Below are 56604 nucleotides of genomic sequence, written 5' to 3' on the forward strand. Positions count from 1 at the left end.
CGATGAATCGAAAGGGTTTGAGCAGGGCGAACAATTCGCCGATGGCGCCTCGGGTAGGCTGGGTCATGGAAGACGGTTCCTTGGGTCGGAAGGCAGATACCCAGTAGAACGTCTGGTCGAGGGGTTAATTTAGAGGGGGGTGACTGGTGGCGGGGAACTACACGTAAATCCCTGTAGGAGCTGCCGCAGGCTGCGATCTTTTGATCTTGTTTTTAAAAAAATCAAAGTCAAAAGATCGCAGCCTGCGGCAGCTCCTACAGTGGATGGTAGGGGGGTTCAGAGATTGCGCACTACGCGAAAGCCTATCCAGTCCCCGCGTTCCTGAGGGTATTGGCTGTTGCGGTTTCCGGAGCGGGAGAACACCGGGGCTTCCCCCCAGTCGTTGCCGCGGATGCGCACGGCTTCGCAGTTGGGTTCCAGCCAGGCGCTGCCATCGGTGGGGGCGTCGACGTAGTTCGGGTGTTCGCAATCTTCGACCCACTCATAGACGTTGCCGTGCATGTCGTACATACCGAAGGCGTTCGGTGGGTAGCTGCCCACCGGCGAGCTGTAGCTGTAGCCGTCCGCCGGGCCGTAGGTATTGGCGTGTTTGGCGATGCTGTATCCCTTGCCTTCATCGAACGGAAAGGGGAACGGGCCTTGGGTGCCGCCGCGTGCGGCGTATTCACGCTGGGCCTCGCTGACCATGCTGTATCGCTGTCCGGTTTTCTTCGACAGCCAGGCGACGTAGTTCTTCACGTCGTCGAAGTTCATGCACACCGCCGGCTGACGCGGGCCCTGCGGGTAGCGCGGCTTGCTGGCGATGCACTCGCGACCTGGCCGGGTATCGCCGTTGGCGATGGTCACGCCGCTTTCCTTGATATAGCTGTCCCATTCACCGGCGGTGATCTGGAAGCGGCTCATGGCGAAGGGTTTGGCGAAGGTCACCTCATGCATCGGACCCTCATCGGGCTCGCGGCCGACTTCGTCATCGGGCGTGCCCATGATAAAGGTGCCGGCGGGCAGCACGACCATTTCCGGGCAGTTCTTGCAGTCCTTGAATACCTTGCCCGCTGGCGGTGGGGTGGCGGCCTGTGCGGCGCAGGGGAGCAGGCCGGCGATGAGGGCGGTTAGGGCGAGGGCTAACATGTGACGGGTCATTTTCTATCTCGATAAAGAAGAGCGAACCCTGTAGGAGCGAGCATGCTCGCGATGGACGTCAACGATAACGCGGGGTGTCTGAATATCCGCAGTGTTCTGGCGACCATCGCGAGCATGCTCGCTCCTACAGTGAATGGTGGTTTCAGGCGGTTTTGTTCAGTAGGGCCGTGAACCGGTCGATTTCGTGTTCACTGTTGAGCAGGCCGGGAGCGATGCGGATCACCGGGCCAGCGTCACGGTCCACCGAGTCGCAGACCACGCGGTTCTGCATCAGCCCGCTGGCGACCTTTTCGCAGTCCTGGTCCTTGATCCGGAAGAAGGTGAAACCGGCGGACAGTTGCGGGCTCCTTGGCGTGACCAGTTCGATCCGCGGCTGTTCCAGCAGGCGATCCTTGGCATAGCTGTTGAGTTCATGAATGCGCGCCTGGACCTCGGCCTTGCCCAAATCCAGGTGCAGCTTGAACGCTTCGTCCACGGCCCAGCGATGTTCGAAACTGTGATAGCCGCCGGGGGTCATGATGGTCGCGAAATCGGTGGATTCGCTGAAGGTCGGAATGATCGGCGTGACGTCCCGGACCTCGGCGGAGCGGGCACAAATGATCCCGGTGCCACGGGGGCCGAACATCCATTTGTGCGTACCGGCGATAAAGAAGTCGCAGTGCATGTCGGGAAAGTCGAGGTCCTCGACGCCAAAGCCGTGCACGCCGTCGACCACATACAGGATGCGGTCCTTTTCGTCGCGCTTGCGGTTGTGCTCTTCGACCAGCTTGCCGATTTCGCCGATCGGCAGTTTCACACCGCTGCCCGATTGCACCCAGGTCATGCCCAGCACGCGGGTTTGTGGGCGGATGCCTTGGGCGATCGAACCCAGCACTTCGTCCACGGAAATGTCGCGGCTGCTCTCGAACAGCTTGAGCTTGCGCACGTTCGTGCCTTGGCGTTGCTGACGAAATTCCAGCGTGTAATTCGTGGAATAGTGTTCATGTTCGCTGACCAGGATTTCCTGATCCGGCCTTACATGAATCCCGCCATAGATCATCGCCAGGCCTTCAGTGGTGCTGCCGGTCAGCGCGATCTGCTCGGGTTTGGCATTGAGGTAGCGTCCGGCCCAGACCCGCACATTGTGCTCGCGTTTCTCGGTTTCCTGCAGGTCCCAGTCCATGGCCCGGCCAGGGTTGCGGTCGATGTTGGCGCGGTGCATGTCGATCGCGTTGCGCACCGGCGTTGGGTGCGAGGTGATGAGGAAATTGGCGAAATGCAGGTAGTTCGGGTCCTGATTGAACAGCTGGCGCAACTGCGCCCATTTGCCCTTGGGCAAAGGCGGTGGCTGCTGTTGTAGATCGCCGGCCAGGGCTGGCGGGTACACGGAAGCAGCCAGGGGCAGGCCGGCGGCGAGAATGCCGGCCTGCTTGAGGAAGGAGCGACGGTTGGTCATGGCTTCGGGTTCGCTTGGCAAAAGTGGCATCAGTTTTTGGCGACGGGCCGGGAGGCTTTTTCGACCTGGTCCCAGACCCGCAGGAAATTGCCGCCCCAGAGTTTGGCGATATCGGCTTCGCTGTAGCCGCGGCTGATCAGCTCGGCTGTCACGTTGCGCGCCTCGCTGACGTCTTTCCAGCCGTCCAGGCCGCCGCCATCGTTGAAGTCGGAACTGATGCCGACGTGATCGATGCCGATTTTCTTCACCGCGTAGTCAATCGCGTCGCCGTAGTCCTTGAGGGTGGCCTTGGGTTCTTCGTCGACAATCGCGTAGAGCTGGCTGGCGTATTCGCCGAACCGTTGTTCCGACCACACGGTGATGATCGGGTCGCCCGGCATCAACGCCATCTCCAGGCCTTGCAGGGGTTGCAGGTCGAAACGCGCACGCAGGGCGTTGAGCTTGTCCTGGGTGGCCTGGCTCAGTGGGCGGATGTAGGTCGGGAAGCCGACGATCTGCACCACGCCGCCGCTGTCCTTGATCAACTGCATTTCGTGGTCGCTGAGGTTGCGCGGGATGTCTACCAGGGCGCGCGGGGCGGAGTGCGAGGCCACCATCGGCGTGCGGCTCAACCGGGCCACTTGCTCCAGGGCCTTGGTCGACATCTGCGACACATCGATGATCACGCCGAGGTCGTTGAGGCGCTGCACGGCCTGCTTGCCGATGTCCGAGAGACCGCCGAGGGCGTCCCGGGAATCGTTGAAGAATGGCAGCGGCCTGGATGAATCGGCCCAGGCGTTGTTACCCACATAACTGAAGCCGAACATGCGCATGCCCCGTGCCGCCCATTTATCCAGGGCATTGAGGTCGTTGCCCAGTGGGTAGGCGTTGAGCATGCTCATGAAGATCGCGAACTTGCCTTCGCCATGCAGGCGCCGGAAATCGTCAGGGGTGTAGGCGATGGCGGCCTGGTTGGGGAAGTCGCGCACCAGGGCGCTGATGATCTTGTAGCGGGTTTCCTGTTCGAAGCGTGCCTCTTCGACGAAGCCGGCGGTGGGGCGATGCGGCGCGTTGGGACCGTTCCAGATTTCCGGCCAGCCGAAAATTGTCAGGGCCGCACCGGACAGGCGTCCGCGTCCGCTCTTGACGAGGTCGAACTGGCCGCTGCCGTCCTTGTCGGCTTCATTGCCGGCGGTACCGAAGTCCATGGGTACGGTGATGTGGCTGTCGAACGAGAGAAGGCGCTCATGCAGTTCTTCGGCCTGCTTCATCACTTTGACCGGGTAACCGTGATTGTCCTTGAGCCCGTAATCCCAGGCCGCAAAGCCTGCGCCCGCGCAGATCGCCAGGGCTAGCGGCAGGCCGATGAAAAGAGCCTTTTTCGAACGTGGTTTTGTCATTGCCGTCTCAGTCAGGGAGCCTTTGCTATCTGGGAGGAACGAGTGATCGACCAAGGAATTTAGGTGCTCCTGAAAAGATCGCAGCCTGCGGCAGCTCCTACAGGGGCAGGCATTTCATGTAGGAGCTGCCGCAGGCTGCGATCTTTTGGCTGCACCATAAATTTTGGAAGGGAACAAACGTTCTAGCTTGGATAAAGCCTGCTTCATGGCTGACACAGGTAGGGCAATGACGATTTCTCGACGATGGTTCATGGCAGGCCTCGCGCTGACCGGCGCGGCTGTGCCCGCGGCTTTTTATGGGCATCGCCAATGGACGAAGCCGGACCCGACGATCACCCCCGGCGAAGCGTCGTTCGAGGTGGCGGATGTCGCCGGCCAACGCCTGGCGGATACGCTGCGTGGTGTCTGGCAGATACGTTTCGAAGGACGTGATGCCGGGCTTGAAGGCTTGCCACGGGACGGGCTGGAGCTGCTTCTCGACATCGGCCACAAGGGCCGTGGCCTGGTTGGTTTTCTCGACACCGCCGAGCGCTTGCGTTCCAGCGAAGCACCGCGATATCAGGTGCTGGGCGATGTGGCCGGGGTCAAGCCGGCGCAGTTGAGTTGGCGCTTGCTCAGCGCCCGTGGCAGCTGTGACTACGAGTTCAGCATGGCGCTGGACGAAGTCTGGGCCGGTTTCGGCAATGCCGGCAGCGGCAGCCTCAGTGGTCGCGTGCTGGATCTGGATCGCCCCTTGATGATGACGACCCAGGACAATCGCTTTGTCGCGGTCAAGAAGGTGTTCCCCGAAGCCCGCGAACGCACCGCTCTGAATCCACCGCTGCTGGCCTGGCTGACGTCCCAGGAGCATCGCTTGTTCCACCAGCTCTGGCATGCGTCCAGGGATAAATGGCACACCTTGCCCGAAGACAAGCGCGACGCCTTGCGCGGCATCGGGTGGCAGCCCGGGCCGCGGGATAAGGAGCGTGACGCCCGTGGCACACGCAAGGATCGCAACGGCTCCGGCGTGGACTTCTTCTTCATGCATCGGCACATGCTCGGCACCGCACGTTCGATGCAGGACTTGCCGTCATGGACGCGGTTCCCCTTGCCGCAACCGGAGCTGGCCCGGGACCGCATCGGCTTCGCCAATTATTTCGACAACCACGACGGCACGGCGCTGCCACCTACCTGGCTGGCCGAAGACGATGACGAGTATTCGCAATGGGTCAGCGACATCAAGACCGCCGAGACCTACCACAGCAATTTCCAGGTCTGGGAGTCGCAATACCGTGACCCGCGTTACCTGTCGAAGTTGACCCTGGGGCAGTTTGGCTCAGAGGTCGAGTTGGGCCTGCACGACTGGTTGCACATGCGCTGGGCCTCGGTGCCGCGCGATCCGTCCAACGGCCAGCCAGTGCCGTTCGCCCGGGATCCAGCGGACTTTTCCGCGCGTTGGTATGCGCCGGAAAACGACTTCCTCGGCGATCCGTTCTCGTCCCATGTAAACCCGGTGTTCTGGCACTTCCACGGCTGGATCGACGATCGCCTGGAAGACTGGTTCCGCGCCCATGAGCGTTTCCACCCGGGGCAGGTGAGTCGGCTTGAGGTCAATGGCGTGCAGTGGTTCGCGCCAGGGCGTTGGGTCGAGATCGACGACCCGTGGCTGGGGCCGGGGACCCATGGTTGCAGCACCACGCCGGGGTTGCAGGCGGGCAAGTCGGTGGAGATGGACCCGGAGACCATGAAGCTGGCGTTGCGGATTACCTTTGGCGAGGACGAGAAGAAGCTGGCGGATCTGTTCAGGAAGGTGCCGCAGCGGCCTTGGTATGCGCGGAATTTGAAGGTGAAGCCGGTCGTTACATGATCGTTCCCACGCTCTGCGTGGGAATGCCTCAACGGACGCTCCGCGTTCGGCTCTGGATGGGACGCAGAGCGTCCCGGGCTGCATTCCCACGCAGAGCGTGGGAACGATCAACTACAAAACCTGCCACCCACCCCCAAGCGCCTTGTACAAAGCAATGCTCGCCTGCATCCGCGACAGCCTCAGTTGCACATTCAAATCCTGCGCCGCATACAGTGTGCGTTGCGTCTCCAGCACTGTCAGTAAATCCTCGGCACCCGCTTCATAGCGGCTTTGTGCGATGTTGAACGCGGTCTGCGCCTGGTTCAGTTCCTCGCTTTGCCACTGCCGTTGTGCGTCCAGCCCACGAATACTGTTGAGGGCTTTTTCCACGTCGGCGAAACCGTTGATGATCGCACCACGATAGGCTTCCAGCAGTTCCTCCTGGCGCGCTGTGGCCTGGTCGCGCTCGGCGCCCAGGCGCCCGTTGTTGAACACCGGGGCGAGTAAACCGGCGGTGAGGTTGTAGAAGGGGCTGCGCAGGATGTCACCGGCACGGTCGGCACCGGAGCCGATTTCCGCGCTCAGGGTCAGGGTCGGCAACATTGCGGCGCGGGCGACGGTGACGTCGGCCTGGGCAGCGGCCAGTTGCGCTTCGGCCCGGGCGATGTCCGGGCGCCGGCTGAGCAATTCGCTGGGTACGCCCGCGTCAATGGCGGGCCAGGACAATTGATCGAAATGCTCCTGGCCCAGCGCCAGTTTCTGCAGCGGGCGGCCGAGGAGGGTAGCGAGGCTGATCTGCGCGTCGATGGACTGCTGCCGTACCAGCGGTAATTGCCGCTGTTGCGCGGCCACCAGGCTTTTCTGCTGAGCCAGTTCCAGTGCGGTCGCGGAGCCGGAATCGAAGCGAGTCTGCACCAGTTTCAACACGTTCTGCGCGTTGGCCAGGTTGAGCCCGGCAATACGGCTTTGCTCCTGCAGCGACAGGGTTAGCGCATAGGTGTTGGCGACGCCGCTGAGCAACGTCAGCTCCACCGTCGCCTGATCGAACTCGCTGGCCTGCATCGCGAATTGCGCACTGTCACGGGAAGCGCGCTGGCCACCCCAGAAATCGATTTCGTAAGTGGCGGTCAGGTTGGCGTTGAAATAGTCCACGGCGCTGTTGTCGCTGTCGGCATCCAGTTGGCTGTAGCCATTGCCGCGCAGCAATTTCTGGCGGTTGGCGTTTGCCCCTGCCTGGACTTCTGGTAACTGCGAACCACCGGCGACCACCGTTTCGGCCTGTGCCTGGCGCACCCGCGCAATGGCGGCGGCCAGGTCGTAGCTGCCGACTCGGGCCTGTTCGATCAGGCGTCCCAGTTGCGGGCTGCCAAAGCGGTTCCACCATTGCTGGTTGTCGCGGGTAGCAGTCGAGGAGTGTGGTGATTGCCAGGCGGTGGGCGGCGTAATGCCGCTGTCCGGACGCTGGGCGGGACTGCCGCAGGCGCCGAGCAGCAGGCAGAGGGTCAGCAAACTCAGTTGCGGCTTCATGGAAAGATCATTCACTGGTAAGGGCCGTGACCGGGTCGAGTCGGGCAGCTTTGCGGGCCGGCATGAAGCCGAAGACGACACCGGTGACCAGGGCGCAGCCGAAGGCGCCCAACACCGCTATCAAGGAGAACGCGACGGCGACTTCGCTGAGGATCAGCACGCCGCCGACGATCAGCGCCAGGGCGATCCCGGCCAGGCCACCGACCACCGAAAGCATCACCGCTTCGGTGAGGAACTGGCGCAGGATGTCGCGCTGGCGGGCACCGGTGGCCATGCGGATGCCGATCTCGCGGGTCCGTTCGCGCACGGTCATGAGCATGATGTTCATCACGCCGATGCCGCCCACCAGCAGCGAAATCGCGGCAATCGAACCGAGCATCAGCGACAGGGTGTTTTGCGTGCGCGCTTCGGCCTGGATCATCGCCGCGTTGTTGGTCAGCTCGAAATCCTTCTTGCCGTTGTGCAGGCGCAGCATCAATTGCTCGATGGCGTGTTCCGTTTCCTTGACCTTGCGCGCATCGGCGGCGGCAATCGCGATGTATTCCGGGTTGTAAGTGCCGAATAACCGCACGCTGGCGGCGGAGTAGGGGATGGCGATGCGGTCGTCGCTGTCGGAGTCGCCGGAGCTGGCGCCTTTTTCCGCCAGCACGCCGACCACCTGGAAGGGTACGTTTTCGATCAGGATGTACTGGCCGATGGGATTGGCGACGTCCTTGAGCAGTTTGGTCCGCACCTTGTGGCCGATCACCGCGACCGCCGCGGCGTTTCGTTCATCGGCCTCGGTGAAGTAGCTACCTTGCACCACTGGCCAGTTGAAGATCGCCGGGAAGTTGGTGTCGTTGCCGCCAACGTAGCTCAGGTGGTCGAGGTTGCCGAAGCGTACCCCGGCTTCCTGGCCGTTGACCGGCATGATGCGCATCACCTGGGGCAGGCTCGCCACCGCCTTGACTTCGTCCAGGGTGACGATACCCAGCGGCGTGCGCGGGTTTGGGGACGCGCCACTGAGGTAAATGATGTTGGAACCGAACGCGCCCATCTGGGCCATGACTTGGCGCTTGCTGCCTTCGCCGACGGCCAGCATCACCACCACCGACGCCACGCCGATAATGATCCCCAGCAGGGTCAGCGCGGTGCGGAACCTGTTGATCCACATCACCCGCCAGGCGGCTTGCACCGCGTCGACCAGCTCGCCTTTCCAGGCACCGCTGGCTTGCGTGCCTTCAGTCAGGCGCTTGCGCAGGTCCACTGCTTGCAATGCACCGGGATTGGCAGGGGTTTGCGCGGCGCGATTGTCCAGGGCGCTGTCACTGATGATCAGGCCGTCGCGGATCTCGATGATGCGCTTGGCCCGCGCCGCCACTTCGCGATCATGGGTAATGAGGATCACCACGTGGCCCTGGCTCGCCAGCTCGTCGAGCAGCGCCATGACTTCCTTGCCGCTGTGACTGTCGAGGGCGCCGGTGGGTTCGTCGGCGAGGATGATATGGCCGCCGTTCATCAAGGCGCGGGCAATGGACACCCGTTGCTGCTGGCCACCGGAGAGCTGGTGTGGACGATTGCCGGTGCGTGTGGCCAGGCCGAGGCGCTTGAGCAGGGCGGCGGCGCGGGCATGTCGTTCGGCGGCTGGAGTGCCAGCGTAGATCGCCGGCATCTCGACGTTCTCCTGGGCCGAACCGGACGGAATCAGGTGATAACCCTGGAACACGAAACCAAAAGCTTCGCGGCGCAGCCAGGCCAGTTCGTCGCTGTCCAGGTCGGCGACGTTTTCTCCGGCGAAGCGGTATTCGCCCGAGGTCGGACGGTCGAGGCAGCCGAGGATGTTCATCAGTGTCGACTTGCCGGAGCCGGAGGCGCCGACGATCGCCACGAATTCCCCGGCATGGATCGACAGGTCGATGCCGCGCAACACATGGACTTCAGGCGCGTCGCCACCGCCGTAGGCTTTGCGGATGTCTGAAAGTTCGATCAGGGGCGTATGCATTTACCCGCCGCTCCCGTCGGCCGGGCCGATCAACAAGTGATCGCCTTCCTGCAGGCCGTCGAGGATCTGCACCCGCAGGCGGTCGCTGATACCGGTGCGCACGTTGCGTTGTTCGATACGGCCATTGCTGGCCACCACTTGCGCGGTCTGGCTGTCGGATTGCGCGCCGGCCTGCAGCGCGGCGATCGGTGCGGTCAGGACGTTTTGCGCCTGGCCTGCGACGAAAAATACCTGGGTGGTCATTTCCGCCATCAGCGCGTTGTCGGCGTTATCGACATCCAGCAGCACGGTGTACAGCACCACCCGTGCGCTGCCGCTTTTGCTCGAGCTGGCGGGGCTGCCGCCGCCCTGGCTGGTTTGGTCTAGGGGTTTGGGCGGTACGGGCAGGATCTGCCGCACGGTGCTTTTCCAGCGCCGGGTGCCGCCGCTCAGGGTGGTGAACCAGGCGTTCATGCCGGGTTTGACGTGGCCGATGTCGGCTTCGGAGACCTCGGCCCAGACGGTCATCGGCGACAGTTTGGCGATGCGCAGAATCAGCGGTGTCTGTTGCTGGGCGTTGAGGGTCTGGCCTTCGCGGGCATCCAGTGCGACCACAGTGCCGGACATGGGCGCATAGATCCGGGTGTATCCGAGCTCGGCCTGATCGCTGCGCAGGCTGGCCTGGGCCTGGCGAATCTGCGCCTGGATCATGTCGATGCGCGCCTGGGTGGCGCGCAGTTCGGCCTGCGCAGTCTGCACGTCTTCTTCGCGGGTGGCGTTGCCGGCCTTGAGGTGTTGCTGGCGCTGGAATTTCTGTTGGGCCAGGTCGTGTTGCGCGCGTTGCTCCTGAAGCTGCGCCTTGAGGTTTTCGATGGAAAAACGCCCGGCATCGAGTTTGGCCTGTTGCGTGGAGGGATCGATTTCCACCAGCAGCTGGCCTTCCTTGACCACGTCACCGACTTCCACGTGGATCTTTTGAATCTGCCCGGACGCTTGGGCGCCGACGTCCACGTAACGCCTGGGTTGCAGGGTACCCAAGGCCGTGACACTGCTTTCGAGGTCGGCGCGGGTCACCTGCACGGTGGCGAACCGGTCGCGCCCGGGCGGAATGAACTGCCAGGCCGCAACGGCGATAACGGGGATCAGGGTGAGTGCTACCAGCAGGGCGCGTCGGGTACAACGGGAACGTTTCATGCAGGGTTCCAAAGCAGTTGAACACTGCCGTGGAGCCGGCAGGGACGTGGAGCTGTCCTAGTAGACGAGGACAGCTGCAGGGAATTTAGCCTCGGACACGCGGCGTAACACTGTGGCTTGCCTCACTGATCGTTCCCACGCGGAGCATGAGCACGATCGGTAAGGCAAGCCCATGGCTATTTATCGGGCCAGACAAAGCAATACTTTAAATCTACATGAGAATTACTATAAATTACGCATCTCAAATTGCCACTACCGTGCCACTGTGGCCGACAGGTTGCTTCAAGGACAGAAACCGCACCCGTGCGGACGGGAGTCATGTTGGAAAACTACTATCGAGAGCTGGTGTGTTTCCTCAACGCCAAGCTGGGCAACCGCCAGGTGGCTGAAGATGTGGTGCATGACGCTTACCTGCGAGTCCTGGAACGCTCCAGCGACACGCCGATCGAGCAGCCCCGGGCATTCCTGTATCGCACGGCATTGAACCTGGTGATCGACGATCACAGACGCAATGCATTGCGCCAGGTCGAGTCGCTGGAGGTGCTCGACAACGAAGAGCGCTATTTCAGTCCCTCGCCCCTGAGCAGCCTCGATCACGGCCAGCGCCTGGACATGCTCCAGCGCGCCCTGGCGGAGTTGCCCCGTCTGTGCCGCGAGAGTTTCCTGCTGCGCAAGATCGAAGGCCTGTCACACCCGCAGATCGCCGAACACCTGGGCATCTCCAAGGCTCTGGTAGAAAAGCACATCGTCAACGCCATGAAGCATTGCCGCGTGCGGATGCGCCAATGGGATGCGCATTGATCCTCGCGTTGATCCGTTCTTGTTAAATTTTATTTCACTGTCCTCGTTCCTAATCAACAGACGACCTGCTGTCCTGCTCAAGGCCGGCCAGGTCACTTAGGCTTATCTCCCCCGCCGCTCGGGGTACATCCAGAGGACACTGGAAATGACACAGGCAATTGCATCGCCCATCGTTCACGACCTGATCGGCGTCGGTTTCGGACCTTCGAACCTGGCACTGGCCATCGCCCTGCAAGAACGCGGGCCGACCCAGGGCGAGCTGGATGTACTGTTTCTTGACAAGCAAGCCAACTACAGCTGGCATGGCAACACCCTGTCGACCCAAAGCGAGCTGCAGATCTCCTTCCTCAAGGACCTGGTGACCCTGCGCAACCCGACCAGTCCTTACTCGTTCGTCAATTACCTCAAGGCTCACGGTCGCCTGGTGGACTTCATCAACCTGGGCACGTTCTATCCCTGCCGCATGGAGTACAACGACTACCTGCGCTGGGTGGCTGCGCAATTCGAGAAACAGAGCCGTTATGGCGAAGAAGTGCTGGCCATCGAACCGGTGCTGCACAACCAGCAAGTCGAAGCGCTGCGGGTGATTTCTCGCGATAGCGCTGGACATCAACAGGTTCGAACCACCCGTTCGGTGGTGGTCAGCGCGGGCGGCACGCCGCGAATCCCCGAGGCATTCAAGGCGCTCAAGGGCGACAATCGCGTGTTCCACCATTCGCAGTACCTGGCGCAGATGGCCAAGCAGCCGTGCGTGAACAACCAGCCGATGAGCATTGCGATCATCGGTGGCGGGCAGAGCGCGGCGGAAGCCTTCATCGACCTCAACGACAGCTTCCCGTCGGTGCAGGTCGACATGATCCTGCGCGGTTCTGCCTTGAAACCGGCGGACGACAGCCCGTTCGTCAATGAAGTGTTCTCGCCGGAGTTCACCGACCTGGTGTTCCAGCAGGACAGCAGCGAACGTGAGCGCCTGGTCAACGAATACCACAACACTAACTATTCGGTGGTGGACATCGACCTGATCGAACGCATCTACGGGATTTTCTACCGGCAGAAAGTCTCGGGCATTGCTCGCCATGCGTTCCGTACCCTGACCACCATTGAAAGCGCCAGCGCCACCGAGCGCGGCATCGAGCTGGCCGTGCGCAACAACGCCACCGGCGAAGTCACGGTCCGTCTCTATGACGCCGTGGTGCTGGCCACCGGTTACGAGCGGCAGATGCACCGCAAGCTGCTGGCCCCGCTGGAACAGTACCTGGGTGATTTCGAGGTGGATCGTAACTACAAATTGATCACGGATGAGCGCTGCAAGGCCGGCATCTATATGCAGGGCTTCTGCCAGGCCAGCCATGGCTTGAGCGACACGCTGCTGTCGATCCTGCCGATTCGTGCGCACGAGATCGCCGGTTCGCTGTATGACCATGGCAAGAAGCGCGGGCATCGCTCGATGGCGGATCTGCTCCTGGCGACTGCCAGCTGAAATCTTCGGCGGCGGTGAGGTCGCCTTCTTTGCAAACCCGCGACTCGCATCAGACTTTTCGGGTGGTATTTCGGACTTTTCTTACAGAATGCGTCGTAAGTCTTCCGTAGCCTTGCCCCCCTCATCAATCTGACCCGGGGGGGCTACGTTGCCCAGCAAGTCCTTACGCATCCTGATCGCCGACGAACAACACTTCAACCGGATGAAAATAGAGCGGTTGTTCAACCAGCTCGATTACTTTCGCGTGGCTCCGGTGCAAAGCTTCGAGGAGCTTCTGAACCTGGTCGAATATGGCTGCGCGCCATTCGATCTGCTGGTCATCAATGCTGGCCTTGCGCACGGCAAGCTGGACCTGCTGGATTTCTGTCTCGACAACGAGCAGCTTGCGCATGCGCTGATCTTCGATGGCCAGTGCGCACAACTCCCTGTCATTGCGGCCTGTGAGCGGCACAAGGTGCAGGTGAGCCACGCCTTGTTGCCGGACCTGGCGACGGTCCAGCGTTTGATGGCAATCGTCGATCGACCCCGACCGCTCGTCGGGACTGTCATTTCTGTCAGGTAGTTCAATCGAGTTATACGTGCAAGAGTTCAGGCGCAGCTACTGTGTCCCGTGCGGGCTCTTGCCCATGGACCACCAGTGTCCGAAAGTTGTGTTTATGCATAGGGAGTTGCCATGAAGTGCGCGCTAATTGTGGACGATCATCCGGTGATTCGCGGTGCAGTCAAAATCGTACTCAAGCTGGAGGGATACCAGCACATCTTTGAAGCGGCAAGCGGTAACGAAGTCTTGTCGATGATCCGCGAACATAAGCCTGAACTGCTGGTGCTGGACCTCAAACTCCCGAAGCTCGACGGTCTTGAGGTACTGGCACGGATCCAGATGGAAGAGGTGCACTGCCGGGTAGTGGTGTTCACCGCCCAGGAGCCAGCGTTTTTCCAGGATCGTTGCATGCGCGCGGGTGCCGTGGCCTACGTCCCCAAGACCAACGATCTGCAGCATCTGCACAAAGCCGTGCGCGCCGTGATGGCCGGCTACACCTTTTTCACCCGATTGCCCTCGAGCTCGGTGTCCGTGAGCCAGGTGCTACGCAGTGAAAAGCACATGATTGACAGCCTCTCGGACCGCGAGTTATCGATTTTCCAGTATCTGGCCCGCGGTACGAGCAACAAGGAAATCGCCGAAATCCTGCACGTGAGCCACAAGACCGTGAGCACCTACAAAACCCGCTTGACTGAAAAGCTCAACGTGAAGTCGTCGGTGCATCTGCGTGAACTTGCCCAGCGTCATGCTTTGGTCTGAATGAACGCTATTCGATACCTGCTGTTGGCTCTTTGCCTGGGGGCATCGAGTGTCTTTGCGCAGCCGCAGACATTGGCGTTGCTGGGCCGTTCCAGCGCGGAAGGCCAGGTGCTGCCGTTATCGGTGGCCGACTCGCGCTGGTTGCAGCAGAAAGCCCGTTTGGTGCTTGCCGTTTCAGCCCCGGATTATCCACCTTTTGACATCACCACCGATCACACGCTTGAGGGGGTGACGGCCGACTATGCCGATCTGCTGCGCCAGCTGCTGCAGGTGGAGATCGAAGTCCAGCGCTATCCAGCCCGCGAAGACGCCCTTCGAGCAGTCAAGCAAGGGGCAGCAGACCTCCTGGGAACGTCCAACAGCTACGAGTCCCAGGACCGCCAATTACAAATGTCCCACGCCTATGCGGTGGATCAGCCGGTATTGGTGACCCGAGTTGACTCGCTCCAGGCACTGGACCCGACGCTGGCTGACAAGCGCCTGGCAACGCTCTACCACTACTTGCCTGAACAAAGCGTGCAGCAGTTCTATCCTGAAGCGCAGGTCCAGCTTTTCCCCTCGACACTGGCAGCGGTCGGCGCAGTCGCCTTTGGCCAGGCGGATGTCTATCTGGGCGATGCGATCAGCGCCCATTACCTGATCAGCAAAAACTACCTGAACAACGTCCAGCTGGCTGACTTCTCGCCCATGGAACCGGGGCGCTTCGCCTTTGCCATGGCCCGCGACAACCCGGCGCTGTTGCGCGTAGTCAACAAGGCCCTGACGGTGATAACGGCCAATGAACAAATGAACATCCTGCGCCGCTGGGGCGCGAGCGGGGTGTCCATGCCGGGCACGCAGTCGCTGCAATTGAGCGTGGCCGAGCAACGCTGGCTCGACCGTCACCCGCGCGTGAGTGTGGCGATCAACGAGAACATCCCGCCGATAACGTTCATGGACAGTGAAGGCAAGTTTCGCGGCATCGGGGTCGATGTGTTGGCGAAAATCAGCCTGCGCACCGGCTTGCAATTCGACATCCGGGGCATGCGCTCAGTGGCCGAGATGCTGCAGGCGATCAAGAGCGGCCAGGTCGACGTGCTGGCCGGCATCGGCCTGAGTTCCCGGCGTGAGGAAGACTTGCTGTTTACTCGGCCGTTCCTGACCAGCCCTTCCGTGCTGGTAACGCGCCTGGCGCCGGATAGCCCCAGGACCCTGGATGATCTGGCCGGAAAGACCCTGGCGCTGACTCAGGGCAATATCGCTGGCGAGTTCATTCGCCAATACTTCCCGTCGATTCGTTGTGTTGATGCGCCGCTGTCGGCCGATGCCATGGAAATGGTTGCCCAGGGCAAGGCACAAGGTGGCATCAACTCATTGATCAGTGCCCGTTACCTGATATCCCGGCAGTACCGTGATCGCCTCCAGGTCACCAGCACCGTGGGCATCGATCCCGCGCGCAGTACCCTGGCGACCGGTCGCGACGACACCGAGTTGCATTCGATCCTGGACAAGGCCTTGCTCAGTATCCCTCCCGAAGAAATCGACGACCTGATAATGCCCTGGCGCAATGACCTGATGGTGGAGCAGAGCTATTGGCTGCGTCATCGACAGACCATATTCCAGGCGTTCGCTGCCGCGGGCGCCTTGCTTCTCCTTGCCCTGTTGTGGATTGCCTGGCAGCGCCGGCAGATCCGCCAGCGCCAGCAATGGCTTGCCCGATTGCAGGAGGCCAAGGACACCGCCGACGATGCAAATCGCGCCAAGACCACGTTCCTGGCGACCATGAGCCATGAAATCCGCACGCCGATGAATGCCCTGATCGGTATGCTTGAACTGGCACTGAAATCCGCCGACAAGGGCGTCACCGACCGCGCGGCCATCGAGGTGGCGTCAAGTGCCGGGCAACAGTTGCTGGCCTTGATCGGCGACATCCTGGACATTGCCCGAATCGAGTCCGGACATTTGTCCCTGATGCCGGAGCGCACCAATCTGCACGCGCTGGTGGTGTCGGTGTGTCGGGTCTTCGAAGGCCTGGCCCGGCAGAAGAACCTGCTGTGGCGCATCGAACTGGATGAGCACAGCGACCGCGATGTGTTGATCGACCCCACGCGTTTCAAGCAGGTGCTGTCCAACTTGCTGAGCAATGCCATCAAGTTCACCCACAAAGGCGAAGTCAGCCTGAAGTTGCAGGTTATGCCCGTGTTGCCGGACCGTATCGCGGTCAATGTGTGTATCGAGGACAGCGGCAGTGGTATCAGCGACTTTGACCAGCAACGCTTGTTCAGTCCGTTCGTGCAGGTCGGGAATCGCCAGGTATCAGGCCGGCAGGGGTCCGGCCTGGGGCTGGTGATCAGCCGCACGCTGTGCGAAATGATGGGCGGGCAATTGCAACTCGCCAGTGTCCTGGGGCGCGGTACCCGTTTGGACATCAGCCTTGAACTGCTGGCATTGGAGACGTTGCCCGCCGCTGAAAAGGCGCCGGGCGAACCGCCGGCAAGGACCCGGCCGCTGACAATTCTGGTGGTGGACGATTACCCGGCCAATCGGTTGCTGCTTTCGCGGCAACTGAGTTACCTCGGGCACCAGGTTCTGCTCGCGGAGGATGGCCAGCAAGGCTTCGAGCAATGGCGTGAACACGTCTGCGATCTGGTCGTCACCGACTGCAACATGCCGGTGGTCAGCGGTTATGAACTGGCGGGTGCGATCCGCGATGAGGAGCGCTTCCAGGTGGGGCCGCCGACGTTGATTCTAGGCTTCACTGCCAGCGCGCAACCCGAGGAGAAAATGCGTTGCATTGAAGCGGGCATGGACGATTGTCTGTTCAAACCTATTCAATTGGTCGACCTGAGCGCATGGTTGAGCTGCAGATTTCCCGTCGAATCGGCAGGCGTGCCCGAAGCGCCCCCCATCACCGAAATCGATTTAACCGGGTTGCAACGCTACACCGGCGCCGACAGTGAATTGATCGTGCAACTGCTGCAAGATTTGGCCGTGACCAACCGCGAAGATCGCGAGCGTCTTATGCAAGAACATGCCAGCGGTAATCGCCATGGCTTGAAAGACCTGGCGCACCGCATCAGGGGTGGTGCGCAAATGGTCCGGGCACAGGCTCTGGTGGCGTGTTGCGAACAACTGGAGCGTGCTTGTGCCGAGCGCGATGCCGCACTGATCGACGCAGCCGTCGATCAGTTGCACCAGGCGATGACGCGCCTGGACAAAACGCTTGAACAGGGCAGGGGCTTGAACCCGGCTGCTTAATCCCAGGTCGGCGCCAGGCCCTTGGGGCTGGTCAGTCGATAGCCGCGATCCAGGCTGGCGATCAATGCCATGTCGGCATCGCTCAACGTGATCGCGCTGGCCTTGAGGTTGCCGGCGAGGTTGGCGCGTTTGGTCGACGAAGGAATCACGCCATGACCCAGTTGCAGGGCCCAGGCCAGGGTGACTTGTGCCGGTGTTGCTTGCAGACGGTCGGCGATCTGCATAATCACCGGATCCTTGAGCACTTCACCGTAGGCCAGGGTCATGTACGAAGTGATCTGGATACCCTGGCTTTGCGCGAACTCGACGACCTGGCGGTTTTGCAGGTAGGGGTGCAATTCGATCTGGTTAGTGGCGATGTTCTGCGCGCCGACGGCGGTTATCGCCTGTTTCATCAGGTCGACGGTGAAGTTGGAGACACCGATCTGCCGGGTCAGGCCCAGGTCCCTGGCTTCGAGCAAGGCACCCATGAACTCCTCGACCGACACCTGGTCTTGCGGCGACGGCCAGTGGATCAGGGTCAAGTCCAGATAGTCAGTCTGCAGTTTGTGCAGGCTCTCCCGGAGGCTGTCGATCAGGCGATCCTTGGCGAAATTGGCGACCCAGATCTTGCTGGTGATGAACAGGTCTTCGCGGGCAATGCCGCTGGCAGCGATGGCCTGGCCGACTTCGGCTTCGTTTTCGTAGATCTGCGCGGTATCGATGACCCGGTAACCCAGTTCCAGGGCGGTGCTCACCGAATCGATGACCACCTGGCCTTGCAAGCGAAACGTACCCAGGCCGAAAGCGGGGATAGACATGAATGACTCCAGTGGGTGCAGTGGGAATGGGCGCGAGTATCCGCGCCTGTATCCGTGAGAAAAACCGCTGGATGGGCAAAGCAATGTTTACTGGAAATCAAAAATCGATGGCACGTGGTCTGGAATGCATTCCCCTGTAGGAGCGAGCATGTCGAATCGTCGCACCGTCGCGATGGACGTTAACGATAACGCGGGCTATCTGAGTGCCCGCGTTGTTTGGGCGTCCATAGCGAGCATGCTTCCTACAGGGGAACCAGCGCCCAGGCAATATCGCTGCGGCTGAACTCTTCGCCAAGAAAGTCGATCAAGGTCCGCACCGACGGCAGCAGGCCACGGCGTGACGGGAAGATCGCATGGATAACACCACTTTTGGGGGCCCAGCCCGGCACCAGTTCGACCAACTGGCCGGCGGCGATCTCATCGCGCACCACCACGCTGGGCAGGTGGACAATGCCGATGCCAGCTACCGCCGCGTGGCGCAAGGCCGACAGGTCGTCGGTAACCATCGGGTTCGGAACGGTTGCGTTCGATCAGTTCGGCGGCGCTTTCCGCCTCCACCCGCATCGCCAGGCAACGCTGATAATAGGCCTGGCCGATTTCAGTCAGCGAACAATGCCGACTGCCTGCGATGCAGCAACCGTACGCCAAGACGTTCTTCGAGTTCGGCAATGCGCTGGCTGAGCTTGGACTTGGGCATGTCAAGGGCCCGCCCGACCGCGGCGAAACCCTGATGTTCCACCACTTGGGTGAAGTAGTAGAGGGTGTTGAGGTCTTCCACCATCGTTCTCCAGATAGAACGCTAAAGCTGATTTTTGCAATCTAGCGCAGCAAAGGTCACGGTTTTAAGCTCTGTCCATGACTTCACGCACCTCATCAGGAGACACCATGAAAAACATCATCGGTATCTACACCAGCCCGCGGGCCCATTGGGTCGGCGACGGTTTTCCGGTTCGCACGCTCTTTTCCTACGACAACCTGGGCAAGCACATCAGCCCGTTCCTGCTGCTGGATCACGCCGGCCCAGCTGAATTCACCCCGACCACCGCGCGACGCGGCGTTGGTCAGCATCCACACCGTGGTTTCGAAACCGTGACTATCGTCTACAAGGGCGAACTGGAACATCGCGACTCCACCGGCAGTGGCGGCAAGATCGGCCCCGGTGACGTGCAATGGATGACCGCCGCCTCGGGGATTCTCCATGAAGAGTTTCACTCCGAAGCTTTCGCCAAGAGCGGCGGCACCCTGGAAATGGTGCAGTTGTGGGTCAACCTGCCGGCCAAGGACAAAATGGCCGATGCCGGTTATCAAACCATACTCAATGGCGACATTCCGAGCATTGCCCTGGCGAACGACGCCGGCAGCTTGCGCTTGATCGCCGGTGAATTTGAAGGCCACAAAGGGCCGTCGCGCACCTTTACCCCAATCGACGTCTGGGACCTGTGCCTGAATGCCGGCAAGTTGCTCACGCTGGATCTGCATGAAGGACGCAACACCGCACTGGTGGTTTTGCGCGGCACGATTGAGGTCAACGGCGTGGAGTCGGTGCGTCAAGGGCAGTTGGCCTTGTTCGACCGCAAGGGCGATCAACTGACCCTCCAGGCCAGCGAAGACGCTGTAGTGCTGCTGCTCAGTGGCGAACCGATCGACGAGCCGATCGTCGGCCACGGTCCGTTCGTTATGAACACCGAGCAGGAAATCCACCAGGCGTTCGCCGACTTTCAGTCCGGTCGTTTCGGCCAGATGCACGGTTGATGCCTCGGGCAACCACTCCAGATTGGCCACTGATCTGACAGTTGCCCGCCTGGCCCAGGCCGGGGTGGTGCCCGAGCTCAAGGCGCAGTTCCCGGATGCCCCGTACATCGCACGTCCGGGTCAGATCAATGCCTGGGACAACGAAGACAAGTAAAGGCACGCACTACCCCTTGTAGGAGCGAGCAGGCTCCGGGCGGCGTTCCGACGATGGACGTCAACAATAACGCTGGGGGACATGTACCCCGCGGCGTTCTTGAGTTTATCGCGAGCATGCTCGCTCCTACAGTGTTCTCAAATCATCAATTGCCCCTACACTCTGGCCAAAGTGTGCGATCTTTCGCATATTGTCCTGTGCCGGAGCTGCTTGATGCTGTCGTTACTGACCGAACACCCGCTGGTTTGCGCCTTGGTCCTGATCCTCACCGATCTGGTGTTGTGGCGCTTGATCGGTACCCGTGGCCACAACGTGAAACTGCTGGTGCGGGTGGTGATTTTCTCACTGTTCAGCCTGGTACTGTTCAACGAAGGCATGAACCCGCTGGAACCCGCGCCCTGGGATGACAACGTGCCGTTGCACCTGGCGGCCACCGGTTTGCAGATCGGCTGGTGGCTGTTCGCTGCGCGCACCCTGACCGTGCTGATCGGTGCGGGCATGATGCAGCGGGTAGGACACACCGGGCGATTGCTGCAGGACTTGCTGGGTGCGGTGATTTTCCTGGTCGCGGTCATCGCAGCCCTGGCCTACGTGCTCAATCTGCCGGTCAAAGGTGTACTGGCTACCTCCGGTGCCTTGGCGATCATCGTCGGCCTGGCCTTGCAAAGCACCCTCAGCGACGTGTTCTCCGGGATCGTGCTGAACACCACCAAGCCCTATCAACTGGATGACTGGATCGCCATCGACGGCACCGAAGGCCGGGTCATCGATATCGATTGGCGGGCCACGCGCTTGCAGACTTCCCAAGGCAGCATGATCGTGATTCCCAACTCGTTGGCGGCCAAGGCCAAGATCACCAACTTCAGCCGTCCCAGCGATATGTTCGGTCTGTCGATCAGCCTGCAGGTCAGCCCCCATGTGCGTCCGCAAATCGTGATCGATGCCCTTGAGCGAGCGGTGCAGGGTTGCCGAACCTTATTGACTTCACCCGGCGGCAAAGTAGCGCTCAAAAGCTCCAGTGCTGCCGGCAACGATTACGAAATCAGCGGGTTTGTCGCCTCGATGAGCGAGAAGCGCTCGGTACGTAATCAACTGTTCGATCTGGCGTACCGGCATTTGCGGGCATCGGGGATCCACCTGCTGTCGAGCGTCGAAGCCAACCCGTCGAACGACCTCACACGCCCACGGGCGCTGCTCGACAGCTCGCCGCTGTTTTCCAGCCTGCGCCACGATGAGAAGGAAACCTTCAGCCAGAACATGTCCCTGCAATCGTTCCGCACGGGCGAGACGATACTGGAGGCGGGGGAGGTCAGCGATCACTTGTTCATAATCGAGTCCGGGGTGGTTTCCGTTACGCTGAACCGTCACGGCACGCCCATCGAATCCGGACGCATGGGGCCAGGGGAGGTGATCGGCGAGGCCGGTATCTTGACCGATAGCGCGCTACCCGCCCAGTTCACCGCGAAAACCCCGTGTACGCTCTATCGCATCGAAAAACAGTACCTCAAGCCCTGCCTGGATGCCCGCCAGGACATCAACGATGCGATGAAAACCTTGCTGGATTTCCGTCTGAACAAGGCCAAGTCGCTGATCGCGGATGTCCCCCTCGTGGTGCCGAAGAAAGGGTTCTTGCAATGGTTGCGCAGTCGGGTGTGACGGGAGCATGGCGCGTTTAGCGGGCCATTGGCCTCCTCGACTTCTGCCCGATTGGCTATTTGTACACGCAGGCGGTAGAGCTAACTTAGTGCCACACCCACTTGCCCAGGAGCATGCCATGCAACCGCGTATCGATTTCTACACCGCTTCCCCTGACGCCCTCAAAGCCATGATCGCCCTGGAATCCGCCGTTTCCAAACTGCCGCTGGAAAAGTCCCTGATCGAACTGGTCAAGCTGCGCTCTTCGCAAATCAACGGCTGCGCCTTCTGCATCGACATGCATACCGCCGACGCGATCAAGGCCGGCGAAACCCCGCGTCGCCTGTTCGCCGTGACGGCCTGGCGCGAAGCACCCTTCTTCACCGAGCGCGAACGCGCCGCACTGCTCTGGACCGAATCGCTGACCCAGCTCAGCCTGACCCATGCGCCGGATGAAGACTACGAAGTGGTCGCCGCCCAATTCACCCCCAAGGAAATGGTCGACCTGACCGTTGCGATCAACACCATCAATGGCTGGAACCGCCTGGCGGTGGGCTTTCGCAAGACGCCTCAGGCCTGATTTTTTTGCCCCTGCGTCATTGAATCGCTCAGGTAATGAAAAGCAGACTGGGCGAGGGAAATAATGCTGTCGGTTATCTATTGCAAACGCCTCCTTTATTGGAGGCGTTTTTGTGCGATCCGCTGATTGTTCTGGCGTGGTAGTGACTATCTTGCTTGATAGTCTTCATTCACTTTTCCTTTCATACTGCACTTGTTAAATGGTTTTATGTTCTAAATAACTATCAGTTGTGCTAGTTACATAAACTTTCTTCCCGCGTCTATGATTTGTTCGATGTTGAACGCTTTTCCATGGGGGAATTTGATATGGCCGTCACGTATAAAATTTACAGTCTTGAGCGGCCAGATTGGTTGCTCAGCTCAGGGCTTAGTAAAGGCATTTTTCATGATCGAAATGCCCTTAATATGATTCTTTCTGCAGGAAAAAAAGTTAGATTTCGGCAATCTCACCCACACTTAGATATGGGCGTTACGCTGAATTTATTGAATGATGATCGGGAAAAAGAACACCATGCCGTAGTGACTACCCAGTGGGGGGAAATCGTAGCCAGTCATACGTCAGTACTTTTTCTAACGACACCGTACACTGACTCCGCGGGAGAGCTTGTTAGTATTGAGGTGGATTTTGTAGACGGTGGTGAGTATCTACCAATTTGCCAGGCGGGATTAGGGGCGGATAAGTTTTTTAGAGACTGGAATCTGCTGGAAGCAGAATTCGCATTGTATATTTCTGACTGTGCAATGATTTTGATTCCGGCTAAAGACAAGGCGGTGCTGTGGGCTATGCATCAACGATCTGGCTTACAAAGCCTGGCTGCGTACTATGATGGTATTTTTGAGCACTTCAACTACCTTGCTGGGCTTTCATTTAATCCAGCTGTGCCGACCGATAAAAACATCCCTAATCGCTACTTTATGAAGGCGGATAAGTCAGGGGCCGGTGCCGCCTACTATGGATGGTCGTGGACAGCGGAGTCAAAAGATTCTGTTGCAGAATTTTGGCTTGATATTGGCGGGGCCAACTGGGGCAGTATTCATGAAATAGGTCATGGTTATGAGGGGTTGTTCAGGGACTCCAGCTCTATCAATCTGAGTGAGGTTTGGAATAATGTGTTCGCCGCAAATTATCAACTTAAGGTATTAGGGGATGAGTTTTATCGAAAAGGGTGGCTATACGCTGGCGGCGAGGAACGTCTTTATACAATAGCTATGGAAGAGTTCGACAAAGGGACAGTCGGCAACAATTTAGCGTTAACGCTGTATTTTTTTCTGTTGATATTTGGGTGTGCTGGCGATCCGAGTATGGCCGAGTTTCACAAGCGCTATCGTCGACTCAGTAATGAGCCAAGGTTTCGGGCTGACAGCCATCCGGCGATGGATCTTTTGAGTGACGTCACTATTGATAAAGCTAATGTTGATACTTCCGAGTTTATGTCGTTTGCCAGTGCGCCACTGACTCTGCAGCAGACAATCAAAAATTCTTTTAGCAATGCTGTTCCGGTTTACCCTCTCTATTTACTGGTTAAGAACAATAGTCTGAAACAGATTCAGGCGCAGCTAGGGTTGAGAAGCCCAGTGGATCTTGTCAGTAGCTCTCAGCTAAGCATCACTGGTTTGACGGCTAGCATCACGATTAATTTTGATGGAATTTTATTAAGGGAACTACGGGGTAAGTCTCTTTTACTAGGAAATGGTCAAGGAATGGCCAGGGTTGTTGAAATAAAAAGTGCGACGGTTATTGTGAGCGGCTTGAGTTTGGGGGTCTATGCATTGCAACTGCCTTCTGTACGCGGCGGGGAATATCAGAGTGTCAGGTGTTATGCCGTGGTTAGAGATGCACCTAATGAAATAAATTGCTCCTACGTTAAAAAGGACGGAAGTTATCTGGTAGATCAGGTTGTAAGTTTGGGAGGCTTATATGGTGTTTTTTGCAGGCTTGACGTGCAGGTTTCTAGGGGGCGCTTGTTGGTCGATGTTGTTTATCCAGCTCCGCACAGTCTTTTTGAGAAAGAAGTGTATGCGCGGATAACAGTAAAAAATGTACATGGTGATGTCGTTTTTTTTCGAGAAATGTTGGGTGAGAAAACCGAGTTGTATTCTACGGTAGTTGCAATTTCAACGGGTTTTACAATTGAGGTTATGCACAGGGAGCCATCGCGCTTATTTGTATCTAGCAGCCTGGAGTCGGCAGTGATTGATAGGTGGGCACTTATCAATGAGTTGGTGGTGACTGAGCAAGGGCTTGTCAATGTCAGTCTTGGGACTAATGCTGGTGAAAATCTAAGGTCTGAAATTGATAAGTGTACGGAGTCTTTTTATACGCATCCGCATCTTGTTATACATGATGAGTATCCAATTAAACAAGATCTTCGTAGGGCGATCAATACATTCGCGGAACCCGTAAGGAGTCAGCTGTTTGAACGTTATCGCAAGATTGAATTCGTACGGCCGCCCGTCAATCATACAGTTGATGGGTGGGACTTTACTTGGTATTGGCAAGGGAACGGTGGTCGCGCAGTTGGTTACTTAAATATGCAACTACTGGCGCGTACAATTGACTTGGTTTTTTATGCAGGTCGCCCCCATAGTTACTTTGCATCGACTTACCTGTCGGCGATGGTGAAATCAGAGAAGGGCGAAATAATTTACCTTCAGGAGTTTCGCGGAGATGTCTGGGCTCAAGCGAGTCATGTGCAGTTGCCATTGGTGCCGGGAAGTGAAGTGAGTGTCATGCACAGGGAAGCCACACGCAGTTGGATCGTAAATAATTCTAGCGGGAGCATAATTTCAGTCGGGCACGTGCAACATGTTCAAATCGGAGGTCCGCAACGCTTGAATCTGTCCAGCTACTGGCCGGTATCGACCAACGAATCGGATACTGGGGACATGCAGGTGTAACACGCCAGGCCTCAATGCGCAGCCGGTGGTTGCACCTTGCGCATCAAGGGCACCATCGCCGTGGCGACGATGAAGCAGACCATGATCATCAGGAAGGCGTCGCCGTAGGTTTGCGTTTGCGCTTCGCGGTAAGTCAGCAGCCAGAGCTGGCGCAGGCTGGCGGTGACACCCACGTCGCCGCTCTGGCCGAGGGCGGCGAAGTTGTGGCCAACTTGGGACAGCCACTGGTTGAGTGCTTCGTTGGTGCTGTTGAGGTTCTCCGCCAATCGGGTGAAATGCAGGTTGGTGCGGTCATTGAGGATGGTCGCGCAGGCGGCGATGCCGATGGCGCCGCCCAGGTTTCGCATCAGGTTGAACAACCCCGAGGCATGTTTCAGCCGCGCTGGCGCCAGGCCGCCGAGGGTCAATGTCACCGCAGGCGGTACCGCCAATTGCTGGGCAATCCCGCGCAACGCTTGCGGCAGCATCAATTCCTTGGCTCCCCAGTCATGGGTGATCGGGCTGAAATCCCACATCGACAAGGCGAACAAGCCAAGGCCGGTCATCATGATCCAGCGCAGGTCGACGCGGTTGGCCAGAAAGGCGTACAGCGGAATCGCCATGATCTGGAACACGCCGGTGGAGAAAACCGCCAGGCCAATGTCCAGCGCGCCATAACCACGGACGCGGCCGAGGAACAGCGGTGTCAGGTAAATGGTGGCGAACAGACCGATGCCAGTGACAAAGGAAAAGAAACAGCCGAGGGCGAAGTTGCGGTCTTTCAAGGCGCGCAGGTCGACGATCGGGTTGGCCACGTGCAGGGTGCGGCCAATAAACGCCAAGCCGGCCAGACCGCTGATCCACGCCGTGGTCAGGATCGTGTGGTCGCTGAACCAGTTCCAGCGCGGACCTTCTTCGAGGGTGTATTCCAGGCAGCCGAGGAACAGCGCCAGGAACACCATGCTCAGATAGTCGGCGCCTTTGAGCAGCGACAGTTCAGGCTGGTCGATTTTCACCAGCATCGGCACCGCCACGGCGACGAAAATCCCCGGCACCAGGTTGATGTAGAACAGCCAGTGCCAGGACGATACATCGGTGATCCAGCCACCGATCACCGGCCCCAGGGTCGGCGCCAGGGATGCCACCGCGCCGATGGTTGCAGCGGCAATCACCCGTTGCTTGCCGGTGAAGAAAACGAACGCCGTGGTAAACACCATCGGAATCATCGAGCCGCCGAGAAACCCTTGCAAGGCCCGGAAGGCGATCATGCTCTGGATGTTCCAGGCCATACCGCATAACAGGCTGGTCAGGGTAAAACCCACCGCTGAGGCGCAGAACAACCAGCGCGTGGAGAACACCCGGGATAGCCAGCCGGAGAGGGGGATCACGATGATTTCGGCGATCAGGTAACTGGTCTGTACCCAGGCGGTTTCATCGGTGCCGGCGGAGAGCCCGCCGCCGATGTCACGCAGCGACGCCGAGACGATCTGGATATCCAGCAGCGCAATGAACATGCCGATGCACATGCTGGCGAAGGCGAAAACCTTGGTCGCCGTCGCCATGCTCGCGGCATTGAACGGTGGTGCCGGGGCGGCGAGGGCGCGGCTCATGGCGCGCTGGCCACGGCTGGCGTTTCAGGCTCCTTGCGTGTGTCCACTTCGGCGGTGACCGAGAGACCGGGGCGCAGGTGGCCGAGCACGCTGTCTGCCGGGTCGAGATGAATGCGCACCGGTACCCGCTGGACGATCTTGGTGAAGTTGCCAGTGGCGTTTTCCGGCGGCAGCACGCTGAATTGCGAACCGCTGGCCGGTGCCAGGCTGTCCAGATGGCCGTGGAATTCCTGGCCCGAGAGAACGTCGGCGTAAATGATGACTCGCTGCCCAGGCACCATGCGTGCCAGTTGATCCTCTTTGAAATTGGCATCGACCCACAAACCACTGGACGGTACCACTGACAGCAGCTGCGAACCGGCCTGGGCATAAGCGCCCACTCGTGCCCGGCGATTACCGATCACCCCATCTACCGGTGCGCGAAGTTCGGTGTAGCCGACGTTCAGCTGCGCCAGGTCGCGCTCGGCGAGAGCCTGAATCAGGGCGGCGCGGGCTTGTTGTTTTTGCGTGGCGATCACGTTCAACTGCCGTTGCGCCGCCAGCAACTCGGCCTGGGCGCGGTTGCTTTGGGCCTGCGCGGTCTTGAATGTGGCGTTCGCCCGTTGTGCGCTTTCCACTGAAACGGCATTGGTAGCGACGAGTTTTTTGTAGCGTGCATCGTCATCACGCGAACGAGTGGTTTCGGCACCGGCGGCATCGATACCGGCGCGGGCCTGGCCGATGACGGCCTGTTGCAGTTGTTCGGTGGCGTCGAGGTTGGCGAGCAGGGCTTCTTCAGCCGCCACCGCGCCTTCCGCCTTGGCCAGGTTGGCGCGATAGTCGCGTGAGTCGAGGCGGATAAGCACATCGCCGGCCTTGACCTGCTGGTTGTCGGTCACCAGCACTTCATCGATGTAACCCGCCACCTTCGGCCCGATCACCGTCACGTCAGCACCGATATAGGCGTCGTCGGTTTCCTCGATGAACCGGCCGGCGGTCCACCAGTGTGCGGCGTACATTCCAGCAAGTACCAATGCGGCGATGCCCAGTGTCGGCAGGAGCAGGCGTTTGAGCGGCGGCTTGGGAGTGTTCACCGGGACAGCAAGGTCTGGCTCTACGGTGGGCATGCTGGTCATGGAGGATTACCTGTGGAGGCCATTAAATTACGTGCGTAATATGACGTATGTCATATTTTGTCGCAAATGGTTTTTGCTGCCGGCTGTCAGGTCCTATTTCAACCAGTCGCCCGGGGTGGTTCCGGTCATGTCCTTGAAGAACGCGATGAAGGCGCTGTCACTGGCAAAGCCGAGTTCGAAAGCGCTGTAGCCGATGTTGCGTCCAGTGGCGAGCAGTTCGATGGCGCGCATCAGGCGCCACTGTTGCCGCCATTGCTGGTAACTCATGCCGGTTTCGCGCTGGAAAATTCGTCCGATGGTGCGGCCGCTGGCACCTAGCTGTTGCTGCAGAACCTGAAGTCTGGGTGGCAGCTTCTCGGGGCTGGCCAGTAGCGGTGCCAGGCGTTTATCCGAGGGCAATGGCAACAACATCGGTTGGCGGGTGGCGTCGCGTATTTCGCTCAAGCACAGGGCAAGCAGATGCACGTGTTTTCCCTGCTGCCAGTCGGTGGCGAAGTCAGCGTTGGCGATCGACTCCAACACGACCCGCAGCAACGGGCTGACTTCGATGACGCAAACCTGTCGTGGCAGCTCTGCACATAGCGCGGGGGTCAGGTAGATGGAGCGGTAATCGACACTTTTTTGCATAACGGCGCGATGGGCAACGCCGGCTGGTATCCAGGCCGCGCGGGAGGGCGGTAACAGGCACAACTGCTGCGCCAGGGTGATGCGCGTGCAGCCCTTCCGGGTAAACAGCAACTGCCCACGTTGATGCTGATGCATGCCCGAATCGTGATCGCCGAGTGTCGCGGCGATGCCGATGACAGGCGCGTCATGATGATCGGGATCGAAGGGAGTGTGGGCTTGCAGCCAAGCCATGATTTGTCCGATTTCATTGATAAGTTGGCAGGGTTTCGATAGTACGCCAGTTGCGACTGCTTAATCTGGTTAGCGGATTTCTTGCGAGTGGAAGTGGTGATGAAGGGAAAAAAGCTCCTCCTGTTAGCCGTTGCCCTGCTGATGTTTGCGCAGATCGCGCAAACACTCTACAGCCCGGCGTTGGCAGATATCGGCCAGGCTTTTTCTGTCGGTCCGCAACAAACGGCGCTAACCCTGTCGGTATTTTTCCTGGCGTTTGCGTTCGGTGTAGTGGTGTGGGGGCGAATGTGTGATCGCATTGGGCGTCGACCATCGATGCTCGCCGGCCTGGTGTTGTACGCCGCTGCGTCGGCTATGGGGCTCACTGTCAACACCTTCAATGCGCTGTTGGTAGCGCAAGGCCTGGCTGCGTTTGGTGCGGCGGTGGGTTCGGTTGTTACGCAAACCGTGCTGCGCGACCGCTTCCGGGGTGCGCAACTGGCCCAGGTTTTTTCGGTGATGGGTATCGCGTTGGCGGCCAGCCCGGCGATTGGCTTGTTTACCGGGGCGAGCCTGGTGCAGGTCTTCGGTTATCGGGGTGTACTGGGTTGTCTTTTAGCGCTATCGCTGGGGCTGTGGCTCTGGTGCCTGCGAGATCTGCCGGAAACCCGACCACAGGTCGTGAAAGCCCCGGCATTGTTCGAAACGCTGTGCGCAATGCTGCGTGATCGCGACATCTGGCGCTCGACGCTGTTGGTCGCGGCGTTCAACATTGCCCTGTTCAGCTACTACAGCCTCGGCCCCTACATGTTCCAGCGCCTGGATTCAGGTGCGCAATGGTTCGGCTACAGCGGTGTCGTCCTGGCCCTGGGCTCCGGCCTTGGCGCCTGGCTCAACAAACGACTGTTGCAACGAGGGCTGAGTGGGCGTCAGCTGATCCAGGTGGCCGGCGCGATAATGTTGCTGGGTGCGAGCGGTGTGTTGCTTCTGGAGCAAGGCGCCCTGTTTGTCCTGCCAATGCTGCTGGTGGTGCTGGCGTTCGGCATGGCTATCCCCAATATCCTCGGCGCGGCCCTGATCAATTACGGTGATCGACTGGGCACGGCGGGGGCGTTGTTTGGATTGCTGTATTACCTGTTGATCGGTGGCGGGCTGATGCTTGTAGCCTGGGGGCAGGCATTGGGGCAGACACTGTTGTTGTGTGCCTTATTGGTGTTGATGTTGTCGGGGATCAAGCAGCAGGAAGCGCGCGTGACGAGCCGCGAGGGTGGTGGAACGGTTGGAAAGGATGTTGCTTGACCGTAACCCTGTTGGTGTAGGAGCCGCCGCAGGCTGCGATCTTTTGACCTTGATTTTTCAGGTCAAAGGATCGCAGCCTGCGACAGCTCCTACAGAGGGGTCAGGCGCGTTCGAAAATCGCCGCGATGCCCTGGCCACCGCCGATGCACATGGTCACCAGTGCGTAACGGCCGTTGATGCGGTGCAGTTCGTGGATGGCCTTGGTGGCGATGATTGCGCCGGTAGCGCCCACTGGGTGACCCAGGGCGATGCCCGAGCCGTTCGGGTTGACCTTGGCCGGGTCAAGGTCCAGCTCCTGGCTGACGGCACAGGCTTGTGCGGCGAACGCGATGTTGGCTTCGATCACGTCCATGTCGGCGACGGTCAGGCCGGCGCGCTTGAGCGCCAGGCGCGTGGCCGGGATCGGGCCCAGGCCCATCAGTTCCGGTTCGAGGCCGGCGTGGGCGTAGCTGACCAGGCGGGCCAGTGGGCGCAGGTTGTTGACCTGGACCGCAGCGCCGGTGGCCATGACCAGTGCGGCAGCACCGTCGTTGAGACCGGAGGCGTTGCCGGCGGTGACCGAGCCGTCCTTCTTGAACGCCGGCTTCATCGCCGCCAACTGTTCCAGGGACGTGGCGCGTGGATGCTCGTCGACGTTGAACAGCTTGGTGCCCTTGCGATCCGGGATTTCCACGGTCGCGATCTGATCAACGAAATAGCCGTTGGCAATCGCGTGGGCTGCGCGTTTCTGGTCTTCCAGGGCCAGGGCATCCTGCATTTCACGGGTGATGCCGTTGCGTGCGGCGACGTTCTCCGCGGTGATGCCCATGTGGATGTTCTGGAACGGGTCATGCAGGATGCCGAGCATGTAGTCGACGGCCTGGACGTTGCCCATGCGCGCGCCCCAACGAGCGGATGGCAGCAGGTACGGGCCACGGCTCATGGACTCGGCACCGGCGCCGATGGCGATGTCGGCGTCGCCCAGCAGCAGGGTCTGCGCCGCGCTGATGATCGCTTGCAGGCCCGAACCGCACAGGCGGTTGACGTTGTAGGCCGGGGTTTCCTTCGGGATGCCGGCGTTCATGGCGGCAACGCGGGAGATGTAGGCGTCGCGGGTTTCAGTCGGGATCACATGGCCCATCACCAGATGACCGACCAGCGCCGGGTCAACGGCGGCTTTTTGCAGGGCGGCTTTCACGGCGGTGGTCGCGAGATCGGCCGGTGGCACGTCCTTGAGTGAACCGCCGAAGGTGCCAATGGCGGTACGAGCGGCGCTGACGACGTAAATTTCCGGGGTGTTCATGGCTGTGTTCCTTTTGCTGGATTCTTATCTGTACTGCGATTGAGCAGGGCGTTCAAGGCCGTTTTTGCCTCAACGGTGTTGAGACGCTGGATGAACAGCAGGTTTTCTTCGCGCAGGGTGGCTTGCAGTTCGGCCATGCCGGCCTGGGTCATCAGCTGCCGGGATTGGCGCAAGGCTTGCTGGGGCATCGCCAGGAAGCGCTGGGCAATTTTTGCCGCCGCGGCCAGGCACTGCTCGCCGTCATCGAAGGCTTCGTTGGCCAGGCCCCAGGCCACCGCTTCGCTGCCATCAAGGCTGTCGCCCAACAACAGCAGGCGCGCCGCGCGTGCCTGGCCCAGTCGGCGTGGTAGCAGCAGGCTGGCACCGAACTCGGGGCACAGGCCCAGATTGACGAACGGCGTGCGCAGCTTGGCATTACGGGTCACCAGCACCTGGTCGCAATGCAGCAGCAGGGTGGTGCCGATGCCGATGGCGGCCCCGCAAACCGCCGCGATCAACGGCTTTCGCAGGTGGGTCACGGCGCGCATCAGGCGAAATGCCGGGCTGTCCAGGTGCGTTGGCGGCTCTTGCAGGAAATCCACCAGGTCGTTGCCACTGGTAAAACAGTTCGGGCCACCGGTCACGATGACCACCCCGATTTCGTCGTTCTCGTCAGCTGCAAACAGCAGGTCGGCCAAGCGCGTGTACATGGCGTTGGTCAGGGCGTTGAGCTTGTCGGGACGATCAATGGTCAGTGTCAGCACGCCATCGCGATAGTCTTGTTTGATCAGGTCGGTCATTGCGGGCTCTTGCAGAGTCGGTTCGACGGCCACTTTAAGCGGCAGGGGAACCCCGCAGCTATGACAAAACGGGTCAACCGAGCTGATGCTTTTTGCCATATTGCGTCGGTAAATCCGCCCACACACCCATTCGGGGTATGGTGCCGCCTGGCGAATCCACCAATAGTAGGTTCATCCGCTCATCCAGAGCCGAACTCGCTTGATAAGGTGCATTTGCTATGGGCAAGACACTGCTTAAGGTGATTTCCAGTCTGTTTGTTGTATCGCTGACCCTGAGTGCCCACGCTGGCGAGCCGGACGGCGCCAATACGCTGCGGCTATATAATTGGGCGGACTACATCGGTGAGAAAACCCTGGCCGATTTTGAAAAGGCCACCGGTATCAAGGTGATCTACGACACCTTCGATGCCTATGAAACGGTGCAGGCCAAGCTGCTCACCGGCCACTCCGGTTACGACCTGATCGTGCTGAATGCATCCCTCGCGCCGCCGCTGATCCAGGCCAAGGTGTTCCAGCCACTGGACAAGAAACTACTGCCGGGCTGGAGCAACCTGGACCCGAAAGTCTTGCACGACTTGCAAGGGTTCGATCCGGGCCCCACCTACTCGGCACCTTATACCTGGGGCAGCAATGGCATCACCTACAACGTCGACAAGATCAAGGAGCGCATGCCGGATGCGCCGATCGGCTCGCTGGCAATGATTTTCGATCCGAAGATCGTCTCACGCTTCGCCGACTGCGGTGTGACCCTGGTCGATGCGCCCACCGAAGTGATTCCCCTGGCGCTCAAGTACCTGGGCCGCGATCCGCGCAGCGCCAAGCCGGATGACCTGAAGGCGGCGCAGGAACTGCTGTTGTCGGTGCGGCCGTACATCCGCAAGTTCGACTCGGTCAATTACCTCACCAGCCTGCCCAACGGCGATGTGTGCATGGCCATGACCTGGTCCGGCGACTACGCGACGGCCATGGCCCGCGCGGAAGAAGCCAAGTTGAACATCAACCTGTCCTACTTCATTCCCAAGGAAGGCTCGCTGATCTGGTTCGACAACATGTACATCCCGGCGGACGCACCCCATGTCGCCAATGCGCACAAATTCCTTGAATACCTGATGCAACCGCAGGTGATGGCGGACGTCACTGACTACATCCATTACGCCAACAGCAACGCGGCGGCCACGCCTTTGTTGAATTCCGATGTGCGCAATAACCCGGCGATTTACCCCGATGACGCCACCCGCGAGCGCCTGTTCCCGCAGAAGACCCAGGACGCCAAGGACATGCGCGCCATGACCCGTGTCTGGAGCACGGTGAAAAGCGGCATCTGATTCGTTCGATCGTTAGTCAATCCGGTTAGAGGTTTATTTATGGCGACGCCAACACGCAGCGTTTTTTCCCCAGCGGACGAGTCCCGGCTGGTCAAGGCCGACAAGGCCCACCATATGCACGGTTATCACATGTTCGACGAACATGCCGAACAAGGCTCCTTGAACATCGTCGCCGGTGATGGCGCCTATATCTACGACACCCAGGGCAACCGCTTTCTCGATGCCGTGGGCGGCATGTGGTGCACAAATATCGGCCTGGGCCGTGAGGAAATGGCCCAGGCCATTGCCGATCAAGTGCGACAGCTGGCCTATTCCAACCCGTTTTCCGACATGTCCAACAACGTGGCCATCGAGTTGTGCGAAAAACTCGCCAACCTGGCGCCCGGCGACCTCGATCATGTGTTCCTCACCACCGGCGGCTCAACTGCCGTGGACACAGCCTACCGGCTGATCCAGTACTACCAGAACTGCCGCGGCCTGCCGGAAAAAAAGCACGTCATCGCCCGTTTCAACGCGTACCACGGCTCCACCACCCTGACCATGTCGATCGGCAACAAGGCGGCCGACCGGGTGCCGGAGTTCGATTACGCCAACCCGCTGATTCACCACGTGTCGAACCCCAATCCCTACCGTGCGCCGGATGGCATGGACGAGGCGCAGTTCCTCGAGTTCCTGGTCAAGGAGTTTGAGGACAAGATCCTGTCGATTGGCGCAGACAAGGTCGCCGGTTTCTTTGCCGAGCCGGTGATGGGCTCAGGCGGGGTGATCATTCCACCCAAGGGTTATCTCAAGCGCATGTGGGAAATCTGCCAGCGCTACGACATCCTGTTCGTCGCCGACGAGGTGGTCACTTCGTTCGGTCGCCTGGGCAAGTTCTTCGCGTCAAAGGATGTGTTCGACGTGCAGCCTGACATCATCACCACCGCCAAGGGCCTGACTTCGGCTTACCTGCCGCTGGGCGCGTGCATCTTTTCCGAGCGCATCTGGAAGGTCATTGCCGAGCCGGGCCAGGGCCGTTGCTTTACCCATGGCTTCACCTACAGCGGCCATCCGGTGTGCTGCACGGCAGCGCTGAAGAACATTGAAATCATCGAGCGGGAAAACCTGCTGGCCCACGTCGACGATGTTGGCGGTTACCTGGAGCAGCGCCTGGCCACGTTGCGCGACCTGCCCCTGGTGGGTGATGTGCGTTGCCTGAAATTGATGGCGTGCGTGGAGTTCGTCGCCGACAAACGCACCAAGGCGTTGTTCGCCGACGCAATCAACATTGGTGAGAAAATCCATGTGCGGGCACAAGCGAGGGGGCTGCTGGTGCGGCCGATCATGCACCTTAACGTGATGTCGCCGCCGCTGATCCTGACTTATGCACAGGTCGATGAGATCGTCGACATCCTGCGCGAGTGCATCCTGGAAGTGGCGGCCGAGCTTGAGGCGAGCGGCCAGTATTTCGGCCAATGATTTCAACCCTCAGGTCGTTACCAAGGGACTGTTCACCCGCTAGACTGCGTGGCATGAGCAAGCCAAACGACGAAACACTGATCACGATGCCCTTCGGGGCACTGCATAAATGGCATGGGGGCATGCGCGAGGCGTTCGCCCATATCGATGAGCCCGACGCGCTGCAATACCTGGCGTCGGCGTTGGCGCAGCTGGTGTCCATCGAGTCGATGATGATCAGCCTGGAGCGCAAGGACCGCGCACCACAGTTGCTGTATCAGCGCGGGATTGCCCAGGAGTATCAGGTCTCGATTCTTGAGCGCTATTTTGCCGGGGGCTACTTGCTCGACCCGTTCTGCCTGGCGGTGGACCAGGGACTGGCACAGGGGTTTTATCACCTGGAGGAAATTGCGCCGGACAACTTCTTCGACAGTGATTACTACAAGACCTATTACCTGAAGGCGAACTGTTCGGAAGACAGCTACTACATTGTCGATACCGGCAACGACACGAAAATCTCCGTCAGCCTCTTTCAAGGTTTCGGCGGTGAATGCCTGCGGGTCGAGCAGTTGAATCTGCTGCGCGCCGTCGAACCGCTGGTGCGCGAATTCATCAGCGAATTCAGTCGTCGTGGCCTGCAGCGCAGTGACGAGATCCAGGGCGATAACGATCAAGGCCTGCGCGATGATCTCAAGCATCGGGTGCAAACGGCGTTCGAACAGTTCGGTTGTGACTTGCTCACCGAACGCGAGCGCGAAGTGGCGCACATGGTGCTGCGGGGGCACTCGGTGAAATCCACTGCCAGCCAGATGAACATCTCACCGGAAACCGTGCGCATGCACCGCAAGAACCTGTATCTGAAGCTGGAGGTGGGTTCGCAGTCGGAGTTGTTTGCGCTGTTTATCGAGTGGTTGCGCGGGCATTGAGCGTTGATCGTTCCCACGCTCCGCGTGGGAATGCCTCAAGGGACGCTCCGCGTTCCAGCGCTGGAGGGGACGCAGAGCGTCCCGGGCTGCATTCCCACGCGGAGCGTGGGAATGATCAGGTGAGGCAGGTCAGTCTTCGCGTTTGACTACGAGGGTCAGAATGTCATAACTGGCCACCAGCTCGCCGAGCTGGTTGGTCACTTCCACATCCCACGCCACCACCCCTTGCGGAACGCCTTGCGGGCTCTTCTTGCCCTGGTCGATCTTGCGTTTGCAGGTCAGGCGCGCCTGGATGGTGTCGCCGATGCCGACCGGGTTGATGAAGCGCAGGGTGTCCAGGCCGTAGTTGGCCAGTACCGGGCCGACGCCAGGGGATACGAACAGGCCGGCTGCTGCCGACAGCACGAAGTAGCCGTGGGCGATGCGCTTGCCGAATTGCGATTCCTTGGCCGCGATGTCGTCGAAGTGCATGTAGAAGTGGTCGCCCGACAGGCAACCGAAGTTCACCAGGTCCGCCTCGGTGACGGTGCGACGGTGAGTCAGCAGCGACTCGCCGATCTGCAGGTCCTGGAAATAGCGACGGAATGGGTGCACTTCGGTTTCGATGACCTTGGCGCCGCGTACGTATTCACCGGTGACCGCTGCCAGCATGGTCGGCGAGCCTTGTACCGCCGCGCGTTGCAGGTAGTGTTTCACCGCACGCAGGCCGCCGAGTTCTTCACCGCCGCCGGCACGACCCGGGCCGCCGTGCTTGAGTTGTGGCAGTGGCGAACCGTGACCGGTGGATTCACCGGCGCAGTTGCGGTCAAGTACCAGCAGACGGCCGTGCAGGGCCGCGGCCACTGGAATCGCTTTGGCGGCGATGTGCGGATCCTTGGTCACCAGGCTTGCCACCAGGCTGCCTTTGCCGCGTGCGGCCAGGGCCAGTGCTTCGTCCAGATCGTCGTAAGCCATCAGGGTGCTGACTGGACCGAACGCTTCGATGTCGTGAGCGCCACCTTCGGCGTGCGGGTCGCGGGCCTGCAACAGGGTCGGGGCGAAGAACGCGCCCTTATCGACGTTCTCGCCGCGAGGTTCGAAACCGTCGCGGGCGCCGAACAGCAGGTCGCTGCTCTGCAACAGCATTTCCAGGCGTTCGGCCACGTCTTTCTGCTGATCGTGGGACGCCAACGCACCCATGCGCACGCCTTCTACCGACGGGTCGCCGACCACCACTTTGGCCAGGCGATCACGCAAGCGAGTGGCCACTGCATCGATGTGCTTGGCCGGGACGATGGCGCGACGGATGGCGGTGCATTTCTGCCCGGCCTTGGTGGTCATCTCCCTGGCGACTTCCTTGATGAACAGCTCGAACTCTTCGTCATCCGGGGTGACGTCCGGAGCGAGGATCGCGCAGTTCAGCGAGTCGGCTTCGGCAGTGAACGGCACCGAATTGCGAATCAGGTTCGGGTTGACCCGAAGCTTGGCCGCGGTGTCGGCGGAACCGGTGAAGGTCACCACGTCCTGGCCTTGCAGGCGATCGAGCAGGTCACCGGTGCCGCCGATAATCAGCTGCAGGCTGCCCGCCGGGAGCAGGCCGGAGTCGTCCATCAGGCGCACCACGGCTTCGGTCAGGTAGCTGGTGGCGCTGGCTGGCTTGACGATGCACGGCATGCCGGCGAGGAAGCTCGGCGCGAATTTTTCCAGCATGCCCCAGATCGGGAAGTTGAAGGCGTTGATGTGCACCGCGACACCGCCGCGTGGCACCAGGATGTGGGTGCCGGCGAAGGTGCCCATCTTGCTCAATTGCAGCGCCGGGCCTTCGTGGACGACGTTGCCCGATGGCAGTTCACGCGAGCCAAGGCTGGCATAGGTGAACAGCGTGCTGTTGCCGCCTTCGATGTCGATCCAGCTGTCGGCACGGGTCGCGCCGCTGTGGTGGGATATCGCGTAGAGCTGTTCCTTGCGTTCGGCCAGGTACAGGGCCAGGGCCTTGAGACGCTGGGCGCGTTGCTGGAAGTCCAGCGCCATCAGGCCGCTGACGCCTTGGCGGCGGCCGTGTTCGATGGCTTCGGCGAAGTCCGGACGCTCTTCATGGGTGCGTGCGATTTCATGGCCGTCGATGGCACTGCGCAGGATTTGCGCGCCTTGTTGGCCGATCCAGCGGCCGGCGATGAAACTTTGCAGGGTAGGGGCGTGGGACATTGCAAATGCTCCGGGTTTGGTCATCAAGTTAAGAATTAGTGTTGGCTGGCGCCCGAAGCGCCGATGCCGGTCATGGAACGAATGAACTGCGCCAGGTAACGGCCGCGCTCAAGGGCGGCACGTGGCGAACGGTCGGTGACGGAAAACAGCCAGGCGCTGAAAAAGGCCAGGCTCATGGAAAACAGTGCGGGGTTGGAATAGGGGAACAGTGCCTGGTCGTGATGCAGCACGTTGACCCACACCGCCGGGCTCAGCACCAGCAAGACGATTGCCGACACCAGCCCCATCAGGCTGCCGCTGACCGCGCCACGGGTGGTCAGGCCTTTCCAGTACATCGAGAGGAACAGCACCGGGAAATTCACCGAGGCCGCGATGGCCAGCACCAGCCCGGACAGGAAGGCAATGTTCTGCGATTCGAACAAAAGGCCAAGGATGATCGCCAGCACACCAATGCACAGGGTGGCGATTCGCGATACACGCATTTCCTGCTGCTCGCTGGCCTGGCCCTTGCGCATCACGCAGGCATACAGGTCGTGGGACACCGCCGAGGCGCCGGACAACGCCAGCCCGGCCACCACCGCCAGGATGGTGGCGAAGGCCACCGCCGAGATGAACCCGAGGAACAGGTTGCCGCCGACCGCCTGGGCCAAATGCACGGCGACCATGTTGCCGCCGCCGATGATCGCGCCGCTGGCATCGCGGTACGCCGGATCGGTGCCGACCATGACGATCGCACCGAAGCCGACGATGATCAGCAGCAAGTAGAAGTAGCCGATGAAACCAGTAGCGTAGAACACGCTTTTACGTGCTTCCCTGGCATCGCTGACGGTGAAGAAACGCATCAGGATATGCGGCAGGCCGGCGGTGCCGAAGATCATGCCCAGGCCCAGGGAAATGGCATCGACCGGATTGGACAGCAAGGCGCCGGGGGCCATGATCGCGCTGCCTTTGGCGTGCACGGCGGTAGCACCGGCGAACATCGCTTCGGTGCTGAAACCGAAATGCTTGAGCACCATGAACGCCATGAAACTGGTACCGAACAGCAGCATCACCGCCTTGATGATCTGCACCCAGGTGGTGGCGAGCATGCCGCCGAAGGTGACATAGAACACCATCAGCACGCCGACCAGCATCACCGCGTAGAGGTAATCGATACCGAACAGCAATTCGATCAGCTTGCCGGCGCCGACCATCTGCGCCACCAGGTACATCAGTGCCACGGTCAGGGTGCCGAAGGCCGACGTCAGGCGCACGGGCGTCTGTTCCAGGCGATAGGAAACCACGTCGGCGAAGGTGTATTTACCGAGGTTGCGCAGGCGTTCGGCGATCAGGAACAGGATGATCGGCCAGCCGGCCAGGACGCCCAATGCATAGAGCAAACCGTCGTAGCCGTTAAGGAACATCATCGCGGAAATGCCGAGGAAGGATGCTGCCGAGATCATGTCGCCGGCAATCGCCAGGCCGTTCTGGAAGCCGGTCATGCCGCCGCCAGCGGTGTAGAAGTCACTGGCCGAGCGGGTGCGCAATGCGGCCCAGCGCGTCACACCGAGGGTGAACAGGACGAACAGCATGAACATGCCGATGGCGTTCCAGTTCAGTGGACGGGACGCGCCCTCGGCGGCTACCGCAAGATCGGTGACCAGCGCCAGCGGCAACAGGAACAACGCAAGAAGACGGCTCATCGGGCGCACTCCTGCTTGAGTTTTTCATTCAGCGGGTCGATCACGTTGTTGGCGCGATAGACGTAGAAACCGGTCAAGGCAAAGGCCAGCACCACGATCACCACACCCACCAGCATGCCCACGGTGGTCACGCCGCCACTCAGGGACTGGCCGAGGGTGGAGGGGGAGAACGCCACCAGCAGGACAAAGCCGAAATAGATCACCAGCATGATCAGCGACAGGGACCAGTACAGCGCCTGCTTGCGGCGTACCAGCTGGATGAAGTGGGGGTGCTGGTGGATTAGTTCTATGTCTTGGGGGCTCATGGTGGTGTCCTTTGTTTTTTTTGTTGTGGGCGCAGCTATGGGATACAACACAGATCATTGTGGGAGCGGGCTTGCCCGCGAAGACGGAATATCAGGCGACATCAATGTTGAATCTGATGGCCTCTTCGCGGGCAAGTCGAATCGTCGCACCGCCGCTCCCACAGGGTTTTGTGTAAGTCCGGTAGATCGGATATCAGAGCTGATCGAAATCCAGCACCACCTTGTCGCTGATCGGGAAGGCCTGGCACGACAGCACATAGCCGGCGGCCACTTCGTAGTCTTCCAGGGCGTGGTTGCTGTCCATTTCCACTTCGCCTTCGATGACCTTGCATTTGCACGTCGAGCACACACCGGCCTTGCACGAGTAGGGCAGTTCGGCGCCCTGGGCGTTGCCGGCATCGAGGATGCTCTGGCTGTTGCGCGGCAGGTCGAAGGCCAGGGCACGGCCATCGCTGATCACGGTGATCTGGCTGACCGCCGCATCGACCTGGCGGGCGGCTTCGCGGGCCTGGCGTTTCTGCTGGCTGCCAGCGGCGGCGAACAATTCGAAATGAATGCGCTCAGGCGCCATGCCCTTGGCCTTGAGGCTGTCGCGCACGGTCTCGGTCATTTCCTGCGGACCGCAGATGAAGGCGGCATCGAGGGCTTCGACATCGAGCCAGCGGCTGAACAGCTGCTCGCATTTCTCGGCGTTGATTCGGCCGTTATACAGGTCGACATCCTGCTGCTCGCGGCTGAACACGAAGATCAGGTTCAGGCGTTGCAGATAGCGGTTCTTCAAGTCTTCCAGCTGTTCGCGAAACAGTGCACCGGAGCTGGAGCGGTTGCCGTACAGCAGGGTGACGCGGCTGTGGGGCTCGGTTTCCAGGGTGGTCTTGATGATCGACAGGATCGGCGTGATGCCGCTGCCGGCGGCGACGGCCAGGTAGTTGCCGTGGCGGGCGGGATCGAGTTCCACGCTGAAATGCCCGGCGGGCGGCATCACTTCCAGGCTGTGCCCGGCCTTAAGCTGTTCGTTGGCAAACGCGGAAAAACGACCGCCTGCGACGCGCTTGATAGCAACCCGCAGTTCACCGTCGTTGACGCCGGTGCAGATCGAGTAGGAGCGGCGCACTTCCTCGCCGTCCAGCTGGGTGCGCATCACCAGGTGCTGGCCCTGGGTGTAATGAAAGCTGTCCTGCAGGTGCTGCGGAATCTCGAAGGCGATGGACACCGCGTCACGGGTCTCGGTGCGCACATCCTTGATGGTCAGGCTGTGAAATTTGCTCATTGTTGTTCTCCAGCTGGACGGCAGACGCCGCTCAGATGCACTTGAAATAGTCGAACGGTTCCCGGCAATCGACGCAGCGATACAGCGCCTTGCACGCGGTGGAGCCAAACTCGCTGAGCACTTCGGTGTGGACGCTGCCGCATTGCGGGCAGGCGATCACCGGGCTTTCGCCGAGCAGGCTGCGTTTGCTGGTGCTGCCTTCAGGTGGTGCGATGCCGTAGGCGCGCAGGCGTTCGCGGCCGCTGTCGGTGATCCAGTCGGTGGTCCAGGCCGGGGTCAGGCGGCGCTCCAGGTTCGGTGCCTGGAAGCCGGCCTGTTCCAGCGCCTGGCGGATATCACCCTCGATCACTTCGGTCGCCGGGCATCCGGAATAGGTCGGGGTGACCACCACATGCAAGTGCCCGGCTTGCCAGTCGAGATCGCGGACGATCCCCAGGTCCACCACGCTGACCACCGGGACTTCCGGGTCCATGACCTCGGCCAGGATCGCCCAGGCGGCGGTTAAGTCGGTCGGTTGTGCCGGCCGGGCGCCGCGGTCGCTGGCGATCAACTCACCAGGTTGCATCGGGGTACGCTCGTGGCAGGAACTGCATTTCGGCCAGCAGGATGCCCAGGTGCTCGGTGTGCAGGCCCTTGCGCGCATTCAGGTAGAAATAGCTCGGTGCTGCCGGCACGGGCAGGGTGGCGCTGGCGAAAATGTCGTTGACCTTGGCTTGCCACTGCGCCCTCACGCTGGCGATGTCCGGGGTGATACCGGCTTCGCACAGGCGCTGTTCGCTGTCATCGGCGGCGATCAATTCAACGGTAAAACGCCAGACCTCGGGAATGGCCGCGAGCATGCGCTGGTGGCTTTCCTCGGTGCCGTCACCCAGACGCTCGACCCACTCGCCGGAGCGGCGCAGGTGATAGGTGACTTCCTTGACCGCTTTGGCGGCGATCCCGGCAATGCGCTCATCGCTGGACTGGCTCAGGCCCTGGAGGACCGGCAGGTGCCAGGCGTCATACAGGAACTGCTTGAGGAGGGTTACCGCGTAATCGCCGTTAGGTTGTTCCACCAACAGCAGGTTGCGATAGGCGCGCTCGTCGCGGCGGAACGCCAGGTCGTCGGCGTCGCGGCCGTCGTCCAGCAGCTCGGCGGCGTAGTCCAGCCAGTTGCGGGCCTGGCCCACCAAGTCGAGGCCGACGTTCATCAGCGCCAGCTCTTCTTCCAGCGCCGGGGCCTTGCCGCACCACTGGCATAGGCGCTGGCCCTGGATCAGGGCGCTGTCGCCCAGGCGCAGCAGGTATTCGATCAGATCGGTCTTGTTATTCATGGTCGACCTCACATGTGCCCGACTTCGGCCGGCAGCTCGTAGAAGCTGGCATGGCGGTAAACCTTGTCGTCCGACGGATCGAACAGCGGGTCTTTCTCATCCGGCGATGAGGCGGTGATCAGCTTTGAGGGCACGACCCACAGGCTCACGCCTTCGCTACGACGGGTGTACAGCTCGCGGGCGTTCTCGATCGCCATGGTGGTGTCGGCGGCATGCACGCTGCCGACGTGCTTGTGGTTGAGGCCGTGCTTGCTGCGCACGAAGACTTCGAAGAGGGTCCATTCGGACATTTCAGTTACTCCACATCTGTTCGGTTTTTTGCTGACGGGGCTGAAGATCAAAAGATCGCAGCCTTCGGCAGCTCCTACATGGGATCACCGGCTCCTGTAGGAGCTGGCGCAGCCTGCGATCTTTTGGCGGCATGGAAGCCGCCGAAGATCAATCAAGCGGCGTTCTTGTTTTGTTTTTTGCGGGCGTGGGCGACGGCGGCTTCACGAACCCACGCGCCGTCTTCAATCGCCTTGCGGCGGGTGGCGACGCGTTCGGTGTTGCACGGGCCGTTACCCTTGAGCACTTCGTAGAATTCGTCCCACTGGATTTCGCCGAAGTCGTAGTGACCGCGCTCGGCGTTCCACTTCAAGTCCGGGTCGGGGCAGGTGCAGCCCAGCAGTTCCAGCTGCGGGATGGTCTGGTCGATGAAGCGCTGGCGCAGTTCGTCGTTGCTCTGGCGCTTGATTTTCCAGGCCATGGATTGCGCGCTGTTTGGCGAGTGTTCATCGCTTGGGCCGAACATCATCAGCGACGGCCACCACAGGCGGTTGATCGCATCCTGGACCATGTCTTTTTGCGCCTGAGTGCCGTGACGCATCATGGTCAGGAGGATTTCGTAGCCCTGGCGCTGGTGGAAACTCTCTTCCTTGCAGATGCGGATCATCGCCCGGGAATAGGGGCCGTAGGAGGTGCGCTGCAGCACCACCTGGTTGACGATCGCCGCGCCATCCACCAGCCAGCCCACCGCACCCATGTCGGCCCAGTTCAGCGTCGGGTAATTGAAGATGCTCGAATACTTGGCCTTGCCGCTGTGCAGCTTGGCGATCTCTTCATCGCGGTCGGCACCCAGGGTTTCCATGGCGCTGTACAGGTACAGGCCGTGACCGGCTTCGTCCTGGATCTTGGCCATCAATTGCAATTTGCGTTTGAGCGTCGGCGCGCGGGTGACCCAGTTGCCTTCCGGGAGCATGCCGACGATTTCCGAGTGGGCGTGCTGGGAAATCTGCCGGATCAGGGTTTGCCGGTAGGCATCTGGCATCCAGTTCTTGGCTTCGATCTTGATTTCTGAATCGATTTTTTCCTGGAAGGCGCGCTCCTCATCGGACATCTCCGAGAGGTCTTTGATGCGCTTTACGCCTGTTTCTACGAGCTGTGCGTACATGGGGGTCTCCCGCCGTGAATCTGTTCGAGGGCATGGAGAACTTTATAAGCGATACAAAAATTAATATCAAACAGAAAATGACGTGTCGTATTTGTTTTTGTATCGCTTTGGGATGAAAGGTTGGTTTTTTAGGGTGAATACCTATCCATGGCGGTCCCAATCCCCCCTGTGGGAGCGGGCTTGCTCGCGAATGCGGTGTGCCATTCACCACATATGTCGCCTGACACGGCCCCTTCGCGAGCAAGCCCGCTCCCACAGGGACCGTGTTAAATGCCCCCCCAAAAAAAAGCCCCGCATCAGCGGGGCTCAAAGGGGTGCAGCAGTCATGCTTTAGGGCGTTTATCGACGACGTGGCAGGCTTTGCCCTCGGATCGCTTGATCGAATGGAAAGGCTGCAGGACGATTCGCGAACTGATCCCGATGTACGTCTTGATGTGTTTGCCGAGCTCCCCGCAAACAGCCTTCTGCTGTTCTTCGCTCAGGTGCTGGTGCTCGGCCTTCAACTCGACATGCACATCAACGCTGTCCAGGTTGCCATTGCGATACAGATGGATCTCGTAGCACTCGGAAAGCTTTTTGATTTTCAGTACTTGCTCCTCGATCTGCGTCGGGAACACGTTGACCCCGCGGATGATCAGCATGTCGTCGCTGCGCCCGGTGATCTTGTCGATCCGCCGCATCGGCCGCGCAGTGCCCGGCAGCAGGCGCGTCAGGTCGCGGGTGCGGTAGCGGATCATCGGCAGCGCTTCTTTGCTCAGGGACGTGAACACCAGTTCGCCCATTTGCCCGTCCGGTAGCACTTCGCCGGTGACCGGGTCGATGATTTCCGGGTAGAAGTGGTCTTCCCAGATGGTCGGACCGTCCTTGGTCTCGGCGCACTCCATGGCGACACCGGGCCCCATGATTTCCGAGAGACCGTAGATGTCGAGCGCGGTGATGCCCAGGCGCTGCTCGATGGCACTGCGCAGCTCGGCGGTCCATGGCTCGGCGCCGAAGATGCCCAGGCGCAGGGCCAGTTTGTGCGGGTCGATGCCCTGGCGCTCGATCTCGTCGGCGATGTTGAGCATGTAGGACGGCGTGACCATGATGATGTCCGGCTGGAAATCCTTGATCAGCTGCACTTGTTTTTCGGTCTGGCCGCCGGACATCGGGATCACCGTGCAACCCAGGCGTTCGGCGCCGTAGTGCGCACCGAGGCCGCCGGTGAACAGCCCGTAGCCGTAGGAGATGTGTACCTTGTCGCCACGCCGGCCACCCGCCGCGCGGATGGAGCGCGCCACCACATTGGCCCAGGTGTCGATGTCGTTCTGGGTGTAGCCGACCACGGTCGGTTTGCCGGTGGTGCCGCTGGATGCGTGCAGGCGCACGATGTCATGCATTGGCACGGCAAACATGCCATAGGGGTAGTTGTCGCGCAGGTCGGACTTGGTGGTGAAGGGGAATTTCGCCAGGTCGTCGAGGGACTTGATGTCGTCCGGGTGCACGCCCAGGGCATCGAAACGCTGACGGTATAGCGGCACATTGTTGTAGGCGTGGTTCAGGCTCCAGCGCAGGCGCTCCAGTTGATGTTGGCGCAGCTCGTCGATGCTGGCGGTTTCCAGCGGGTCCAGCACGGGATCTAGCACGGCTTGGGCAATTGGCATGTTCATGTGTTCACTCGAATTGTTTTTGTGTTCCAGCCCCTGTATGCAGGGGCTTTGAGTGCATGCCCCAAGGATACCTCTCGGCACCCCGGGAATCGCGATTCTTTAGTGGGGTAGACGCTCGATGATCAGCGCGATCCCTTGACCAACGCCGATGCACATGGTGCACAGGGCATAGCGGCCATTGCGCTCCTCCAGTTCATGCAGGGCGGTGGTGACCAGGCGTGCGCCGCTCATGCCCAACGGGTGGCCCAGGGCGATGGCGCCGCCGTTGGGGTTGACCCGTGGGTCGGTGTCGCTCAGGCCCAGTTCGCGCAGGACGGCCAGGCCCTGGGCGGCAAAGGCTTCGTTGAGCTCGATCACGTCCATGTCCGCCAGGCTCAGGTTTGCAACCTCCAGCACCTTGCGGGTGGCCGGGACCGGACCGATACCCATGATGCGCGGCTCGACGCCAGCGGTCGCCATCGCCACCACCCGGCCACGAGCGATCAGGCCGTGGCGTTTGGCAGCTTCGGGGCTTGCCAGCAACAGCGCGCAGGCACCGTCGTTGACGCCCGAGGCATTGCCGGCGGTAACGCTGCCGCCCTCGCGGAATGGCGTGCCCAGTTTGGCCAACTGCTCAAGGGTTGTGTCGCCGCGTGGGTGCTCGTCGTGCTCGACCACTTTGGCCGGGCCTTTGCGCTGGGGAATTTCCACCGCGACGATTTCTTTCGCCAGGCGTCCGTTGGCCTGGGCAGCGGCGGCGCGTTGCTGGCTGCGCAGGGCGAAGGCGTCCTGATCGGCGCGGGAGATATTGAACTGTTCGGCAACGTTCTCTGCCGTTTCCGGCATGGAGTCGATTCCGTACGTCTTTTTCATCAGCGGATTGACGAAACGCCAGCCGATGGTGGTGTCGAAGATCTCGGCCGAACGGGAAAACGCCTGTTCGGCCTTGCCCATCACCAGTGGGGCGCGGGACATCGATTCAACGCCGCCGACCAGCATCAACCCGGTTTCGCCACTGCGAATCGCCCGCGCTGCGGTGCCGACCGCATCCAGCCCGGAGCCGCACAGGCGATTGAGGGTGGTGCCGGGTACGCTGACCGGCAACCCGGCCAGCAGTGCCGACATGCGTGCGACGTTGCGGTTGTCTTCGCCGGCCTGGTTGGCGCAGCCGTAGATCACATCGTCCACCGTGTTCCAGTCCACTTGCGGGTGACGGCGCAGCAGTTCGCGCAGCGGCACCGCGCCGAGGTCGTCGGCGCGCACGCTGCTCAGCACTCCGGCGTAGCGGCCGATCGGGGTGCGAACGGCGTCGATGATCAGGGCGTCATTCATTGGGGGTCTCCTGCGCCAGCACCGAGCCGCGCACTTTGTAGGACTTGCCGTGGAACAGGGCGATCAACTGGCCCTGCTGGTTTTCAATGCGTACGTCGTAGTTGCCGGTGCGCCCGGAGCGGCTTTGCTCGATGCAGTCGGCATTGAGCGTGTCGCCCAGGCGCGCCGGGGCGATGTAGTCGATGCTGCAGCCGATGGCCACGGTGGCTTCGTTGTAGCTGTTGCAGGCAAAGGCAAATGCCGAGTCGGCGAGGGCGAACAGGTAGCCGCCGTGGCAGGTGCCGTGGCCCTGGACCATGTCTTCGCGCACGGTCATGCCCACGCGAGCGGAGCCTGGGCCGGCGGACAGCAGGCGCATGCCCATGGCCTGGCTGGCGTTGTCGCGCTGGAACAACGCTTGCGCGCAGTCGCTGGCCAGGTTCATCGCTTCGTGGTTAGTCATGGAAGTTTCTCCCTTCGGCTACGCGGCGGCGCAGCAGCAACGATGGCCGGTAGCGTTCTTCGCCATAAGCGGCTTGCAGGTTGTCCAGCGTATTGAGGATGTGCGGCAGACCCACGGCATCGGCCCAGGCCAGCGGGCCTTGGGGATAATTGACCCCGGCGCGCATCGCCAGATCGATGTCGGCGGCCGAGGCCACGCCTTGCAACAAGGCGTCGGCGGCCTCGTTGGCGAGCATCGCCACGGTGCGTAGGACGGCGAGGGCCGGGCTGTCGCTGAGCAGGCTGACCTTGAGCCCGGCCCGTTGCAGCAGTGCAACGCCTTGTTCGAGTGCCAGCGGATCAATGCCGGCTGCATGGCTGATAGCGATACGTTGGGCCTTGGCATAGTCGAACGCCAGATCCAGCAGAATCAGGTTACGCAACCCGTCTTCCCGGGCTCGCTGACAGGCCATGCGTCCGTCGTTCAGGGCCAGCACGGCATCACCCACGCGCAGCAAACCGCGGCCATCTCGCTGGAGGACTTCAACGCCTTGCGCTTGCAGACGCCCGAGCAGGCCTTGGGCGAACCCCAGGTCACCTTCGGCAACGCAACCATCGACGGTCGCCGCACTGCTGATTTCAGCCGCTTGCGGGCGCTCGGCGCCTTGGGCGTAAGCGTAGAAACCCTGTCCGCTCTTGCGTCCCAGTCGTCCACCGTCTACCAGCTCTTTCTGGATCAGCGACGGCTGAAAGCGCGTGTCCTGGTAATAGGCGTCGAACACCGAGCAAGTCACGGCATAGTTGACGTCATGGCCGATCAGGTCGGTGAGCTCGAAGGCGCCCATGGCAAAGCCCCCGGCCTCGCGCATCAGCGCATCCAGGGTTGGGCAATCGGCGGCACCTTCCTGCAGCAGGCGCAGGCTTTCGGCGTAGAACGGCCGGGCCACGCGGTTGACGATGAAGCCCGGCGTGGAGCGGGTGTGCACCGGTTTTTTGCCCCACGCCTTGGCGGTGTCGTACAGGCACTCGGCCAAAGCCGGATCGCTGGCCAGCCCCGAGACGATTTCCACCAGCGCCATGACGGGCGCCGGGTTGAAGAAGTGCAGGCCGAGCAGGCGTTGCGGGTGTTGCAGCTGCGCTGCAATGCTGGTGATCGACAGCGACGAAGTGTTGCTCGCCAGGATGCACTGCGCGCTGCAGATGCCTTCCAGCTGGCGGAACAGCGCGCGCTTGACCTCGAGGTTCTCGACGATGGCCTCGATGATCAAATCGCAATCGGCCAGGGCTTCGATGGCTTCCACGGCCTGCAGGCGGGCGATGGTTGCGCTGCGCGACTCGGCGGGCAGCTTGCCGTTCTCGACCCGTTTGCCCAGTTGCCGATCGATGCCTTCAATGGCCTGGGCCGCAGCGCCGGGGCGATTGTCCAGCAGCAACACCGGATGCCCGGCCTGCGCCGCGACCTGGGCAATGCCGGCACCCATGGCGCCGGCGCCGATCACGGCGATGCGTGCAGAAGTGTTCAATGCGCTCATGACTCAACGTCCCTTGAAGCTTGGGGTGCGTTTTTCCATGAAGGCGCCGACGCCTTCGCGGTAGTCCTCGCTGCGCCCGGCCAGGCGTTGCAGGTCACGCTCCAGTTCCAGCTGTTCATCAAAGCTGTTGCTCATGCTGGCGTTCAGGCTGCGTTTGATCAGCGCCAGGCCGTAGGTCGGTTGGGTGGCCAGGTGTTGCGCCAGTTTCAACGCTTCGTCGCGCAGTTCGGCGTCTTCCACGCAGCGGTAGATCAGCCCCCATTGCTCGGCCTGTTCGGCGCTCAGGCGATTGCCGAGCAGGGCCAGTGCCTTGGCTCGGGCCATGCCGACCAGGCGCGGCAGGGTCCAGGTACCCCCGGAATCAGGGATCAGGCCGATCTTGCAAAAGGCCTGGATGAAGCTGGCCGAACGCGCTGCCAGCACCAGGTCGCAAGCGAGTGGGATGTTGGCGCCAGCGCCAGCGGCCACGCCGTTGACCGCGCAAATCACCGGCATCGGCAAGTCACGCAGTTGGCGGATCAGCGGGTTGTAGAACTTCTCGATGGACTCGCCCAGGTCCGGTACGGCACTGCCTGGTGCGACATTGCGGTCGCTCAGGTCTTGTCCTGCGCAGAAGCCACGGCCTTCGCCGGTCAGCAGCAGCACGCGCACGTCGGGGTTCTGCCGCACCTGCTTGAGCGCCTCCTTCACTTCGCCATGCATCTGGGTGTTGAAGCTGTTGAGCTGATCCGGGCGATTGAGGCTGAGCAGGGCGACGCCGGCCTCGATGGAAAACAGGATGTGTTCGAAGTTCATGGTCTTGGCGCTCTCTAAGAGGTCGTACGAATTCATGGATTACTGGCCGGTGAAAGTCGGCGTGCGTTTTTCCTGGAAGGCGGCAATGCCTTCGTCGCGGTCGCGGGTGCCGGCCAGCACGGTGAAGGCATGACGCTCGAAGCGCAGGCCGCTGGCGAGGTCGGTGTCCATGGCCTTGAGCAGCGCTTCCTTGGCCAGGCGTACCGCCAGCGGTGCCTTGGCGGCGATCTGGCGGGCAACCTGCAGCGCGCGATCGACAGTGAATTCAGGCTGGGTGACTTCGCTGACCAGGCCGGCGCGCTGGGCCTGGCGAGCGTCAATCGGCTCGCCGCTCAGGACCATCTGCATGGCCATGGATTTGCCGACGGCGCGCAGCAGGCGTTGGGTGCCACCCGCGCCGGGCATGATCCCGAGGTTGATTTCCGGCTGGCCGAAGCGCGCATCTTCGCCGGCAATGATGATGTCGGCGTGCATGGCCAGTTCGCAGCCGCCGCCGAGGGCGAAGCCGTTGACGGCGGCGATCAGCGGTTTGTTGAAGCGGGTGATGGCTTGCCATGAGGCCTGGCGCGGGTCATCGAGGATGCCGACCAGATCGCGCTCGGCCATTTCCTTGATGTCGGCACCGGCGGCGAAGGCCTTGCGGCTGCCGGTCATGACCACGGCACGGGTCTTGGGGTCGGCTTGGGCGATGCTCAACTCATCAGCCAGCTCACCCAGCAGCTGGGTGTTCAGGGCGTTCAGCGCTTGTGGGCGCTGCAGGGTAATCAGGCGTACGCCAGGCTCGATGAATTCGACGGCAAGGGTTTGAGGCATGGCGGATGCCCTCACGGTGAACGCTCGGCGCTGAGGCCGGCTTGTTATTGGATCGGCCGCAGGGGCCGGTTTTGCCGGAGTATACCTATAACGTGATACGTAAAATCAACATAAAAAACGAATTAATGTGTCCTATTGTCAGATTTATGATTTCTGAAGGTGGTCTGCATGAAGCAGAAAATTACGCTATGATCATTGATTTTATTGGTGCTGTCGCGGGCTGTGGCGATTGAAATGCACCCCGTTGGAACGCCGCTATCAAGTGATACGCTTTTTAGTCTTTGTGCTGGTAAAAGCGATGTGATACAAAATAAGTCAATATTTGCATCGCTTTGCCAAGGAACCTCCCATGACCTGCTACAGCCTTGATGGCCTGACCCCGGTGGTTGACCCGAGCGCCTATGTGCATCCGTCCGCCGTGTTGATCGGTGACGTGATCATTGGCCCCCACTGTTATGTAGGGCCGCTGGCCAGCCTGCGCGGTGATTTCGGGCGGATCGTGCTGGAGGAGGGCGCCAACATTCAGGACACCTGCGTGATGCACGGCTTCCCCGACAGCGACACCGTGGTCGAGCGCAATGGCCACATCGGCCACGGTGCCGTGCTGCACGGTTGCCGGATCGGCGCCGACGCGCTGGTGGGGATGAATGCGGTGGTGATGGACAACGCACGTATCGGCCCGCGGTCTTTCGTGTCGGCGGCGGCGTTCGTCAAGGCCGGGTTCGAATGCCCCGAGCAATCATTGGTCATGGGCGCGCCGGCGAGTGTCAAACGCATGCTTAGCGATCAGGAAGTGGCGTGGAAGCAGGCGGGTACTCGTGAGTATCAGGAGCTGGCCAAGCGTTGCCTCACGCAAATTCAGGTGTGCGAGCCGTTGGCGGAGCCAGAGCCGGAGCGGCCGCGAATCAGTGACAGAGGCCTTCGACCGAAAGGCAATACCTTGTGAACACAATCCCCCTGTGGGAGCGAGCCTGCTCGCGAATGCGGTCTGACATTCAATATTGATGGTGACTGGTACACCGCTTTTGCGAGCAGGCTCGCTCCCACAAGGGGATTTGCGATTAACAGGCAGGTTTTCGGTATATTCCTTTTCTTTTTTCAGCCCGGTACGCCCATGTCGTCCCTGATACCCTTGAACCATCTGATTACACGCTTTCAAGAGCAGACACCGATCCGTGCCAGTTCCTTGATCATCACCCTGTACGGTGATGCCATCGAACCCCACGGCGGGACCGTCTGGCTGGGCAGCCTGATCCAGTTGCTCGAACCGATCGGCATCAACGAGCGACTGATCCGCACGTCGATTTTTCGCCTGACCAAGGAAGGCTGGCTGACCGCCGAGAAGGTGGGTCGTCGTAGTTACTACAGCCTGACCGGCACCGGTCGCCGGCGTTTCGACAAGGCGTTCAAACGGGTCTACAGCACCAGCATGCCGGCCTGGGATGGTTCCTGGTGCCTGGTGATGCTGTCGCAACTGACCCAGGACAAGCGCAAACAAGTGCGCGAAGAGCTGGAATGGCAAGGTTTTGGTGCGATTTCGCCGGTGGTGCTGGCCTGTCCGCGCAGCGATCGCACGGATGTCAACGCGACGCTGCTGGACCTCGGCGCCCAGGAAGAAACCATCGTCTTCGAAACCACCGCTCAAGACGTACTCGCCTCCAAGGCCCTGCGCCTGCAAGTGCGCGAGAGCTGGAACATCGAGGAGCTGGCAACCCACTACAGCGAATTCATCCAGCTGTTCCGACCGCTATGGCAAGCCCTGCGCGAACAGGAAAACCTGCAGCCAGCCGACTGCTTCCTGGCGCGGATCCTGCTTATTCACGAATACCGCAAACTACTGCTGCGCGACCCGCAACTGCCGGACGAGTTGTTACCCGGCGACTGGGAAGGGCGAGCAGCCCGGCAGTTGTGCCGCAACATTTACCGTTTGATCTACGCCAAGGCCGAGGAATGGCTGAACAGCGCACTGGAAACCGCCGACGGACCGCTACCGGATGTGGGCGAGAGTTTTTATCGACGGTTTGGCGGGTTGAAATAACCCGTCGACGGTCAGGGAGAGTCGCTGTTCAGGAGAACCTGTTGATTGACGTAGACAATAAAAATAAGCCTGCGTGAGGCCTGACATGATTTCTACAACCGCACAGCGCCAGGATGGGTTCGATCAGTGGATCCACCAGATCAACCAGATCTGTGGCGCCTTCAACGCCCAACCCCTGGGAACCGGCTTTGCCGGGCAGATTCGCGAACACCGCAGCGATGCCCTCAAGCTCAGCTTCGTCGATGCCTGCCAGGCGCGGCTGTACCGCACGCCGCAGGAAGTCGCGGCGGGCGAGGACGGTAAGTACTTTGCGGTGTTCCAGCTCGATGGCACCGCGGGCATGGCCCAGGGCGACGACAGGGTCCAGCTGTCCGCCGGGGACATCACGTTGATCGATGCTGCGCGGCCCAGCGACTTCACCTACAGCGAAAACTCCCGACAATTGTCGCTTATCCTGCCGTACCAACTGGTGGAGCAGACGTTGCGCTTCAACCAGGTCAAGTGCGGCCATCGGATTGCCGCGACATCGCCAATCGCCATGCTTTCGCACCGCTTGATCCTCGATGCCACGCGCCAGCAGAACCTCAGTCGCCAGGAAAGCGAGGCGACCCTGGAGGCGATTGTCAGCCTGCTGCGCCCGGCCATCAGCCAGAGCGACGATTGCACGGATCCGCACGAGCGCACCTTCCGCAAGACCCTGAGCGTCATCGACCAGCACATCCGCTGCGAAGAGCTGTGCCCGGAATGGCTGGCGCGGGAAGTTGGCATGTCGACCCGTGGGTTGTACCGGATGTTCGCCAAGAAAGGCCTGGTGGTGGCGCGCTACATCAAGAACCGTCGGTTGGACCTGTGTGCCGAAACCCTGCGTCAATCGGGCAAGGAACAGAAGTTGTCGGTGCTGGGGTATTCGTGGGGTTTTTCCGATTCGAGCTATTTTTCCACGGCATTCAAATCGCGCTTCGGCATTGCGCCGGGGGAATATCGCAAGCGGCATGCCTGAAGATCGCATAACCCTGTAGGAGCAGCCGGTCGACGCTCCTACAGGGGATGCGTCCTGCATTTTATTTCGGCGAGTTGAGATTCAGCGTCGGCGTTTCATCGAAGAAATTCCACGGCTTCAGCAGGACATGCACCCACTCGGTCGGCATGATCGGCCATTCTTCGGCCCGGGCGATGTGGGTGGTGCCGGTGGTCAGCCAGACCACGTCGTCGGTGTTCTCGATGGAATGGTTATCCTGGGTGAATTGCCCCAGTCCCGAGTCCTTGTCCGAGCGGTTCGGGTATTTGCCTTCCGGGTACTTTTCCTCAGGGTTGTATTGCGTCACCCACAGCTGCTTGTCCATGAAGCTCAGGCGGTGGTACAGCCATTCGTCCGTGCCGAAGTTGGCGCCCTTGGCCACCGGGTGCGTGCCGCCGGCATAGGGAATCAGCTGGTACGACACCGGGTTGCCGACCTTGTTTTCCTTGCTCAAGTTGCTCAGCAGGCGCACGGTCGAGGGGTCGAATTTCTGCGCCGCCTGCTGCTCGGTGCTGACCACGCGGGTTTCGGTTTGCATGGTGCTGGTGCGCGGCCCGCCACGGTCGTTGGGCAGCACCACCGGGTTCACTTCCACCAGCGAGTTGCTCTCGCCGTCGACGTCCATGTCCAGGCGGAAGTTATAGATGTGCTGGTGCGTGGTGCCGACGATGTTGTGGTCGAGCAGGGTGCCGTAGCGCGTGTCTTCCTTGGCGGTTTCTTCGTGCATGGTTTTGGATTTCACACCCTTGACGGCTTCGATGCCGGTGGCGCCGGCGTCGATGCCGATGGTGCCGTTCTGCTGGAAGACCCAGTCGAAGATGTAGTCATAGTTGCCGACGGTACTGATCCAGCGCACCACCAGCTCACGCCGTTCGGTGCTGAGGTTGGGCTGGCCCATTTCCTGGTGTTTGTATTCCGGGCCGGCATAGCGCTCGAACACCGCCATGGCGCGCGGAATCGACGTCGGTGCGCCGGTGTAGTCGGCGATGGTGGCGTCCAGCAGCACGGCGTTTTCCGGGGCGTCTTTGCCACGGGCGATAGGCGAGGTCAGGGTGCCCATGCCGTAGTCGCCGGAATCCAGGTATGCCTTGAAGTACCAGCCGACATCCGGGTCGCCGTAAGGCACGATCATCCCGCCCAGGGAGCCTTCGTACATGATCTTGCGCTTCTTGCCCTTGTCGTCGTAGGTGACCGTGGACAGGATCGGGCCGACCCGCGAATCGAGGCGAACGTGGAAGTCCCAGTTCTGCCAGTGAATGCTATTGCCGGTGATGGTGTAGTTCTTGCCTTCGGGTTCGATGATTTCCAGCGGCTTGACCGCCACGCCCTTGCGCCCGCGTCCGTCGTAGGGCGTCGGTTTCATCGGGACCGGAACCAGCGCTTCGTCTTCGATCTTGATCAGCTTTTTCTGTTCCAGATCGACAATCGCCACCAGGCCCTCGATCGGATGCGCCCAGTAGTTGCCGTCATCGACATTGAGGTAGCTGACGATCTTCAGCAGGCGCTTGTCCTGCGCCAGCCTGTCCTTGCCGTCGAAGTAACCGACGGTCAGCGGCGTGGCGACGACTTTCTTCACATCGTTGATGCCGCGCTTGGCCAAGGCTTGCGCGTATTCGGGGCTGGTTTCGACAGCGGTTTGCACCGTGGCGAAATCATCCAGCAGCACCATGCCATGGGCGCCTTCGATGGGCTTCCAGGATTGCAACGCCTTGCTGTCGAGATCCACCAGCGCTTCGATCACGTGCTTGCCGTCCAGCACGACGATATTGGCCTGGCGCGGCTGGGTCACGTTTTGCCCGGTGTAGACGAAGTTCCACACCTGATCCTTCGGCGGCGCCTTGACCGAGACTTCGGTGAAGCGAAAGCCCGGCTTGTAGTGTTCCGATTGCTTGACGATGTCCACCGCCGCGGTGATTTCGGCCGCACTCAGGGGGTTGAGCGGGTTAGGACGGGTCTCTACCACAAAGGTCGTGTCCAGGCCGGACTGGAACACCTGGTTGATGAAGTCCTTGGACATGAAGGCGGTCTTGCCCTTGAACACCACGGGCACCGTCAGCTCCATGCGCTTGCCGTTGAGCATGGCCACTTTGCTGTCCGGCTTGACCTTGAGGTAGACACCGTCCTTGGCAATGGTGAACAGGTTCGAGTAGTCGTCCCATTTGACCGTGGCGCCAAATTCCTCGAGGCCTGCCTGCAGCGGCACCATTTCGGCTTGGCCGCCGTGGGCCTGGGCATTGTCCATGCACAGGGGCAGGCCGAGGACGCTCAGGGAGATGGCCAGGGCGAGCCGGGCAAGCGGTGATCTTTTTGGCAGTACTTTGGCGCTGGACATGGGTGCATTCCTGGGGAAAAGCCGGTGACTGGCATGCTTGCACTTTGCAACAGCCAGTCGAAACCTGCATTTGGATTCCTGCCAGATTGCTTTGACTGCCTGCCTGAATCAATTTTCCCCATTGGATCCCGATTGGCAAGCAGCCTTCTATTTATGCATCGCCAGGTACGACTTGCGCAGGTCGCTGGCCCAGCCGTCGAGCACGCCCTTGATGTTTGCCGTGGTGATGACCTGCTTGTCGTTCTCCAGCGGTATCCCCGTGCCCACGCGCACCACTTTGGCGACAAGGGTCCTGGTCTCGCCATCGAGAAAGGCGACCTCGGTGGCAATTTCACTGTCCTGGTCGCGGATCCCGGTGGCGGTGCTGACGCCTGCTGCAACCAGGGTGATCGGTAGCCATTCGTAATAGCGCAGGCCCTGGGTGCTGGCGCTCACTCGGGTGATTGACGGTCGCACGATCAGGGTCTTGGGCCCCGGAGTGGTGACCACGGTCAAGACCTTGCCCATCTCAAACTTGAGCACCGCATCGTAGTACCAGGTCGTGTCGCCGAGCGTGGTCTGTGGCAGGCGCTCGCTGGGTTTGGGCTGCGGGTAGTATTGGCTCGGTTCGATATAAACCTGGGTGTAGCGGTCGAGCTCAAGCTTGGGGTTTACCCAGCTCAGTACCGGTTGGCCTGAAGGTGACTGGTGCTCGGTCAGGGCGCTGTAGTCGTTCAGAAAGCCTGAATAGCTGTCGGGGGATGCGACTTTTTTGTTGCTGCACGCCGAGAGGACGAGGGTTACAGCGGCCAATAGCGGCAGCGAGAAGCGCTTTCTCATCAAGGG

At 60.7% G+C, this 56604-nt stretch carries 47 protein-coding genes and 2 pseudogenes (2 of these 49 running past the window's edge); 18 read left to right on the forward strand and 31 right to left on the reverse strand.

The window, feature by feature from the left end; genetic code table 11:
* The 4 genes from AC1Q8Q_RS19530 to pvdM all read right to left on the reverse strand — a co-directional run.
* Positions 1-67 carry the 5' portion of a cyclic peptide export ABC transporter gene (locus AC1Q8Q_RS19530; RefSeq protein ID WP_492615395.1) on the reverse strand. 1583 nt of this gene lie to the left of the window's left edge, so the window shows 67 of its 1650 coding nt (coding positions 1-67); its start codon is at positions 65-67; the stop codon falls past the left edge of the window.
* Positions 68-276: 209 nt separating this feature from the next.
* The gene (pvdO, locus tag AC1Q8Q_RS19535) at positions 277-1140 is read right to left on the reverse strand and encodes a dihydropyoverdine dehydrogenase (RefSeq protein ID WP_492615396.1); all 864 of its coding nucleotides are present in this window, start codon (positions 1138-1140) and stop codon (positions 277-279) included.
* A gap of 142 nt (positions 1141-1282) precedes the next feature.
* Positions 1283-2575, reverse strand: a complete 1293-nt coding sequence (pvdN, locus tag AC1Q8Q_RS19540; protein ID WP_083350182.1) for a pyoverdine-tailoring periplasmic protein PvdN — start codon at positions 2573-2575, stop codon at positions 1283-1285.
* A 29-nt stretch (positions 2576-2604) separates the two neighbouring features.
* The gene (gene pvdM, locus AC1Q8Q_RS19545) at positions 2605-3954 is read right to left on the reverse strand and encodes a pyoverdine-tailoring dipeptidase-like protein PvdM (protein WP_033044704.1); all 1350 of its coding nucleotides are present in this window, start codon (positions 3952-3954) and stop codon (positions 2605-2607) included.
* A gap of 226 nt (positions 3955-4180) precedes the next feature.
* On the opposite strand from pvdM, the gene pvdP reads away from it, so the two are divergent.
* Positions 4181-5800 carry a pyoverdine maturation tyrosinase PvdP gene (gene pvdP, locus AC1Q8Q_RS19550; protein ID WP_492615397.1) on the forward strand — a complete coding sequence of 540 codons (1620 nt, stop codon included), beginning with the start codon at positions 4181-4183 and terminating at the stop codon, positions 5798-5800.
* Between the two features lie 111 nt (positions 5801-5911).
* On the opposite strand, the gene AC1Q8Q_RS19555 is transcribed toward pvdP, so the two are convergent.
* From AC1Q8Q_RS19555 to AC1Q8Q_RS19565, 3 genes are read right to left on the reverse strand one after another with little or no spacing between them, the layout of a single operon-like run.
* Positions 5912-7306, reverse strand: a complete 1395-nt coding sequence (locus AC1Q8Q_RS19555; protein ID WP_492615398.1) for an efflux transporter outer membrane subunit — start codon at positions 7304-7306, stop codon at positions 5912-5914.
* 7 nt (positions 7307-7313) lie between these two features.
* Complete coding sequence (locus AC1Q8Q_RS19560; protein ID WP_168758678.1) at positions 7314-9287, reverse strand: MacB family efflux pump subunit; 1974 nt, start codon at positions 9285-9287, stop codon at positions 7314-7316.
* Entirely contained in the window at positions 9288-10460 is a 1173-nt protein-coding gene (locus AC1Q8Q_RS19565) for an efflux RND transporter periplasmic adaptor subunit (RefSeq protein ID WP_083349532.1), read from the reverse strand.
* A 318-nt stretch (positions 10461-10778) separates the two neighbouring features.
* Here AC1Q8Q_RS19565 and AC1Q8Q_RS19570 point away from each other — a divergent pair, with 318 nt between their 5' ends.
* From AC1Q8Q_RS19570 to AC1Q8Q_RS19590, 5 genes are all read left to right on the forward strand, one after another.
* Entirely contained in the window at positions 10779-11261 is a 483-nt protein-coding gene (locus AC1Q8Q_RS19570; RefSeq protein WP_008056197.1) for a sigma-70 family RNA polymerase sigma factor, read from the forward strand.
* A 145-nt stretch (positions 11262-11406) separates the two neighbouring features.
* Positions 11407-12741, forward strand: a complete 1335-nt coding sequence (locus tag AC1Q8Q_RS19575; RefSeq protein WP_492615399.1) for a lysine N(6)-hydroxylase/L-ornithine N(5)-oxygenase family protein — start codon at positions 11407-11409, stop codon at positions 12739-12741.
* A 148-nt stretch (positions 12742-12889) separates the two neighbouring features.
* Positions 12890-13303, forward strand: coding sequence for a hypothetical protein (locus AC1Q8Q_RS19580; protein WP_020795688.1), 414 nt, complete (start codon positions 12890-12892; stop codon positions 13301-13303).
* A gap of 111 nt (positions 13304-13414) precedes the next feature.
* Positions 13415-14041, forward strand: a complete 627-nt coding sequence (locus AC1Q8Q_RS19585) for a response regulator transcription factor (protein WP_168758675.1) — start codon at positions 13415-13417, stop codon at positions 14039-14041.
* Complete coding sequence (locus AC1Q8Q_RS19590; protein WP_168758673.1) at positions 14042-17278, forward strand: transporter substrate-binding domain-containing protein; 3237 nt, start codon at positions 14042-14044, stop codon at positions 17276-17278.
* Here the strand turns inward: AC1Q8Q_RS19590 and dkgB are convergent.
* Positions 17275-18078, reverse strand: coding sequence for a 2,5-didehydrogluconate reductase DkgB (dkgB, locus tag AC1Q8Q_RS19595; protein WP_020795685.1), 804 nt, complete (start codon positions 18076-18078; stop codon positions 17275-17277). The genes AC1Q8Q_RS19590 and dkgB overlap by 4 nt on opposite strands.
* A 242-nt stretch (positions 18079-18320) precedes the next feature.
* Positions 18321-18859 (reverse strand): annotated as a pseudogene (locus AC1Q8Q_RS19600) (LysR family transcriptional regulator).
* A gap of 104 nt (positions 18860-18963) precedes the next feature.
* On the opposite strand from AC1Q8Q_RS19600, the gene AC1Q8Q_RS19605 reads away from it, so the two are divergent.
* The 5 genes and pseudogenes from AC1Q8Q_RS19605 (at position 18964) to AC1Q8Q_RS19625 (ending at position 25096) form a co-directional block, all read left to right on the forward strand.
* Positions 18964-19830 (forward strand): pirin family protein, encoded by an 867-nt coding sequence (locus AC1Q8Q_RS19605; RefSeq protein WP_492615400.1) that lies wholly within the window; start codon positions 18964-18966, stop codon positions 19828-19830.
* 64 nt (positions 19831-19894) lie between these two features.
* Positions 19895-19978, forward strand: a pseudogene (locus tag AC1Q8Q_RS19610) (hydrolase); the annotation flags it as partial.
* A gap of 219 nt (positions 19979-20197) precedes the next feature.
* A complete protein-coding gene (locus tag AC1Q8Q_RS19615) occupies positions 20198-21640 on the forward strand; it encodes a mechanosensitive ion channel domain-containing protein (protein ID WP_492615401.1) in 1443 nt (480 codons plus the stop codon).
* A gap of 118 nt (positions 21641-21758) precedes the next feature.
* Positions 21759-22199 (forward strand): carboxymuconolactone decarboxylase family protein, encoded by a 441-nt coding sequence (locus AC1Q8Q_RS19620; RefSeq protein WP_168758668.1) that lies wholly within the window; start codon positions 21759-21761, stop codon positions 22197-22199.
* Positions 22200-22504: 305 nt separating this feature from the next.
* Complete coding sequence (locus AC1Q8Q_RS19625; RefSeq protein WP_168758666.1) at positions 22505-25096, forward strand: putative mucin/carbohydrate-binding domain-containing protein; 2592 nt, start codon at positions 22505-22507, stop codon at positions 25094-25096.
* Positions 25097-25107: 11 nt separating this feature from the next.
* Here AC1Q8Q_RS19625 and AC1Q8Q_RS19630 read toward each other — a convergent pair whose 3' ends face one another.
* The 3 genes from AC1Q8Q_RS19630 to AC1Q8Q_RS19640 all read right to left on the reverse strand — a co-directional run bounded on the left by AC1Q8Q_RS19630 (position 25108) and on the right by AC1Q8Q_RS19640 (position 28658).
* Positions 25108-26685, reverse strand: coding sequence for a DHA2 family efflux MFS transporter permease subunit (locus AC1Q8Q_RS19630; RefSeq protein ID WP_020795677.1), 1578 nt, complete (start codon positions 26683-26685; stop codon positions 25108-25110).
* Positions 26682-27800 (reverse strand): HlyD family secretion protein, encoded by a 1119-nt coding sequence (locus AC1Q8Q_RS19635; protein WP_492615402.1) that lies wholly within the window; start codon positions 27798-27800, stop codon positions 26682-26684. Before AC1Q8Q_RS19635 ends, AC1Q8Q_RS19630 begins: the two co-directional genes overlap by 4 nt.
* A 93-nt stretch (positions 27801-27893) precedes the next feature.
* The gene (locus AC1Q8Q_RS19640; protein ID WP_020795675.1) at positions 27894-28658 is read right to left on the reverse strand and encodes an AraC family transcriptional regulator; all 765 of its coding nucleotides are present in this window, start codon (positions 28656-28658) and stop codon (positions 27894-27896) included.
* A 99-nt stretch (positions 28659-28757) separates the two neighbouring features.
* Between AC1Q8Q_RS19640 and AC1Q8Q_RS19645 the strand changes: the two genes are divergently transcribed.
* Positions 28758-29936, forward strand: coding sequence for a multidrug effflux MFS transporter (locus tag AC1Q8Q_RS19645; protein ID WP_492615403.1), 1179 nt, complete (start codon positions 28758-28760; stop codon positions 29934-29936).
* Positions 29937-30036: 100 nt separating this feature from the next.
* Here AC1Q8Q_RS19645 and AC1Q8Q_RS19650 read toward each other — a convergent pair whose 3' ends face one another.
* On the reverse strand, positions 30037-31218 hold the full coding sequence (locus AC1Q8Q_RS19650) for an acetyl-CoA C-acyltransferase family protein (RefSeq protein ID WP_151142918.1): 1182 nt from the start codon (positions 31216-31218) through the stop codon (positions 30037-30039).
* The gene (locus tag AC1Q8Q_RS19655) at positions 31215-31997 is read right to left on the reverse strand and encodes an enoyl-CoA hydratase-related protein (protein ID WP_020795666.1); all 783 of its coding nucleotides are present in this window, start codon (positions 31995-31997) and stop codon (positions 31215-31217) included. Before AC1Q8Q_RS19655 ends, AC1Q8Q_RS19650 begins: the two co-directional genes overlap by 4 nt.
* Positions 31998-32215: 218 nt before the next feature.
* Between AC1Q8Q_RS19655 and AC1Q8Q_RS19660 the strand changes: the two genes are divergently transcribed.
* The 3 genes from AC1Q8Q_RS19660 to AC1Q8Q_RS19670 are packed head-to-tail and all read left to right on the forward strand — an operon-like array spanning position 32216 to position 35685.
* Entirely contained in the window at positions 32216-33322 is a 1107-nt protein-coding gene (locus AC1Q8Q_RS19660) for a polyamine ABC transporter substrate-binding protein (protein ID WP_168758663.1), read from the forward strand.
* A gap of 39 nt (positions 33323-33361) precedes the next feature.
* The gene (locus AC1Q8Q_RS19665; protein ID WP_492615404.1) at positions 33362-34780 is read left to right on the forward strand and encodes an aminotransferase; all 1419 of its coding nucleotides are present in this window, start codon (positions 33362-33364) and stop codon (positions 34778-34780) included.
* Positions 34777-35685 carry a LuxR C-terminal-related transcriptional regulator gene (locus tag AC1Q8Q_RS19670; protein WP_492615405.1) on the forward strand — a complete coding sequence of 303 codons (909 nt, stop codon included), beginning with the start codon at positions 34777-34779 and terminating at the stop codon, positions 35683-35685. The genes AC1Q8Q_RS19665 and AC1Q8Q_RS19670 overlap by 4 nt, the downstream gene beginning before the upstream one ends.
* Before the next feature lie 129 nt (positions 35686-35814).
* Here AC1Q8Q_RS19670 and paaZ read toward each other — a convergent pair whose 3' ends face one another.
* From paaZ to paaF, 14 genes are all read right to left on the reverse strand, one after another.
* The gene (paaZ, locus tag AC1Q8Q_RS19675; protein ID WP_168758660.1) at positions 35815-37869 is read right to left on the reverse strand and encodes a phenylacetic acid degradation bifunctional protein PaaZ; all 2055 of its coding nucleotides are present in this window, start codon (positions 37867-37869) and stop codon (positions 35815-35817) included.
* A gap of 35 nt (positions 37870-37904) precedes the next feature.
* Positions 37905-39551, reverse strand: coding sequence for a cation acetate symporter (locus AC1Q8Q_RS19680; RefSeq protein WP_083349522.1), 1647 nt, complete (start codon positions 39549-39551; stop codon positions 37905-37907).
* The gene (locus tag AC1Q8Q_RS19685; RefSeq protein ID WP_020795555.1) at positions 39548-39856 is read right to left on the reverse strand and encodes a DUF485 domain-containing protein; all 309 of its coding nucleotides are present in this window, start codon (positions 39854-39856) and stop codon (positions 39548-39550) included. The genes AC1Q8Q_RS19680 and AC1Q8Q_RS19685 overlap by 4 nt, the downstream gene beginning before the upstream one ends.
* A gap of 193 nt (positions 39857-40049) precedes the next feature.
* On the reverse strand, positions 40050-41126 hold the full coding sequence (paaE, locus tag AC1Q8Q_RS19690) for a 1,2-phenylacetyl-CoA epoxidase subunit PaaE (protein WP_432668432.1): 1077 nt from the start codon (positions 41124-41126) through the stop codon (positions 40050-40052).
* A 31-nt stretch (positions 41127-41157) separates the two neighbouring features.
* A complete protein-coding gene (paaD, locus tag AC1Q8Q_RS19695) occupies positions 41158-41691 on the reverse strand; it encodes a 1,2-phenylacetyl-CoA epoxidase subunit PaaD (RefSeq protein ID WP_492615406.1) in 534 nt (177 codons plus the stop codon).
* Complete coding sequence (paaC, locus tag AC1Q8Q_RS19700) at positions 41678-42439, reverse strand: 1,2-phenylacetyl-CoA epoxidase subunit PaaC (protein WP_033043863.1); 762 nt, start codon at positions 42437-42439, stop codon at positions 41678-41680. The genes paaD and paaC overlap by 14 nt, the downstream gene beginning before the upstream one ends.
* An 8-nt stretch (positions 42440-42447) precedes the next feature.
* A complete protein-coding gene (gene paaB / locus AC1Q8Q_RS19705) occupies positions 42448-42729 on the reverse strand; it encodes a 1,2-phenylacetyl-CoA epoxidase subunit PaaB (protein ID WP_020795551.1) in 282 nt (93 codons plus the stop codon).
* Positions 42730-42881: 152 nt separating this feature from the next.
* Positions 42882-43871: a 1,2-phenylacetyl-CoA epoxidase subunit PaaA gene (gene paaA, locus AC1Q8Q_RS19710; RefSeq protein ID WP_020795550.1), complete on the reverse strand. Its 990-nt coding sequence runs from the start codon at positions 43869-43871 to the stop codon at positions 42882-42884.
* Positions 43872-44194: 323 nt separating this feature from the next.
* Positions 44195-45520 (reverse strand): phenylacetate--CoA ligase PaaK, encoded by a 1326-nt coding sequence (paaK, locus tag AC1Q8Q_RS19715; protein WP_492615407.1) that lies wholly within the window; start codon positions 45518-45520, stop codon positions 44195-44197.
* Between the two features lie 99 nt (positions 45521-45619).
* Entirely contained in the window at positions 45620-46831 is a 1212-nt protein-coding gene (pcaF, locus tag AC1Q8Q_RS19720) for a 3-oxoadipyl-CoA thiolase (RefSeq protein ID WP_492615408.1), read from the reverse strand.
* Positions 46824-47273, reverse strand: a complete 450-nt coding sequence (gene paaI, locus AC1Q8Q_RS19725; protein ID WP_083349517.1) for a hydroxyphenylacetyl-CoA thioesterase PaaI — start codon at positions 47271-47273, stop codon at positions 46824-46826. The genes pcaF and paaI overlap by 8 nt, the downstream gene beginning before the upstream one ends.
* Positions 47266-48783, reverse strand: coding sequence for a 3-hydroxyacyl-CoA dehydrogenase PaaH (gene paaH / locus AC1Q8Q_RS19730; protein WP_492615409.1), 1518 nt, complete (start codon positions 48781-48783; stop codon positions 47266-47268). The genes paaI and paaH overlap by 8 nt, the downstream gene beginning before the upstream one ends.
* 3 nt (positions 48784-48786) lie before the next feature.
* On the reverse strand, positions 48787-49578 hold the full coding sequence (paaG, locus tag AC1Q8Q_RS19735) for a 2-(1,2-epoxy-1,2-dihydrophenyl)acetyl-CoA isomerase PaaG (protein ID WP_020795545.1): 792 nt from the start codon (positions 49576-49578) through the stop codon (positions 48787-48789).
* Between the two features lie 39 nt (positions 49579-49617).
* Positions 49618-50391: a 2,3-dehydroadipyl-CoA hydratase PaaF gene (paaF, locus tag AC1Q8Q_RS19740; RefSeq protein ID WP_020795544.1), complete on the reverse strand. Its 774-nt coding sequence runs from the start codon at positions 50389-50391 to the stop codon at positions 49618-49620.
* Positions 50392-50740: 349 nt separating this feature from the next.
* Between paaF and paaY the strand changes: the two genes are divergently transcribed.
* From paaY to feaR, 3 genes are all read left to right on the forward strand, one after another.
* Positions 50741-51337, forward strand: a complete 597-nt coding sequence (gene paaY / locus AC1Q8Q_RS19745) for a phenylacetic acid degradation protein PaaY (RefSeq protein ID WP_168758649.1) — start codon at positions 50741-50743, stop codon at positions 51335-51337.
* Between the two features lie 168 nt (positions 51338-51505).
* Positions 51506-52429, forward strand: coding sequence for a phenylacetic acid degradation operon negative regulatory protein PaaX (gene paaX, locus AC1Q8Q_RS19750; protein ID WP_020795541.1), 924 nt, complete (start codon positions 51506-51508; stop codon positions 52427-52429).
* 85 nt (positions 52430-52514) lie between these two features.
* On the forward strand, positions 52515-53429 hold the full coding sequence (gene feaR, locus AC1Q8Q_RS19755) for a transcriptional regulator FeaR (protein WP_020795540.1): 915 nt from the start codon (positions 52515-52517) through the stop codon (positions 53427-53429).
* Positions 53430-53490: 61 nt separating this feature from the next.
* Here the strand turns inward: feaR and tynA are convergent, their stop codons facing one another.
* From tynA to AC1Q8Q_RS19770, 3 genes are all read right to left on the reverse strand, one after another.
* The gene (gene tynA / locus AC1Q8Q_RS19760; RefSeq protein WP_492615410.1) at positions 53491-55779 is read right to left on the reverse strand and encodes a primary-amine oxidase; all 2289 of its coding nucleotides are present in this window, start codon (positions 55777-55779) and stop codon (positions 53491-53493) included.
* Positions 55780-55926: 147 nt separating this feature from the next.
* On the reverse strand, positions 55927-56598 hold the full coding sequence (locus tag AC1Q8Q_RS19765; protein ID WP_168758644.1) for a DUF3313 domain-containing protein: 672 nt from the start codon (positions 56596-56598) through the stop codon (positions 55927-55929).
* Positions 56598-56604, reverse strand: the end of a protein-coding gene (locus tag AC1Q8Q_RS19770; RefSeq protein ID WP_033044164.1) for a hypothetical protein. Its footprint extends 314 nt past the window's final position; 7 of the gene's 321 nt are visible here — the last part of the coding sequence; its start codon lies beyond the right edge, outside the window — the gene reads right to left on this strand; it ends in the stop codon at positions 56598-56600. The genes AC1Q8Q_RS19765 and AC1Q8Q_RS19770 overlap by 1 nt, the downstream gene beginning before the upstream one ends.

This window comes from Pseudomonas sp. GW823-FHT06B06, from assembly GCF_058795195.1.

Bases quoted from the DNA above. Each gene is read 5' to 3' on its own strand.
- paaG (WP_020795545.1), bottom strand. From the start codon at position 49,578: ATGAACTTCGAACACATCCTGTTTTCCATCGAGGCCGGCGTCGCCCTG.
- paaX (WP_020795541.1), top strand. From the start codon at position 51,506: ATGTCGTCCCTGATACCCTTGAACCATCTGATTACACGCTTTCAAGAG.
- AC1Q8Q_RS19645 (WP_492615403.1), top strand. From the start codon at position 28,758: ATGAAGGGAAAAAAGCTCCTCCTGTTAGCCGTTGCCCTGCTGATGTTT.
- pcaF (WP_492615408.1), bottom strand. From the start codon at position 46,831: ATGAATGACGCCCTGATCATCGACGCCGTTCGCACCCCGATCGGCCGC.
- paaH (WP_492615409.1), bottom strand. From the start codon at position 48,783: ATGAGCGCATTGAACACTTCTGCACGCATCGCCGTGATCGGCGCCGGC.
- AC1Q8Q_RS19620 (WP_168758668.1), top strand. From the start codon at position 21,759: ATGCAACCGCGTATCGATTTCTACACCGCTTCCCCTGACGCCCTCAAA.
- paaF (WP_020795544.1), bottom strand. From the start codon at position 50,391: ATGCCTCAAACCCTTGCCGTCGAATTCATCGAGCCTGGCGTACGCCTG.
- AC1Q8Q_RS19565 (WP_083349532.1), bottom strand. From the start codon at position 10,460: ATGAAACGTTCCCGTTGTACCCGACGCGCCCTGCTGGTAGCACTCACC.
- AC1Q8Q_RS19685 (WP_020795555.1), bottom strand. From the start codon at position 39,856: ATGAGCCCCCAAGACATAGAACTAATCCACCAGCACCCCCACTTCATC.
- AC1Q8Q_RS19665 (WP_492615404.1), top strand. From the start codon at position 33,362: ATGGCGACGCCAACACGCAGCGTTTTTTCCCCAGCGGACGAGTCCCGG.
- AC1Q8Q_RS19640 (WP_020795675.1), bottom strand. From the start codon at position 28,658: ATGGCTTGGCTGCAAGCCCACACTCCCTTCGATCCCGATCATCATGAC.
- feaR (WP_020795540.1), top strand. From the start codon at position 52,515: ATGATTTCTACAACCGCACAGCGCCAGGATGGGTTCGATCAGTGGATC.
- paaA (WP_020795550.1), bottom strand. From the start codon at position 43,871: ATGTACGCACAGCTCGTAGAAACAGGCGTAAAGCGCATCAAAGACCTC.
- AC1Q8Q_RS19590 (WP_168758673.1), top strand. From the start codon at position 14,042: ATGAACGCTATTCGATACCTGCTGTTGGCTCTTTGCCTGGGGGCATCG.
- AC1Q8Q_RS19625 (WP_168758666.1), top strand. From the start codon at position 22,505: ATGGCCGTCACGTATAAAATTTACAGTCTTGAGCGGCCAGATTGGTTG.
- AC1Q8Q_RS19630 (WP_020795677.1), bottom strand. From the start codon at position 26,685: ATGAGCCGCGCCCTCGCCGCCCCGGCACCACCGTTCAATGCCGCGAGC.
- AC1Q8Q_RS19660 (WP_168758663.1), top strand. From the start codon at position 32,216: ATGGGCAAGACACTGCTTAAGGTGATTTCCAGTCTGTTTGTTGTATCG.
- AC1Q8Q_RS19635 (WP_492615402.1), bottom strand. From the start codon at position 27,800: ATGACCAGCATGCCCACCGTAGAGCCAGACCTTGCTGTCCCGGTGAAC.
- AC1Q8Q_RS19575 (WP_492615399.1), top strand. From the start codon at position 11,407: ATGACACAGGCAATTGCATCGCCCATCGTTCACGACCTGATCGGCGTC.
- paaC (WP_033043863.1), bottom strand. From the start codon at position 42,439: ATGAATAACAAGACCGATCTGATCGAATACCTGCTGCGCCTGGGCGAC.
- paaI (WP_083349517.1), bottom strand. From the start codon at position 47,273: ATGACTAACCACGAAGCGATGAACCTGGCCAGCGACTGCGCGCAAGCG.
- tynA (WP_492615410.1), bottom strand. From the start codon at position 55,779: ATGTCCAGCGCCAAAGTACTGCCAAAAAGATCACCGCTTGCCCGGCTC.
- dkgB (WP_020795685.1), bottom strand. From the start codon at position 18,078: ATGTCTATCCCCGCTTTCGGCCTGGGTACGTTTCGCTTGCAAGGCCAG.
- pvdO (WP_492615396.1), bottom strand. From the start codon at position 1,140: ATGACCCGTCACATGTTAGCCCTCGCCCTAACCGCCCTCATCGCCGGC.
- AC1Q8Q_RS19650 (WP_151142918.1), bottom strand. From the start codon at position 31,218: ATGAACACCCCGGAAATTTACGTCGTCAGCGCCGCTCGTACCGCCATT.
- paaD (WP_492615406.1), bottom strand. From the start codon at position 41,691: ATGCAACCTGGTGAGTTGATCGCCAGCGACCGCGGCGCCCGGCCGGCA.
- AC1Q8Q_RS19570 (WP_008056197.1), top strand. From the start codon at position 10,779: ATGTTGGAAAACTACTATCGAGAGCTGGTGTGTTTCCTCAACGCCAAG.
- AC1Q8Q_RS19670 (WP_492615405.1), top strand. From the start codon at position 34,777: ATGATTTCAACCCTCAGGTCGTTACCAAGGGACTGTTCACCCGCTAGA.
- paaB (WP_020795551.1), bottom strand. From the start codon at position 42,729: ATGTCCGAATGGACCCTCTTCGAAGTCTTCGTGCGCAGCAAGCACGGC.
- paaK (WP_492615407.1), bottom strand. From the start codon at position 45,520: ATGAACATGCCAATTGCCCAAGCCGTGCTAGATCCCGTGCTGGACCCG.
- AC1Q8Q_RS19655 (WP_020795666.1), bottom strand. From the start codon at position 31,997: ATGACCGACCTGATCAAACAAGACTATCGCGATGGCGTGCTGACACTG.
- AC1Q8Q_RS19585 (WP_168758675.1), top strand. From the start codon at position 13,415: ATGAAGTGCGCGCTAATTGTGGACGATCATCCGGTGATTCGCGGTGCA.
- AC1Q8Q_RS19560 (WP_168758678.1), bottom strand. From the start codon at position 9,287: ATGCATACGCCCCTGATCGAACTTTCAGACATCCGCAAAGCCTACGGC.
- AC1Q8Q_RS19605 (WP_492615400.1), top strand. From the start codon at position 18,964: ATGAAAAACATCATCGGTATCTACACCAGCCCGCGGGCCCATTGGGTC.
- paaZ (WP_168758660.1), bottom strand. From the start codon at position 37,869: ATGTCCCACGCCCCTACCCTGCAAAGTTTCATCGCCGGCCGCTGGATC.
- paaE (WP_432668432.1), bottom strand. From the start codon at position 41,126: ATGAGCAAATTTCACAGCCTGACCATCAAGGATGTGCGCACCGAGACC.
- pvdP (WP_492615397.1), top strand. From the start codon at position 4,181: ATGACGATTTCTCGACGATGGTTCATGGCAGGCCTCGCGCTGACCGGC.
- pvdM (WP_033044704.1), bottom strand. From the start codon at position 3,954: ATGACAAAACCACGTTCGAAAAAGGCTCTTTTCATCGGCCTGCCGCTA.
- AC1Q8Q_RS19680 (WP_083349522.1), bottom strand. From the start codon at position 39,551: ATGAGCCGTCTTCTTGCGTTGTTCCTGTTGCCGCTGGCGCTGGTCACC.
- AC1Q8Q_RS19555 (WP_492615398.1), bottom strand. From the start codon at position 7,306: ATGAAGCCGCAACTGAGTTTGCTGACCCTCTGCCTGCTGCTCGGCGCC.
- AC1Q8Q_RS19615 (WP_492615401.1), top strand. From the start codon at position 20,198: ATGCTGTCGTTACTGACCGAACACCCGCTGGTTTGCGCCTTGGTCCTG.
- paaY (WP_168758649.1), top strand. From the start codon at position 50,741: ATGACCTGCTACAGCCTTGATGGCCTGACCCCGGTGGTTGACCCGAGC.
- AC1Q8Q_RS19765 (WP_168758644.1), bottom strand. From the start codon at position 56,598: ATGAGAAAGCGCTTCTCGCTGCCGCTATTGGCCGCTGTAACCCTCGTC.
- pvdN (WP_083350182.1), bottom strand. From the start codon at position 2,575: ATGACCAACCGTCGCTCCTTCCTCAAGCAGGCCGGCATTCTCGCCGCC.